This window comes from Pseudomonas sp. GL-RE-29 (genome assembly GCF_019947275.1).
Lineage (GTDB): Bacteria > Pseudomonadota > Gammaproteobacteria > Pseudomonadales > Pseudomonadaceae > Aquipseudomonas > Aquipseudomonas fluorescens_A.
The window spans coordinates 230,687-288,357 of sequence record NZ_JAGYGD010000001.1; the positions used below are offsets into that span (position 1 = coordinate 230,687).

At 59.3% G+C, this 57,671-nt stretch carries 48 protein-coding genes (2 of these 48 running past the window's edge); 17 read left to right on the forward strand and 31 right to left on the reverse strand.

The window, feature by feature from the left end; all coding sequences use genetic code 11:
- The 3 genes from KGB21_RS01135 to KGB21_RS01145 form a co-directional block, all read right to left on the reverse strand.
- Positions 1–330 carry the 5' portion of a lipoprotein-releasing ABC transporter permease subunit gene (locus KGB21_RS01135; protein ID WP_223503169.1) on the reverse strand. The gene continues 915 nt to the left of window position 1, outside the view, so the window shows 330 of its 1,245 coding nt (coding positions 1–330); it begins with the start codon at positions 328–330; its stop codon lies off the left edge, out of view.
- 65 nt (positions 331–395) lie between these two features.
- Positions 396–1,079 carry a lipoprotein-releasing ABC transporter ATP-binding protein LolD gene (gene lolD / locus KGB21_RS01140; RefSeq protein WP_172435325.1) on the reverse strand — a complete coding sequence of 228 codons (684 nt, stop codon included), beginning with the start codon at positions 1,077–1,079 and terminating at the stop codon, positions 396–398.
- 7 nt (positions 1,080–1,086) lie between these two features.
- Positions 1,087–2,337 (reverse strand): lipoprotein-releasing ABC transporter permease subunit, encoded by a 1,251-nt coding sequence (locus tag KGB21_RS01145; RefSeq protein WP_223503171.1) that lies wholly within the window; start codon positions 2,335–2,337, stop codon positions 1,087–1,089.
- A 94-nt stretch (positions 2,338–2,431) separates the two neighbouring features.
- Here KGB21_RS01145 and KGB21_RS01150 point away from each other — a divergent pair, with 94 nt between their 5' ends.
- A complete protein-coding gene (locus tag KGB21_RS01150) occupies positions 2,432–3,013 on the forward strand; it encodes a PilZ domain-containing protein (protein WP_223503173.1) in 582 nt (193 codons plus the stop codon).
- A 14-nt stretch (positions 3,014–3,027) separates the two neighbouring features.
- On the forward strand, positions 3,028–3,750 hold the full coding sequence (locus KGB21_RS01155; RefSeq protein WP_034147883.1) for a glycerophosphodiester phosphodiesterase: 723 nt from the start codon (positions 3,028–3,030) through the stop codon (positions 3,748–3,750).
- 42 nt (positions 3,751–3,792) lie between these two features.
- Here KGB21_RS01155 and sthA read toward each other — a convergent pair whose 3' ends face one another.
- From sthA to KGB21_RS01210, 11 genes are all read right to left on the reverse strand, one after another.
- Positions 3,793–5,187: a Si-specific NAD(P)(+) transhydrogenase gene (gene sthA, locus KGB21_RS01160; RefSeq protein WP_034147884.1), complete on the reverse strand. Its 1,395-nt coding sequence runs from the start codon at positions 5,185–5,187 to the stop codon at positions 3,793–3,795.
- 207 nt (positions 5,188–5,394) lie between these two features.
- On the reverse strand, positions 5,395–6,420 hold the full coding sequence (locus tag KGB21_RS01165) for an FAD:protein FMN transferase (RefSeq protein WP_223503175.1): 1,026 nt from the start codon (positions 6,418–6,420) through the stop codon (positions 5,395–5,397).
- 231 nt (positions 6,421–6,651) lie between these two features.
- The gene (locus KGB21_RS01170; protein ID WP_223503177.1) at positions 6,652–8,091 is read right to left on the reverse strand and encodes an efflux transporter outer membrane subunit; all 1,440 of its coding nucleotides are present in this window, start codon (positions 8,089–8,091) and stop codon (positions 6,652–6,654) included.
- Between the two features lie 9 nt (positions 8,092–8,100).
- Positions 8,101–10,251, reverse strand: coding sequence for a glycosyltransferase family 2 protein (locus tag KGB21_RS01175; RefSeq protein ID WP_223503179.1), 2,151 nt, complete (start codon positions 10,249–10,251; stop codon positions 8,101–8,103).
- 1 nt (position 10,252) lies between these two features.
- The gene (locus KGB21_RS01180) at positions 10,253–11,497 is read right to left on the reverse strand and encodes a hypothetical protein (protein WP_223503180.1); all 1,245 of its coding nucleotides are present in this window, start codon (positions 11,495–11,497) and stop codon (positions 10,253–10,255) included.
- Positions 11,494–12,699 carry an HlyD family efflux transporter periplasmic adaptor subunit gene (locus KGB21_RS01185; RefSeq protein WP_223503181.1) on the reverse strand — a complete coding sequence of 402 codons (1,206 nt, stop codon included), beginning with the start codon at positions 12,697–12,699 and terminating at the stop codon, positions 11,494–11,496. The genes KGB21_RS01180 and KGB21_RS01185 overlap by 4 nt, the downstream gene beginning before the upstream one ends.
- Before the next feature lie 513 nt (positions 12,700–13,212).
- Entirely contained in the window at positions 13,213–13,656 is a 444-nt protein-coding gene (locus tag KGB21_RS01190) for a hypothetical protein (RefSeq protein WP_223503183.1), read from the reverse strand.
- Between the two features lie 88 nt (positions 13,657–13,744).
- Complete coding sequence (locus tag KGB21_RS01195; RefSeq protein WP_223503185.1) at positions 13,745–14,101, reverse strand: hypothetical protein; 357 nt, start codon at positions 14,099–14,101, stop codon at positions 13,745–13,747.
- Between the two features lie 40 nt (positions 14,102–14,141).
- On the reverse strand, positions 14,142–15,236 hold the full coding sequence (locus tag KGB21_RS01200) for a polymorphic toxin type 44 domain-containing protein (RefSeq protein ID WP_223503187.1): 1,095 nt from the start codon (positions 15,234–15,236) through the stop codon (positions 14,142–14,144).
- 100 nt (positions 15,237–15,336) lie between these two features.
- Entirely contained in the window at positions 15,337–15,822 is a 486-nt protein-coding gene (locus KGB21_RS01205) for a hypothetical protein (RefSeq protein ID WP_223503189.1), read from the reverse strand.
- A gap of 230 nt (positions 15,823–16,052) precedes the next feature.
- Entirely contained in the window at positions 16,053–17,516 is a 1,464-nt protein-coding gene (locus tag KGB21_RS01210; RefSeq protein WP_034147890.1) for a glyceraldehyde-3-phosphate dehydrogenase, read from the reverse strand.
- Between the two features lie 362 nt (positions 17,517–17,878).
- Between KGB21_RS01210 and mfd the strand changes: the two genes are divergently transcribed.
- From mfd to KGB21_RS01225, 3 genes are read left to right on the forward strand one after another with little or no spacing between them, the layout of a single operon-like run.
- The gene (gene mfd / locus KGB21_RS01215; RefSeq protein WP_034147891.1) at positions 17,879–21,328 is read left to right on the forward strand and encodes a transcription-repair coupling factor; all 3,450 of its coding nucleotides are present in this window, start codon (positions 17,879–17,881) and stop codon (positions 21,326–21,328) included.
- 10 nt (positions 21,329–21,338) lie between these two features.
- Positions 21,339–21,905 (forward strand): CsiV family protein, encoded by a 567-nt coding sequence (locus KGB21_RS01220; protein ID WP_034147892.1) that lies wholly within the window; start codon positions 21,339–21,341, stop codon positions 21,903–21,905.
- A 9-nt stretch (positions 21,906–21,914) separates the two neighbouring features.
- Positions 21,915–24,608, forward strand: coding sequence for a DEAD/DEAH box helicase (locus tag KGB21_RS01225; RefSeq protein WP_223503191.1), 2,694 nt, complete (start codon positions 21,915–21,917; stop codon positions 24,606–24,608).
- 139 nt (positions 24,609–24,747) lie between these two features.
- On the opposite strand, the gene KGB21_RS01230 is transcribed toward KGB21_RS01225, so the two are convergent.
- The 3 genes from KGB21_RS01230 to KGB21_RS01240 form a co-directional block, all read right to left on the reverse strand.
- Positions 24,748–25,485 (reverse strand): S-methyl-5'-thioinosine phosphorylase, encoded by a 738-nt coding sequence (locus KGB21_RS01230; RefSeq protein ID WP_034147894.1) that lies wholly within the window; start codon positions 25,483–25,485, stop codon positions 24,748–24,750.
- Between the two features lie 12 nt (positions 25,486–25,497).
- Positions 25,498–26,508: a beta-N-acetylhexosaminidase gene (gene nagZ, locus KGB21_RS01235; RefSeq protein WP_034147895.1), complete on the reverse strand. Its 1,011-nt coding sequence runs from the start codon at positions 26,506–26,508 to the stop codon at positions 25,498–25,500.
- Between the two features lie 158 nt (positions 26,509–26,666).
- Entirely contained in the window at positions 26,667–27,374 is a 708-nt protein-coding gene (locus KGB21_RS01240) for a TetR/AcrR family transcriptional regulator (protein WP_034147896.1), read from the reverse strand.
- Between the two features lie 229 nt (positions 27,375–27,603).
- Here KGB21_RS01240 and lexA point away from each other — a divergent pair, with 229 nt between their 5' ends.
- Together lexA and sulA are read left to right on the forward strand one after the other, a co-directional pair.
- On the forward strand, positions 27,604–28,212 hold the full coding sequence (gene lexA / locus KGB21_RS01245) for a transcriptional repressor LexA (RefSeq protein ID WP_034147897.1): 609 nt from the start codon (positions 27,604–27,606) through the stop codon (positions 28,210–28,212).
- Between the two features lie 10 nt (positions 28,213–28,222).
- On the forward strand, positions 28,223–28,696 hold the full coding sequence (gene sulA / locus KGB21_RS01250; protein ID WP_034147898.1) for an SOS-induced cell division inhibitor SulA: 474 nt from the start codon (positions 28,223–28,225) through the stop codon (positions 28,694–28,696).
- Positions 28,697–28,789: 93 nt separating this feature from the next.
- On the opposite strand, the gene KGB21_RS01255 is transcribed toward sulA, so the two are convergent.
- From KGB21_RS01255 to KGB21_RS01285, 7 genes are all read right to left on the reverse strand, one after another.
- Positions 28,790–29,023: a hypothetical protein gene (locus tag KGB21_RS01255; protein ID WP_034148009.1), complete on the reverse strand. Its 234-nt coding sequence runs from the start codon at positions 29,021–29,023 to the stop codon at positions 28,790–28,792.
- A 151-nt stretch (positions 29,024–29,174) separates the two neighbouring features.
- A complete protein-coding gene (locus tag KGB21_RS01260; protein WP_034147899.1) occupies positions 29,175–29,699 on the reverse strand; it encodes a DUF6586 family protein in 525 nt (174 codons plus the stop codon).
- Positions 29,700–29,889: 190 nt separating this feature from the next.
- On the reverse strand, positions 29,890–32,517 hold the full coding sequence (gene topA, locus KGB21_RS01265) for a type I DNA topoisomerase (protein ID WP_223503193.1): 2,628 nt from the start codon (positions 32,515–32,517) through the stop codon (positions 29,890–29,892).
- A gap of 114 nt (positions 32,518–32,631) precedes the next feature.
- On the reverse strand, positions 32,632–32,868 hold the full coding sequence (locus KGB21_RS01270) for a DUF1653 domain-containing protein (RefSeq protein ID WP_034147901.1): 237 nt from the start codon (positions 32,866–32,868) through the stop codon (positions 32,632–32,634).
- Positions 32,869–32,967: 99 nt separating this feature from the next.
- Positions 32,968–34,143, reverse strand: a complete 1,176-nt coding sequence (gene fadA / locus KGB21_RS01275) for an acetyl-CoA C-acyltransferase FadA (protein ID WP_007933190.1) — start codon at positions 34,141–34,143, stop codon at positions 32,968–32,970.
- Between the two features lie 29 nt (positions 34,144–34,172).
- Positions 34,173–36,320: a fatty acid oxidation complex subunit alpha FadB gene (fadB, locus tag KGB21_RS01280; RefSeq protein WP_223503195.1), complete on the reverse strand. Its 2,148-nt coding sequence runs from the start codon at positions 36,318–36,320 to the stop codon at positions 34,173–34,175.
- A gap of 633 nt (positions 36,321–36,953) precedes the next feature.
- Positions 36,954–37,391 carry a hypothetical protein gene (locus KGB21_RS01285; RefSeq protein ID WP_034147903.1) on the reverse strand — a complete coding sequence of 146 codons (438 nt, stop codon included), beginning with the start codon at positions 37,389–37,391 and terminating at the stop codon, positions 36,954–36,956.
- Positions 37,392–37,495: 104 nt separating this feature from the next.
- Here KGB21_RS01285 and KGB21_RS01290 point away from each other — a divergent pair, with 104 nt between their 5' ends.
- The gene (locus tag KGB21_RS01290; RefSeq protein ID WP_034147904.1) at positions 37,496–37,936 is read left to right on the forward strand and encodes a universal stress protein; all 441 of its coding nucleotides are present in this window, start codon (positions 37,496–37,498) and stop codon (positions 37,934–37,936) included.
- A 171-nt stretch (positions 37,937–38,107) separates the two neighbouring features.
- Here KGB21_RS01290 and KGB21_RS01295 read toward each other — a convergent pair whose 3' ends face one another.
- Positions 38,108–40,024: an ATP-binding cassette domain-containing protein gene (locus KGB21_RS01295; RefSeq protein ID WP_034148010.1), complete on the reverse strand. Its 1,917-nt coding sequence runs from the start codon at positions 40,022–40,024 to the stop codon at positions 38,108–38,110.
- A 213-nt stretch (positions 40,025–40,237) separates the two neighbouring features.
- On the opposite strand from KGB21_RS01295, the gene KGB21_RS01300 reads away from it, so the two are divergent.
- Positions 40,238–42,166 (forward strand): transglycosylase SLT domain-containing protein, encoded by a 1,929-nt coding sequence (locus tag KGB21_RS01300; protein ID WP_034147905.1) that lies wholly within the window; start codon positions 40,238–40,240, stop codon positions 42,164–42,166.
- Between the two features lie 141 nt (positions 42,167–42,307).
- Here the strand turns inward: KGB21_RS01300 and KGB21_RS01305 are convergent, their stop codons facing one another.
- On the reverse strand, positions 42,308–44,086 hold the full coding sequence (locus KGB21_RS01305; protein ID WP_411741285.1) for an ABC transporter transmembrane domain-containing protein: 1,779 nt from the start codon (positions 44,084–44,086) through the stop codon (positions 42,308–42,310).
- Positions 44,087–44,347: 261 nt separating this feature from the next.
- Between KGB21_RS01305 and KGB21_RS01310 the strand changes: the two genes are divergently transcribed.
- A complete protein-coding gene (locus KGB21_RS01310) occupies positions 44,348–44,527 on the forward strand; it encodes a PA1571 family protein (protein WP_034147907.1) in 180 nt (59 codons plus the stop codon).
- 169 nt (positions 44,528–44,696) lie between these two features.
- Here the strand turns inward: KGB21_RS01310 and pdxB are convergent, their stop codons facing one another.
- On the reverse strand, positions 44,697–45,839 hold the full coding sequence (pdxB, locus tag KGB21_RS01315; RefSeq protein ID WP_223503199.1) for a 4-phosphoerythronate dehydrogenase PdxB: 1,143 nt from the start codon (positions 45,837–45,839) through the stop codon (positions 44,697–44,699).
- Between the two features lie 249 nt (positions 45,840–46,088).
- Here pdxB and KGB21_RS01320 point away from each other — a divergent pair, with 249 nt between their 5' ends.
- Positions 46,089–47,498, forward strand: coding sequence for an MATE family efflux transporter (locus KGB21_RS01320; RefSeq protein WP_223503201.1), 1,410 nt, complete (start codon positions 46,089–46,091; stop codon positions 47,496–47,498).
- Between the two features lie 108 nt (positions 47,499–47,606).
- On the opposite strand, the gene KGB21_RS01325 is transcribed toward KGB21_RS01320, so the two are convergent.
- The 3 genes from KGB21_RS01325 to rlmM form a co-directional block, all read right to left on the reverse strand.
- Positions 47,607–47,828 carry a hypothetical protein gene (locus tag KGB21_RS01325; protein WP_155292742.1) on the reverse strand — a complete coding sequence of 74 codons (222 nt, stop codon included), beginning with the start codon at positions 47,826–47,828 and terminating at the stop codon, positions 47,607–47,609.
- A 202-nt stretch (positions 47,829–48,030) separates the two neighbouring features.
- Positions 48,031–48,282, reverse strand: a complete 252-nt coding sequence (gene tusA / locus KGB21_RS01330; protein ID WP_034148011.1) for a sulfurtransferase TusA — start codon at positions 48,280–48,282, stop codon at positions 48,031–48,033.
- 174 nt (positions 48,283–48,456) lie between these two features.
- Positions 48,457–49,530, reverse strand: a complete 1,074-nt coding sequence (rlmM, locus tag KGB21_RS01335; RefSeq protein WP_223503203.1) for a 23S rRNA (cytidine(2498)-2'-O)-methyltransferase RlmM — start codon at positions 49,528–49,530, stop codon at positions 48,457–48,459.
- A 210-nt stretch (positions 49,531–49,740) separates the two neighbouring features.
- On the opposite strand from rlmM, the gene acnA reads away from it, so the two are divergent.
- Both acnA and KGB21_RS01345 read left to right on the forward strand, forming a co-directional pair.
- On the forward strand, positions 49,741–52,482 hold the full coding sequence (gene acnA, locus KGB21_RS01340; RefSeq protein WP_223503205.1) for an aconitate hydratase AcnA: 2,742 nt from the start codon (positions 49,741–49,743) through the stop codon (positions 52,480–52,482).
- Between the two features lie 345 nt (positions 52,483–52,827).
- Complete coding sequence (locus KGB21_RS01345; protein WP_223503207.1) at positions 52,828–54,393, forward strand: methyl-accepting chemotaxis protein; 1,566 nt, start codon at positions 52,828–52,830, stop codon at positions 54,391–54,393.
- 85 nt (positions 54,394–54,478) lie between these two features.
- Here KGB21_RS01345 and KGB21_RS01350 read toward each other — a convergent pair whose 3' ends face one another.
- Positions 54,479–55,153 (reverse strand): alpha/beta family hydrolase, encoded by a 675-nt coding sequence (locus tag KGB21_RS01350; RefSeq protein ID WP_223503209.1) that lies wholly within the window; start codon positions 55,151–55,153, stop codon positions 54,479–54,481.
- A gap of 86 nt (positions 55,154–55,239) precedes the next feature.
- On the opposite strand from KGB21_RS01350, the gene ccoN reads away from it, so the two are divergent.
- The 4 genes in view from ccoN to ccoP are tightly spaced (at most 10 nt apart) and all read left to right on the forward strand, a layout consistent with a single transcriptional unit that may run on beyond the window.
- A complete protein-coding gene (gene ccoN, locus KGB21_RS01355; RefSeq protein WP_034147914.1) occupies positions 55,240–56,664 on the forward strand; it encodes a cytochrome-c oxidase, cbb3-type subunit I in 1,425 nt (474 codons plus the stop codon).
- Between the two features lie 10 nt (positions 56,665–56,674).
- Positions 56,675–57,283 (forward strand): cytochrome-c oxidase, cbb3-type subunit II, encoded by a 609-nt coding sequence (ccoO, locus tag KGB21_RS01360; protein WP_034147915.1) that lies wholly within the window; start codon positions 56,675–56,677, stop codon positions 57,281–57,283.
- Between the two features lie 3 nt (positions 57,284–57,286).
- Positions 57,287–57,484 (forward strand): cbb3-type cytochrome oxidase subunit 3, encoded by a 198-nt coding sequence (locus KGB21_RS01365; RefSeq protein WP_034147916.1) that lies wholly within the window; start codon positions 57,287–57,289, stop codon positions 57,482–57,484.
- Positions 57,481–57,671, forward strand: the 5' end (the start) of a protein-coding gene (ccoP, locus tag KGB21_RS01370; protein ID WP_034147917.1) for a cytochrome-c oxidase, cbb3-type subunit III. It continues 763 nt past the right edge of the window; only the first 191 of its 954 coding nucleotides appear in the window; its start codon is at positions 57,481–57,483; its stop codon lies off the right edge, out of view. Before KGB21_RS01365 ends, ccoP begins: the two co-directional genes overlap by 4 nt.

Here is a 57,671-nt window from a genome sequence, read left to right on the forward strand (position 1 = left end):
CTGCATCGTGCCTTTGTAGGAGAGCATGCCTTCCATCTCGGTGAACGGCACGGCCGCCGTCACTTGCGGATTTTTCATCGCGGCCGCCGCAACGGGCTGCCAGTCACTGATCGGGTTAACGCCGACGATGGTCGCGTGCGGCACCATGCCGAGAATTCGCGAGCTCATTTCCCGTTGGAAGCCGTTCATCACCGACAACACCACGATCATTGCCAACACGCCGAGGGCGAGGCCGATCATCGAGGTCATCGAGATGAAGGAAACAAAGCGATTGCGACGCTTGGCGCGGGTATAGCGCGTGCCGATAAAGATCGATAACGGTCTGAACATTCGCTGGGGCACCGTATAAAAATAAAAGACCCGACGTACCTTTCAGTACGCCGGGTTTCGGCCAATCAAATGGGTGTCAGGCAACCTTCCTGCAAATGCAGGACGCGGTCCATCTGGCGGGCCAGGTTCATGTCGTGGGTCACCACCAGGAACGCCGTGCGCATCGAAGTGCTGAGTTCCAGCATCAAATCCTGAATGCCCTGGGCGGTGTGGGAGTCGAGGTTGCCGGTCGGCTCGTCGAGCATCACCAGGCCTGGATTGTTCACCAGAGCACGGGCAATGGCCACGCGCTGACGCTCGCCACCGGACAGTTCCGCCGGTTTGTGCTCCAGCCGATGGCCCAGGCCTACCCGCTCCAGCAGCGCCGTTGCACGCTTGCGCGCTTCCGGGATGGCAGTCTTGCCGATCAACAGCGGCATGCAGACGTTTTCCAGCGCGGTGAATTCCGGCAGCAAGTGGTGGAACTGGTACACGAAGCCGAGGGCGCGGTTACGCAGCAGGCCGCGTTTCTTCTCGCTCAGCGCCGAGAGTTCTTCACCGTCGAGCCAGACGCTGCCCTGGGTCGGCGTATCAAGGCCGCCGAGCAAGTTGAGCAAAGTGCTTTTGCCCGAGCCCGACTTGCCGACAATCGCCACACGCTCACCCGGGTGCAACTCCAGTTGCAGACCGGCCAACACTTCCACCGACTCCGGGCCTTCCTCGTAGGACTTGCCCAGGCTGCGGCAGCTCAAGATTGCTTTATCACTCATGCCCGACTCACTCATAACGTAGCGCCTCCGCAGGCTGGGTGCGCGCGGCACGCCAGGCTGGATACAGGGTGGCGAGGAAACTCAGGACCAACGCCGCAGAGCAGACCATCACAACGTCCTGGCTCTGCACTTGCGACGGCAGGTAATCGATGAAGTACACGTCGGCGTTGAGGAATTTGTGCCCGATCAGACCTTCGAGGGCCGAGATCGCGGCACTGACATTCAACGCGGCGAAGATCCCGACCACGGCACCGATGGCCGTACCGACCACACCAATCACCGTGCCCTGGACCATGAACGTGCGCATGATCGTGCCGGGCGTGGCGCCGAGGGTGCGCAGGATCGCGATGTCGCCCTTCTTGTCGTTCACCACCATCACCAGCGTGGAAATGATGTTGAACGCAGCGACGGCAACGATCAGCAGCAACAGCAGGCCGATCATGGCTTTTTCCATGCGGATCGCCTGGTACAGGTTACCGTGGGTGCGGGTCCAGTCGCGGGCGTAGTAACGATCTTCGCCGAGTTCGCGAGCGATGTTCCACGCGGTGCGTGGCGCCTGGAACAGGTCGTCGAACTTCAGGCGAATCCCCTGGACCTGATCGGGTTTCCAGCGGTGCAAGCGCGCCAGATCTTGAAGATTGGTGATGCCGAGGTAACCGTCGAGCTCGCCGGCGCCGACATGGAAGATGCCGACCACAGTAAAGCGCTTCATGCGCGGGAACATCCCGGCCGGGGTCACGGTGACTTCCGGCGCGACGAAGGTCAGCTTGTCGCCGATGGCCGCGCCGAGTTTGGCAGCCGCCTTGTCGCCGATGACGATGCCGAACTCGCCCGGCACCAGGTCGTCGAGTTTGCCCTGCTGCATGAAGTTATCAATGATCGACACCTGGCGTTCTTGCGCCGGGTCGATGGCATTGAGCAGGACTTTCGAGACTTTGCCGTTGTTGGTCAGCAAACCCTGCATTTGCGTGAACGGCGCCACGGCCGTCACCTGCGGGTTCTGCTTGACCTTGGTGGCGAGGCTTTGCCAATCGTTGATCGGCTCGCCGGATTCGATGGTCGCGTGGGGCACCATGCCCAGCACGCGGGTGCGCATCTCATGATCGAAGCCGTTCATCACCGACAGCACCACGATCATCACGACCACGCCAAGGGCGAGCCCGATCATAGAAGTCAGGGAAATGAATGACACAAAATGATTGCGACGCTTTGCACGGGTATAACGCGTGCCGATAAATACGAAGAGAGGTCTGAACATGTCGGGGCTTGTTCGGAGGGAAAAGGAACGTCCTTGTGGCGGGGGTCGATAACCAGCTTTACACTCAGACCACCGCCGCTACCATGGGTTCGCCATGTCGACATTAGATGAAGAAGATCGCCGCGAATACTACCGTATCGAGGACACGATCGCACTGGAAATTCGGCCCCTGTCCGCTCCCGAAGCCGCAGGCCAGGAAGTGTTGCAGGATGCTTCCCCACTCTTCAACGTGCTCAGCGAATTGCACCTGAGCGAATTCGAGTCGCAACACCTGCTGCGCCAGATCAGCGAGCGCGACCGGAACCTCGCGGCGTTCCTGAAATCCCAGAATAAACGTATCGATCTGCTGAGCCAGGTGATCGCCATCACCGTGCTCGGGCAGATCGGCGAGCCGCAGCCGGTGATCATCTCCGAGGGCGGTATCGAGTTTCAGCATCCAACACCTTTTGCCGCCGGGGCTCACCTGTCGGTCAAACTGGTGTTGATGCCGCAAGCCCTGGGCCTGTTGCTGCGGGCTCGGGTGACTCATTGCGACCGCAAGGGCGATGGTTACGACGTCGGTACCGAGTTCGAACACCCGACCGACGCACAGCGGCAACTGCTGGCCCGCTACATCTTGCAGAAGCAGGCCCAGGAGCGACGCCTGGCCCGCGACCAACTCGAATCAGGCATTTAAATTAAGGAAGAACCGTGACCCTCATCTACGGCCATCGCGGCGCCAAGGGCGAAGCACCGGAAAACACCCTGACCAGTTTTCAGGAATGTCTCAAACACGGCGTGCGCCGTTGCGAACTGGACTTGCACCTGTCCATGGACGGCGAGCTGATGGTCATCCACGACCCGACCCTCAAGCGCACCACCGACCGTCGCGGCAAGGTCGCCGAACACACCGCAGCAGAATTGGTGACCTACGACGCACGCAAGGGTGGCCCGGGCTGGATCAAGCCGTGCCCGATCCCGACGCTGGAACAATTGTTCGAGCAATGCGACTTCGATCACTGGCAACTGGAAGTCAAAAGCGCCTCACGCACCCGCGCCGCGACAACCGTGTTGGGGATTCGCGAAATGGCGCAACGCCATGGCTTGCTGGACAAGGTGACGATCACGTCGAGTTCCCGTGAAGTGCTGAAAGCCGCGCTGGACCTGGTGCCGGACGTGTCCCGCGGATTGGTGGCCGAATACGCCTGGCTCGACCCATTGAAGGTCGCGGCAAGCTATGGCTGTGAGATTCTGGCGCTGAACTGGACCCTGTGCACGCCGGAACGCCTGGAGAAGGCGCAGCGTCAGGGATTGCATGTGTCGGTTTGGACAGTCAACGAGCCCGCGCTGATGCGCAGACTCGCCGACTTCGGCGTTGACAGCCTGATTACAGACTTTCCCGGTTTGGCCACTGCCACGCTCGAGAATTGCTGAAATCGGTCTCCCCGGCCGGCTCAGGCCACCGGCCGGAGCCGCTCAAAAAAGCCGGTTGAGGCCGTCGTACGCCGCTACCCGATAGGCTTCGGCCATGGTCGGGTAGTTGAACGTGGTGTTGACGAAGTACTTCAGGGTGTTCAGCTCGCCCGGCTGGTTCATGATCGCCTGACCGATGTGCACGATCTCCGACGCCTGATAACCGAAGCAGTGAACGCCCAGCACTTCCAGGGTTTCACGGTGGAACAGGATCTTCAGCATGCCTTGCGGCTCGCCGGCGATCTGCGCACGCGCCATGCTCTTGAAGAACGCCTTGCCCACTTCGTACGGCACTTTGGCCTGGGTCAGCTCCTGTTCGTTCTTGCCGATCGAGCTGATCTCCGGAATGGTGTAGATGCCGGTCGGCACGTCATTCACAAAGCGCCAGCTACCGTTGTCGACGATGCTGCCAGCAGCCGAACGGCCCTGGTCGTGGGCGGCACTGGCAAGGCTTGGCCAGCCAATCACGTCACCGGCGCCATAGATGTTCTGGATGCCGGTGCGGTAGTTTTCGTCGACTTCGATCTGGCCACGGCTGTTGACCTTGACGCCGATGTTTTCCAGACCCAGTTGATCGGTGTTGCCGGTCCGGCCGTTGCACCAGAGCAAAGCGTCGGCCTTGATCTTCTTGCCGGATTTCAGATGCAGGATCACGCCGTTGTCCACGCCTTCGACGCGGTCGTAGTCTTCGTTGTGGCGAACCGTGATGTTGTTGTTGCTGAAGTGGTAGCTCAACGCCTGGGAAATTTCCGAGTCGAGGAAGCTCAGCAACTGACCGCGGTTGTCTACCAGTTCAACCAATACACCCAGGCCACTGAAGATCGACGCGTATTCGCAACCGATCACGCCGGCGCCGTAAACGATGAGTTTGCGCGGGGTGTGGCCGAGGCTGAGGATGGTGTCGCTATCGTAGATACGCGGGTGATGGAAATCGATGTCGGCCGGGCGATACGGGCGCGAGCCGGTGGCGATGATGATGTGCTTGGCCACCAGTTTTTCGACCACGCCGTTGGCGCAGACCACTTCGATGGTTTGCTCGTCGGCGAAGCTGCCGGTGCCGAAGAACACGTCGACGCGGTTACGGGCGTAGTAGCCAGTGCGCGAAGCGACTTGTTTGGAGATGACTTTCTCGGCGCTTTTCAGCACGTCCGGGAACGAAAACCAGCGCGGCTCACCAATCGCCCGGAACATCGGGTTGGTGTTGAACTGCATGATCTGCCGGACCGAGTGACGCAGTGCCTTGGACGGGATGGTGCCCAAGTGAGTGCAGTTGCCGCCGACCTGGCGACGGCTGTCGACCATCGCCACCTTGCGTCCTGCCTTGGCGGCGTTCATTGCCGCGCCTTCCCCCGCCGGGCCGGAACCCAACACCACCACGTCGTAGTTGTAGACAGCCATGCGTACTCCTCAGAACAGGCCGTGGCGCCATCGGCGCCTGCGGCTAAATCACGCCAATCTGTGGCATGAAGGAACAATTTGGGGCCAGTGCAGAACCCGGACACAGTCTATAGAAGCGTCAACGCCGGGCACATTAACCCTTGGTCGCGTCGTAGGCTAGTTTTGCCTGCACTACAACGCCACTTTTCAGCGCTTGAATCGCCGCAATCATTCGCTTTTCCCAGCGCTGAGGCGTTCAAAAGCGTGACTGCTGCGTGTGACGAAACCTGTATCGGCACGAATCACAAAAAATGCGCCGATATCATGTTTTTCCGCGTAGTCCCAACCGCGCTCCGGGCCGAGAATCAGCAACAGCGTCGATAGGCCATCGGCCATCAACGCGGAAGGATGAATCACCGTGACGGACGCCAGCGTGTGTGCGACTGGCGCACCGGTGCGGGCATCGAAGGTGTGGGAAAAACGCTGGCCGCCCTGTACGAAGTAATTCCGGTAGTCGCCGGACGTGGACAAACCATAACCGTCGACGGCGATGATGCGCTCAGCCACTTGTTGATCGTCGCGGGGTTCTTCCAGCGCGATGCGCCATGGTGAACCGTCGAGTTTGCGGCCCGCCGCTTTGAGTTCGCCGGTGGCTTCGGCAAGGTAATTGTAGATGCCCAAGGCTTCGAGTCGTGCGGCGACCCTGTCGACAGCGTAACCGGCAGCGATGCTGTTGAAGTCGACCTCGACGGCGGCGTCCTTGCACAGTTGATCACCGTCAATGCGCAAATGTCCGTGACCGACGCGTTGCCGCACCTCGGCCAGCGCTTGGGCCGTCGGGACTTTTTCTTCACGGGCCTGCGGGCCGAAACCCCAGAGATTGAGCAACGGCTCCACCGTCAAATCGAAGGAACCTTCGCTTTGCACTGACAGCTGCTCGCCGACACTGACCAATTCGAGGATCGGCGCGGGCATTTTCTGACAACGGTTGGCGGGCAAGGCGTTGAAGCGCTCGATGTCGGAGTCACTGCGGTAGGTCGACATTTGCTGGTCGACTTCTGCCAGGATTTTTTCGACCTCGACTTGAACATCCGCCGGGGCGGGAAGATCGGCGTGACGCACGTATTTGATCGAGTACGTGCTGCCCATGGTCGGGCCATCGATGCTTTCCAGGGAATCGCCATTGCCGCAGGCGGACATCATGCCCATCAGCACCACAAGAGCAAACCGCTGCCACGTCAACAATTCCCGCATCCCCTGATTACCCCTGACACAACGCCAGGGCCAATCATTATGCGATAGAACTGTGGAAGCGAGCCTGCTCGCGATAGCGGTGTGTCAGGCATATCCGTTTCGACTGGCACTCCGCTATCGCGGGCAAGCCCGCTCCCACAGTGATTTGTGTGATGCCAAAGATTACAGACAAACCACAAATCTTGTGGGAGCGGGCTTGCCCGCGATGAGGCCCGACCAGGCGCTAGAGACTCAACGCTCCGCCATCTTCAACGACTGGCTCCACCCTCCCCCCAGTGCCTTGTACAACGTCACCTGATTAATCTCCCGTGCCAACTCCAGTTGCGCCCATTTCTGCTGCGCATCAAACAACGATCGCTGCGCATCCATGGTGGAGAAATAGCTGTCCAGCCCCGACTCGAAACGCAGGCGAGACTGTCGGTACGCTTCCTGATAATCCCCTACCAGCTTTTTCTGGAATTCGACTTGCGTGAGCATTTCCTGCCGGGCATTCAGGGCATCAGCCGCTTCGCGAAAAGCATTCTGCACCGTGGCTTCATAGGCCGCTGCCTGCCCATTGAAGCGGGCATGGCTGGCATCCACCTGCGCCCGTCGCCTGCCGCCGTCGATCAACGGTAACGAGCCCGCCAGCGCCAGCGACCAGAACTCCGCCGGACCCGTGAGCAACTCGGAGAATTCCCCGGTCAGGCTGCCCAGCGCCGACGTCAGGGAAATCGTCGGGAAGTACGCCGTGCGAGCGGCGCCGATATCCGCATTGGCGGCTCGCAACTGCGCCTCGGCGGACATGATGTCGGGCCGCCGCTCAACCAGTGCCGAGGGCAAACCCGCCGGCACATCGAGCGTCGCCAACTGCTCACCCAGCGCGCCAGTCGGCAGCAAACCCACCGGCACCGGCTGCCCCACCAGTACCCGCAACGCGTTCATGTTCTGCGCTACTTGCATGCGGTAGGTGTTGACCTGCACCGCCGCCGTGTTGGTTTGCGCATCCGCCTGGTGCACGTCGATTCGCGCACTGGAGCCGAGGTTATAACTCTTGCGCAACAACTGGCCGTAGCGATCCTGGGATTGGTAGGTGTTCTGTGCGAGGTCGAGCAAATGCTGGTTGGCCTTGAGGCTCAACCAAGTGCTGGCGACTTCGCCGATCAGCGCCAGCCGCGCCGTTTGATAGTCCGCCTCGGACGCTTCGAACCGCGCCCCGGCGGCATTGCGCTGGCTGCGAATCCGACCAAACAGATCCAGTTCGTAGGACGTGAAGCCGGCCGTTGCCTGATAGGTGTTGGCGATGCTGCCAGCCGTATCGCCGCCGCCGGGTGTGCGCACCAACGGCGGCAACTTGCTGCGACCGGCGTAAGTGTCGATGCCGATCGTAGGAAAAAGCCCCGACCGCGCACTGTCATACCCGGCCCGCGCCTCTTCGACACTCGCCGCGAACTGACGCAGGCTACGGTTGTTGGCCAGGGCCATGTCGATCAATTGGCGCAGTCGCTCATCGACCACAAAACCGCGCCAATCCTTATCGAATGCCTGCTTGCCGCTGCAACATTCACCGGCGGTATTGGCCGGCCATTGCTGATCAATCGGTGCGTCGGGTTTCTCGTAAGTCGGCTCCAGCGAACAACCGCCGAGCAAAAACAATGTCATGAAACATGAAGTGGGCAAGCAGCTGTTCATGGCGCGCACCTAAAAACGTTGGCCGAGCAAAGCTCGCAAGGGAGAAAGAAGCACAGACCACAGACCCGACCGGCCGACACTCATGTGCGGCAGCGCCTGTTTACGCGAACGAGCGCTGACCGGCCGCCACCGGGTTGGCGAGACGTAGGTCGGCGTCTTGACCGGTTTGGCGGAACGCGGCGCCAGACGTTTCTCGCCGATTAACGAGCGCTGCAGCAAGGTGCCGAACGCCTGACCCGGTTCCGCCTTGCTGACGACGTTGATCGTGGCGTCGCTGAACAGCCGCGCAATCAACTGCCGCCGCAGCCCTTCATCGAGGTCGGCAAACCTCAAGCCCAACTGGTCCTCGCCGTGATTGCGCATGACTTCAACGTCGAGCCAACCCAGTTTGTCGATCCACATCTGCCCGCACAGCCCCGGCTTGATCGAGGAGGCGAAGGCGCAGTTCAGCGACGCGCCGCTGAGGGAAATATCCACCAGACGCCCCGGCAGGACTTTGCCGCCGAAACGGAATCCAGTGGGTTTGTCGAACGGGAAACGCTCTTCACCGTGCAACCGTGGGCGATCGACGCAGGCCACCAGGGTTGCCAGGTTGTACACCAGCGCAACCACCGTCCAGCACAGGTTGAACAGCATGTTGCCGTCGAACGAAGCCGCCGTGCTGATCGCGATGTAAGCGCCAAACTGCGACAGCAGCGTCAAGGCCAGGAAAAACCCGAACAGCTTCCAGTGGACCATCGTTTTCGTTCGGTCGAGGCCCTTGGCGGTGACTTTGAACGGTCGCCCGAACGGGCGGATCATGGCGCTGGCGATGGTCGCCGTAACCGCCAACGAGGCAACAATCTGCGTGACCTCGGTAAAAATCGGCAAGGTTCGCCGGTCCGTCACCCACGTCCCGTAGCCCCAAAAGGCAATCAACGCCGGCATGCCGAACGCCAGGAAATCCACCGGGTTGGCGTAGAACCCGGCGATGCCGAAGTACCAGTACAGCACCGGCGACACCAGCATCATCAAAATGAACGGTTTGGAAAACCAATGCATCAGGCCGTGGACATAGTGCAGCCGGTCATTGAGCGTGTAGCCGCTGCCGCGCAACGGCCCATCCTTGAGCAACGCCACCTGGATCGTGCCCAGGCACCAGCGCCCGCGCTGATTGATGTATTCGGTCAAACCTTCGGCGGACAAACCGATGGACAGACGCTCGTTCAACCAGCGCGTGACGTAGCCTTTTTGCAGCAAACGGTAGGTCGTGTAGATGTCTTCGCAGACCGAGCCTGTAGGAAAACCGCCGACTTCGGTAATCAAATCGCGCCGCACCACGAAGGAAGTGCCGACACAAAACGCCGCGTCCCAACCGTCCTTGGCCGGTTGAAACACGTCGAAGAACACCCGCTGCTCATCCACCCAACAAGCCGACGTCCCGAGGTTGTGCTGAATCGGATCGGGGTTGTAGTAGAACTGCGGCGTTTGCACCAGGCCAACCCTGGGGTCGTCAAACAGTCCCAAGGTGCGCAAGAGGATCGGCTGCTGCGGCGCAAAGTCGGCGTCGAGCACCAGGATGTACGGCGCATTGCTCAGGGCTGCCGACTGCTGCAAACCGTTGTTGAGGTTGCCGGCCTTGGCGTGGGAATTGTCCGGACGTCGCGCGTACTGCACGCCGACCTCGGCACAGTAGTCACGCAACCAGTCGCGCCGGGTATCGTCGAGCACCCAAATAGTGAAGTTCGGGTAGTCGATGGCCTGCGCGGCGATTATGGTTTTTTCGAGGATTTCGAGGCCTTCGTTGTAGGTGGCGATGAAAATATCCACCGCCGGCACCGCATTGCCTTGCGCTCGCAGACGTCGCTCGCCGGCATCGGCCTCTTTGCGGTGATCCGTGCGACAGAGCATCACCACGATGGAAAAGAGTGTGTAACCAATCGCTAACATCTCGAAGAACAAGAAGGCATAGGCCCAAACCGTGGCAAATCCGGAATGCCCGTCGGGCAAGGTGTCGCGAATCCGCCAGGCCGCATAGTTGACCAGCAACAACGCAGTGACGGCACCGAACCCGGCCCGCGCGGCCCATTGATCACGGTGGGTCAGGCAGGTGAACAGAATCACCGCCGCCAGCGTCCAGAAATTGATTTGCAGCAGTTGCAGCGAGTCCAGTGCCAGCATGTCAGTCAGCCTCTTGCGAACCGGTAAAGGGATTGACGCCGGTGGCTGCAATCGCTGCCCACGCTGTGGCGCCCAAGTGAGGCAAGTGGTAATAGAAAAAATCGTTGGTGACCGAGTCCGGGCCTATGGCCAGCCCGGTACTAATGCGCGGGGCCGGCGTTGCGAATAGCCAGCCGTTACCGGCCTGCTGGGCCAGCAGCACGCTCCACAACGGCTGGGCTTTGTCACTCAGGCCACTCAAGCGCGCCACCGCAGCGGCTTGTGCAGTGCCCTCGGTCCACAAGCCATCGGGGTCGCGGTTGAAACCGTAACCTTCGCCGGCGCGGTGAGCGTGATCGATGAAGGCGAAGACCCGCCGCCAATCCTTGGGTGGATCATGCAAGGCGATCAGGGGCCAGATCTGCGCGTCGAGCCCCGAGCGCACGCGATCCGAAGTCTGGCCATCCTCGCCAGTGCCGATCAGGAAGCGCCCTTCCCCTTCGTCCCATTGGCTCGAAACAAACTGCCGGGCAATCCGGGCCTGTTTTGCCGAATCCTGATTCGGCGCCACTGCATCGAGGGCCGACCAGGCAGCGGCGAGGTCAACATTGTGCTCGGTGGATTTCCAGTTCTGCTGGATCTGCTTGGAAAAGTACCCGTAGTAGCCACCGCTGAAACCGGCGGGCGATTGGCCGTCGTAGGTTTTTTGCTGCGACCAGTGCAGGACTTTTCGCGCGGCCTCCAGGTAAGACGCCTCACCGCTCTGGCGATACGCCTCCAGCAACGCCAACGCCGCCCACGCCTGATTGCCGGTGGCGCTGCTGACTTGATAAGCGTCCTGATTCCAGGCGTTGCGCTCGGTACTCCAGTAACCCGGCAACTTCATCGACGGCGCGCCCACGGCGCCGGCGGCGTAGGCATTGCGCAAGCGTCCGTCCTGATACTCAGGATCGTGCAGCGTGGCGAACGCCAATGCATCGGCAATCCGCCGCGCCGACTCAGGCTTGCCGCAGGCAAACAAGGCAATGCTCGCCAGTGCGTTGTCGTAGGTGAACGCCACGCCGCGCAAGGCCAGGATCGGCGCCGGGTGACCATCCTGCGGCGGGTAACTGGCCACCAGCACCGGCCCCGCCGGCAAAGAGGTCACGGCCTGATCCAGCGCGGCACAGGTCACCGCCGCCAGTTGCGGCCGTGCTTGCGCCGCCATGGCGGGCGCTCCATTGGTGATCAGCATCACGCCCAATACTCCGCGCAAAAACATGTTCATGGGCGCGATACCTCGGCGCTGGCCCACAACCCGGGATTGCAGGTCATGGCTCGCTGGCTATCTGTCAGGTCCGCAGCAAACGTACCGACCACGTACACCGAGTTCTGCTCGGCATAGGGGAACGGTACGCTGTAGGTATTGGCGCGAATGTCCGAACTGCTGGACAGCAACTGCACCACACTGGCCTTGAGCGGCTGATCCAGGCCTCGAATCTTCACCGTGAGCACGCTGTCGCGATCGATCTTGCTGGCCATGCGTTCAGGGAACACCGCAATGACGTAGCTCTGCCCGCAATCGGTGGCGCGCAGCAACGTCGAGCCGGCTTGCACCAGCGTGCCCTGAGGCGCCAGCAACTCCTGGACGGTGCCGGGGGAATAAGCCACGACGTCGTAGCCGGCCATCAACTTGACCCGATTTTGTTCGGTTTCGATCAGTTGATTGAGGTTGTCGAGTTCCTGTTGATAGGTCGCCCGGTTGCGCGCCTGATTCTCAAGGCTGAGTTTGAGCGTGGTCATTTGCGCACTGAGATCGAACATGCGCAGTTGATCAGGATCGAGGTAGACCTGTTTGTTCGCCGCACTGACGTCACCATCAGTGATCCGCAACTGCGAACGCACCGATTCGGCGGCACCTTGCAACGAAGCCAACTGAGCTTTCGACGAAGCGACCACCGCGCCACTCACCGCCCCCTGGACGAACAACTCAAGATTGCGCTCGACAGTTTCCTGAGCATCGATCAATCGCGCACTGGCAGCACTGTTCTCGGCTTTGAGGGCTTTTTGGGTGAAGAGCTGGCGGGTGTGAAATGCGGCCTGGTATTGCTGACTGGTTTTCTCCAGCTCCTGGTAATAACGCTGATCGTGCTCGGCCTGACTGGCTGAAGACGACAGCTGCTGCTCCAGAGTCAGGCGCCGGGTTTGCAGGGTGAGTAACGTTTCCTGGTTCGCCCGGGGGTTTTCCACCACGGCGATTTTCTGGCCCTGACTGAACGTCACACCCGGCTTGACCGCCAGGGAACTCACCACGCCATCGATCGGAGTGGTCAACAGAATCACCGGCGCATTCAGAATCGCCCGGGTAGCAGAAGCCGACACCAGTGGCATGAGCAAGGTCGACAATAACAGCCAGATGATGAAACCAAGGACACCCAAACCCACCAGGCGGGGCAACAGCGACAATAACTTCGAGCGTTCTTCTGCCATGTTTGACTCTCCCTAAAGACCAACCGCATATCAGCCAGGCAATAAGGAGCCGTGACTGCGAAAACACTTTTGGCAGGGTGAGCAAAACGCAATTGATCTTTGCACGGCAATTAAGCCGACGCTGATTATGTGATTTTTATTGTGATGTGAGCGGGAATGGGATTCCCGTCTTTTTGGAGAGTTGCTGTGTAGCACTACTTTTGTGTTGCCCGAGGCAGAGCGGGCGGTGTCATGGGCGACACTAGATTCAGTGCTTTGGGGTGTCAAGCATTCGAATGAAACAATTAAATGGCGTCAAATATGTAGCGGCTTGATGATTGGATCCACGTCATGTGTTCAAGCCGAATGGCTCTGCAACCTGTTATTTTTTCTGGAGGTTTATATTTTTAATTGAGAATTGAACTTTGTATCGAATTTTAGATAATTCTTAAACTACGACTAGAAAGATTAAATTGATATAAGTCACCCACAGTCGGGCTGGGGGGACGGGCTTCACTCATGCTTTGGCATCTTTCAAGGGCTCGCGCTATCCGTGCTGCATTGTTTCAAGCGATCCGAATCAGTAACGATGCCTTCGCTGAGATCAATATCGCCATTTGAATCAAGATAGATGTGCGTAGTGGACCATTTCGGGGATATATTGACGCAGTGCCGGAGATCCTTATCATTCCACCAAGAGATCTCCATGAAAAACTTCTCATCTGGAAACAAGAACCCATAATCCCGTGTACTGCTGCCTGGGGGAAGGCGCCCTTTGTAAATCCGGTGCTGTACATTCAAGATGAACCGCAGTTCATCCACGCCGTTCTTGGAGTAATGGACCGTTGCAGCAGGCAGCACAATAATTCGCCAGAGGACAATCATCAAAAACAGCAGCAGGGGAATTAATAGCGGTAGCAGCAGAATCCATAGCCACCGAATGTAACGTAAACTGGATTTACTTGCTGAGGTGCACACGGACTCCACCCCCCAATTTTATCGAGCAATTCCCAACACTTCATTCATGATGATCAACGCTATTGTCAGAAGCCAATTTTGGCGCCTATCAGGGGCGCGCGGTATCCGTGATACATTGTTTCAAGCGATCCAAATCAGTGCCGCTGGTTTCGCTGAGATCAATATCGCCATTGGCATCAAGATAGATATCCGTATTAGGCCACTTCGGAGTTATGTTTACGCAATGGGCGCGAACATTTTTACTCCACCAGGAGATTTCCATAAAAAATTTATCATCCGGAAATAGATGGCCGTTATCGACTGTGCCTCCGCCGGGCTGCATTCCTCCTTTGTATACCCGATCCTGGACATTCCAAATATATCTGAGCTCCTCCTTTCCACTCTCAGGATAGTGGATAGTTACCGTAGGTAATGCAATATCCCAATGACTGATGGCCAGATACACAACTGGAATCCACAACCACTTTTTGAGAGATCTACCTCTTTTACGTACAGGAGTGAACACGTACTCCATCCCCCCAGTTTTCAGGTGCAACTGCCAGCACTTCGCTCATAATGATCTGAGCTGTTACCCCGCCGCTAGCGTATAGACTGGCGAGTTTCACACCGATACTTATTGCCACCCTATCAGCTATATCGTCAAATGCCCGCAGCCCATCAAATAGATTCGCAGTTAAATGCGGACCTGGGTACTTCTTACTGTCTTCAATCCACCGTTTTGTGTCCGAGCCAATTTGTTCAACTCCAGCACCATCCAACAATACGCTTTCTGAAAGCCCACCTGCTATACCGACGTATCCATAATGGATGTTCGACCAAATATCGTAGTAATACTCGTATAGGCCCTGCTTGTGCCGGACGTCATCGTCGTACATCGCCCTCAGCTTCGGCTTGTGATCCCACTCCATATTTTGACCCACTTGCTTAGTCCAGATCGCCATCGCCTGAAGCTTTTGTGTCCATTCTATGCCATTGAAATTCGGTGGTCCGGCCAGCCTGGCGTGCCAGAGTAACGACCGAAACTTCCTGGCTTCTGCGCTGCTGACGTAGCTCAACAGCTCTTTCATTTTCAACACGGCCGGATGCTTGATGTTCCGATTCATCTCACCAGCGATGTAGCTGGCCAGCGCTTCCATTTGGTCTGGATGGTTACAGGCTTCGCTGCCACCAAGGTCGCCGAGTAGGGTAGGTACTTTATCTGCCAGCTTCAGATCAACCACTTCGGGCTTGGCTGTAAAGCTGTTAGCAACCGGGGTCGCGGGTGAGCTTGCGACCCTGGTGGCCGGCTGCGCAGCGCCTTCATTGCTTTGATAGGTGGCCGTGAGCACCGTGGGGATCAGTCGGGCTCTACAGGGGCAAGTGCTGTAACTGTCCAGCGTACCAGCCATGGCCTTTCCATGACTGATCATATGCGAAACGCCACCGACAATCCGATAGGTCTTCCCGTCTTTTCCACAGGTGACGCGATCACCATCGCGGGCGTGGGGAATGCCATACATCATGATCCGGGTGTCACCATCGAGAACCTTGCCACCACAGGTAGTTCGGTCATTCAAACCGATGAAATGCCCTTCTCTCATTGAATTTCTTCTCCATGAATTCCGGCCGAAGGTTTACGACCTTGGGTTGTGACCGTCAGCTGGCTGATCATTCAAGTAGGCAACTGCCTGGCTTCATCGCTCAGTCCGCGATAGAGGGCAGAAAATCTTCGGCGGTCGACACACCTTCACGCGCGATAAACAAGAAGCCGTCTTGCAGCGTATTGATGATCTCGTCGCCATTGCTGAGTACGCTGCCGACCAGCGCCCCATCATTGTTGCCTTGCCCAGCGCCCGTGATGATCTGCGCCGTACTGCCATCGGCATACAGGACGTAGTCGCCTTTGCGCGCTGCGCGCACCGCCCGCCCATCTTCCAGTTTGAATTCCAGCGGCCCCGTCCCTTGCTGGATCACACCGCCGTTACGAGTGTGACTACCCTCTGTGGCGCACCGGAAAATGGCGATAGCAGGATGGGTGTCGATGTAAGCCTGCTGCTCACAAACAACCGCCCGGGCTTGTTCACTGAATTGCGCAATTCGCTGTTCAGTGAAATGAGGTTTGTCTAGACTGCGCAGATACTCTGGAGAAATATCGTTGGTATACGAGGGCTGCAAGAGTGCATTCATTTCAAACTCCTTATTCCTGGAAGGTGTTCAGAAATGATGCAGCGAACGCTAACAGCGTCGCGATACCCACGGCAGGGTCAAAAAGACGATTAAGAAGTTTCGTCAAAAGAAACAATCCTTTTCCTACAAGAGTGTTTCCAAGGTGGAGTTATTCGGGAAGAAACGTCTGAAGGACCCACAAACAAAAACGCCCCGACCAAAGTCGGGGCGTTTTCATGTGCAGCTAAGACTTAGCGAGGGAATGCTGGCGGGTTTACACCGGCCATGTCTTCCATCACGCGAACCACCTGGCAGCTGTAACCGAATTCGTTGTCGTACCAGACGTACAGAACAACGCGGTTATCCTGGGTGATGGTCGCCTCTGCGTCCACAACACCAGCATGGCGCGAGCCAACGAAGTCAGTGGAAACCACTTCCTGCGAATTGACGTAGTCGATTTGCTTATGCAGATCGGAGTGCATGGCCATCTGGCGCAGGTACTCGTTGATCTCTTCGCGGGTGGTGGCCTTTTCCAGGTTCAGGTTCAGGATGGCCATCGACACGTTCGGCGTAGGAACGCGAATCGCGTTGCCGGTCAGCTTGCCCTTCAACACTGGCAGTGCCTTGGCGGCTGCGGTGGCGGCACCGGTTTCGGTGATGACCATGTTCAGCGGCGCGGCGCGGCCACGACGGCTGCCCTTGTGGAAGTTGTCGATCAGGTTCTGGTCGTTGGTGAACGAGTGAACGGTTTCAACGTGGCCGTTGACGATGCCGTACTTGTCATTCACCGCTTTCAGCACCGGCACGATGGCGTTGGTGGTGCAGGAAGCGGCCGAGATGATCTTGTCTTCCGGGGTGATGTCGCCATGGTTGATGCCGTGAACGATGTTCTTCAGCGCGCCTTTACCAGGTGCGGTGAGGATCACGCGGGCAGCGCCCGGGCAGGCCAGGTGCTGACCCAGACCGTCGGCGTCGCGCCATACACCGGTGTTGTCGACGATCAGAGCGTTTTCGATGCCGTACTGGGTGTAGTCGACTTCAGCCGGGCTCTTGGCGTAGATAACCTGGATCAGGTTGCCGTTGGCGGTGATGGTGTTGTTGGCTTCATCGATGGTGATGGTGCCGTCGAACGGACCATGCACCGAGTCACGACGCAGCAGGCTGGCACGTTTGACCAGATCGTTCTCGGCGCCCTTGCGGACAACGATGGCGCGCAGACGCAGGCCGTCGCCACCACCGGTTTTCTCGATCAGGATGCGCGCCAGCAGACGGCCGATACGACCGAAGCCGTACAGGACAACGTCGGTGCCTTTGCGGGCGGAAGCGTTCTGCTGGCCAACCACGTCGGCCATTTCATCACGGACGAACTGCTCGGCAGTACGGCCATTGGCTTCAGCCTTGAATTTGGAGGCCAGCTTGCCCAGGTCTACCGAAGCGGCGCCGAGCTTGAGCTCGCTCATCGCTTTGAGCAGCGGGAATGTTTCGTGGACGGACAGCTCGCTGTCGTCGGACTGACGGTGACGAGCAAAGCGGTGAGCTTTGAGAATCGCAATGACTGAACGATTGATCAGGCTGCGGCCATAGATCGAGCTCACCACGTTGTTATTGCGGTAGAGCTGACCGATAAGCGGAATCATCGCTTCTGCGAGTGCTTCACGGTCGATCCATTCACCAAGACACTGGTCGGGCTTCTGAGTCACGGGAACCTTCCACATGTAGGGGCAGAAAAAAGGGGCTACATTATGCCGCCGAGTGACTCGTGTAGCAATGCGCGCTTGTCGCTCTTCCCGTAACAAAATCCCGATCAAAAAAATTACGCCTCGCTGAAGCCCAATAAAACCGGGGCCTCCAGCATCGTCAATTTTTTGGGGACAGCGCAACCTTGTCCGTAACCATCCGTAACACTGGTTGTTTTTGCCACTACATATTCGCCAGATTTCACTAAAAAACGCCGCGATTTTGTCTTTACCACTACATTTCGCCTTACCCGCGTAATAGACACATCTGCAACTGACAGCCGGCACCCGAGGCCGCTACAATTACCGACTTTGTCGCAACGCTTGGAGCTCAACCTTCCGTGCCCGTTCTGCGTCTACCGCTTCTCCCTGCCGCGGCAGGTAAACAGCACTGGGGCAACCTGCCCGGTGCCGCCCTGAGCCTGGCCATTGCCGAGGCCGCCAGCGCTGCCAAGCGCTTTACCCTGCTGCTGACCGCCGACAGCCAAAGCGCCGAACGGCTGGAACAGGAGCTGAGTTTCTTCGCCCCGGATTTGCCCGTGCTGCATTTCCCCGACTGGGAAACCCTGCCCTACGACCTGTTCTCGCCGCACCAGGACATCATTTCCCAGCGTATCTCGGCACTTTATAGATTGCCGGAGCTGAGTCATGGCGTGCTGGTGGTGCCGATCACCACCGCCCTGCACCGCCTGGCGCCGACCAAGTTTTTGCTCGGCAGCAGCCTGGTGCTGGATGTCGGCCAGAAGCTCGACGTCGAGCAAATGCGCACCCGCCTCGAAGCCACCGGTTATCGCTACGTCGATACCGTATATGAACATGGCGAATTCACCGTGCGCGGCTCGCTGATCGATCTGTTTCCGATGGGCAGCAAACTGCCATACCGGATCGACCTGTTCGACGACGAAATCGAAACCCTGCGCACCTTTGACCCGGAAAACCAGCGCTCCATCGACAAGGTCGACTCGGTCAAGCTGCTGCCGGCCAAGGAATTCCCGCTGCAGAAAGAAGCGGTCACCCGTTTCAAGGCGCGGTTCCGCGAGCGGTTCGATGTCGACTTCCGTCGCTGCCCGATCTTTCAGGACTTGAGCAGCGGGATTACCCCGGCCGGTATCGAGTACTACTTGCCGCTGTTCTTCGAAGAAACCTCGACCCTGTTCGATTACCTGCCCCAGGACACGCAAGTGTTCTCGTTGCCAGGCATCGAACAGGCCGCGGAAAACTTCTGGAACGACGTGCGTAACCGCTATGAAGAGCGCCGTGTTGATCCGGCCCGTCCTTTATTGCCGCCCGCCGAACTGTTCCTGCCGGTAGAAGACTGCTTCGCGCGCCTGAAAAACTGGCCGCGGGTGGTGGCGAGCCAGCAGGACTTGGAAAGCGGCGCCGGCCGCGAACGCTTCCCCGCGCGCGAACTGCCGAACCTGGCCATCGAAGCCAAGGCCACCCAGCCATTGGCGGCACTGGCCGGTTTCCTCGACGAGTTCCCCGGTCGCGTGCTGTTCACCGCCGAGTCCGCGGGCCGACGCGAAGTGCTGCTGGAACTGCTGGAACGCTTGAAACTGCGACCGAAAACCGTAGACAGCTGGCCTGACTTTGTTGCCGGCAAAGAGCGCCTGGCGATCACCATCGCGCCACTGGATGAAGGTCTGGTGCTGGACGATCCGGCCCTGGCGCTGGTTGCCGAAAGTCCATTGTTCGGGCAGCGCGTGATGCAGCGCCGGCGCCGTGAAAAACGCGCTGACGCCAATAACGACGCGGTCATCAAGAACCTCACCGAGCTGCGTGAAGGGGCGCCGGTGGTGCACATCGATCACGGCGTCGGTCGCTACCTCGGTCTCGCGACTTTGGAGATCGACAGCCAGACCGCCGAATTCCTCGCCCTGGAATACGCCGAGGGCGCCAAGCTCTACGTGCCGGTGGCCAACCTGCATTTGATCGCCCGCTACACCGGCAGCGACGATGCACTCGCCCCGCTGCACCGTCTCGGTTCCGAGACCTGGCAGAAAGCCAAGCGCAAAGCCGCCGAACAGGTGCGCGACGTCGCGGCCGAGTTGCTCGACATCTATGCCCGCCGCGCCGCCCGTGAAGGCTATGCCTTCGCCGACCCGAAAGCCGATTACGCCACGTTCAGCGCCGGTTTTCCGTTCGAAGAAACCCCGGACCAGCAAACCACCATCGAAGCCGTGCGCGAAGACATGCTCGCGCCGAAGCCGATGGATCGCCTGGTGTGCGGCGACGTCGGCTTCGGCAAGACCGAAGTGGCCATGCGCGCTGCATTCATTGCCGTGCACGGCGGCCGCCAGGTAGCGATTCTGGTGCCGACCACCCTGCTCGCCCAACAACACTACAACAGCTTCCGCGACCGCTTCGCCGACTGGCCGGTGACCGTGGAAGTGATGAGTCGCTTCAAGTCGACCAAGGAAGTGAACGCTGCCGTCGCCGATCTCGCCGAAGGCAAGATCGACATCGTCATCGGTACGCACAAGCTGCTGCAGGACGACGTGAAGATCAAAAACCTCGGCCTGGTGATCATCGACGAGGAACACCGTTTCGGTGTGCGCCAGAAAGAACAGCTCAAGGCCCTGCGCAGTGAAGTCGACATCCTGACCCTGACCGCCACGCCGATTCCGCGCACGCTGAACATGGCCGTGTCGGGCATGCGCGACCTGTCGATCATCGCCACGCCACCGGCCCGACGCCTGTCGGTGCGGACCTTCGTCATGGAGCAGAACAAGAGCACGGTCAAAGAAGCCTTGCTCCGTGAGCTGCTGCGTGGCGGCCAGGTTTATTACCTGCACAACGACGTGAAGACCATCGAGAAATGCGCCGCCGACCTCGCCGAACTGGTGCCGGAAGCACGGATCGGCATCGGCCACGGGCAGATGCGCGAACGCGAACTCGAACAGGTGATGAGCGACTTCTACCACAAGCGCTTCAACGTGTTGATCGCCTCGACCATCATCGAGACCGGCATCGACGTGCCGAGCGCTAACACCATCATCATCGAGCGTGCCGACAAATTCGGCCTGGCACAGCTGCACCAGTTGCGCGGCCGCGTTGGACGCAGCCACCACCAGGCGTACGCCTACCTGCTGACGCCACCGCGCCAGCAAATCACTGCGGACGCGGAAAAACGCCTGGAAGCGATTGCCAACACCCAGGACCTAGGCGCGGGCTTCGTGCTTGCCACCAACGACTTGGAAATCCGAGGTGCCGGCGAACTGCTCGGTGACGGTCAGAGCGGGCAGATCCAGGCAGTCGGCTTCACGCTGTACATGGAAATGCTTGAGCGCGCGGTGAAGTCTATCCGCAAGGGCGAGCAACCGAACCTCGATCAACCGCTGGGCGGGGGTCCGGAAGTCAACTTGCGCGTACCGGCGTTGATTCCCGAAGACTATCTGCCGGACGTTCACGCACGGCTGATTCTCTACAAGCGCATCGCCTCGGCCAGCGATGAGGAAGGCCTCAAGGATCTGCAAGTGGAGATGATCGACCGTTTCGGCCTGTTGCCGGAGCCGACCAAGAATTTGATGCGCATCACTGCGCTGAAATTGCAGGCGGAGTTGCTGGGCATCAAGAAAGTCGATGGTGGCCCGCAGGGTGGTCGAATCGAGTTTGCGACGCAGACGCCGGTCGACCCGCTGACGCTGATCAAGCTGATCCAGAGCCAGCCAAAACGCTACAAATTCGAAGGGGCCACGATGTTTAAGTTCCAGGTTCCGATGGAGCGCCCGGAAGAGCGCTTTAATACTGTAGAGGCGCTGTTCGAGCGCCTCATTCCGAAAACTGCTTGAAGGACGCCGCATGCGCCTGTTTCGCTCACTGACCTTATTGATGACGTTGGTCGCACCCTCGGTATTTGCCGATGATCTGTATCAGATTGAAATGATTCTGGTGCGGCAGAATGCCGTGCCGGCGATTGTCAGCCGTGCCGCGCCGGAAGACTGGGCCGCTGGCGCGCAAGCCGTCAGCCCCGACAGCCTGCGAACGCCGAGCCTCAATGGCGAAGTGGAAAAGCTGACCGCCAGCAATGAATACACCGTGCTACTGCACAAAGCCTGGCAACAAAACCTCGGCGAGGAAGCCACCAAAGTCGCGATCAGCGACGGCAAGGAACAATATGGTCAGTTCCCGATCGAGGGTACGCTGAGCATGAAACTGGGGCGCTTCACCGACGTCGATGCGGATTTCTGGGTCAACCAAATCGACGTCAACGGCATGGTCACCGCTAGCGAACGCCTGAAGCAGGAAAGCCACACCAAGAACGGCCAGTTGAACTTCCTCGACAACGGCCACCTCGGCCTGCTGATCAAGATCACCTCGCTGACCGCCCCTGCACCCCGAGCAGCTCCCGAAGAAATTCCGGACTGATTGACTCTTATGTCAGCGACCCTGAGCAAACCCCTGGCACCATCCTGGGTCAGCCGATTCAAAGAACAGAGCCTGGAGCGTGGCCGCCGCTACGCTCTGGAGAACCGCGTCAGGATCGTCGAGGCCGGCGACGCCACCATCATCGCGGCTTGCGAAGGCTCTGGCGGTAACGTTTACCGTCAGACCATTCGCCTGCGCGAGTCGGCTAAAGGCACTTTGCTGATGGTCGACGCCACCTGCTCTTGCCCGGTCCACAGCAACTGCAAACACTGTGCGGCGGTATTGCTCCAGGTGCAGGAAACCCTCGATTACCCCGCCGCCGCCAAAGACGCCGAGCTTCTGGAAAAACTCCAGGCCGTATTGGAAAACCGAAATCCGAAAGCGCCGCCGCAAGTGCTGGTGGATAACGTGCAACCGGTACCGCGCCTGTGGCTGGCGAGTATCGAGTTCAGCGCTTTCGAACCGCGCAATGGCAGGATGCAACGCTACATCCAGCACCGTGCGGCGCTGTCCTTCAGCTATCTGGATGAATACGTTTCCGGGCAGAAAAACACTGACATCCTGATTCGTCAGGAGACACAGACACTGCGGATAAAACGTCACCCGGAAGTGGAACAGTCCTACAGGGAACAGCTGCGAATCCTCGGCTTCAAAATCGCCACCCGCCAAAGCAAAGCCTTGCCGGAAAGTGCTGGCGAACTGTTTGAGATGGTCAACGACAGCGCCTGGCTGACCTTTACCCTCAACGAGCTGCCGAAGCTGCGCACCCAGGGCTGGGAGCTGCAAATCAACGAAGACTTCGGTTTCGACCTGACCGCCGTCGACGACTGGTACGCCACCGTCGAACAGGCGCCGGAACGCGACTGGTTTGATCTGGAGCTTGGCATCATCGTCAACGGCGAACGGCTGAGTCTGCTGCCGATCCTGCTGAATTTGATGCGCTCTCACACCGAAATCCTCAACCCGGAACGCCTCGCCCGGCGGCGCGACGACGAGCTGATTCTGGTGAACATTCCCAACCGACCGAACTCCGAGTACGGACCTCTGCAAGTCGCCCTGCCCTTCGGCCGTTTGAAACCGGTGCTGGCGACACTCGGCGAGTTCTATCTGCAAGAGCCCGGCGAAACCACCTTACGCTTGAGCAAGGCTGATGCCACGCGTCTGAATCCGTTGGAAGACCTGCCGCTGCTGTGGGAAGGCGGCGAACAGATTCGCAGCTTTGCCCAGCGCCTGCGGGACATCAAGGACTACACCGCCACAGTGCCGGAAGGCTTGAACGCGACGCTGCGCCCGTATCAGCTGGAAGGCCTGAGCTGGATGCAGTCGCTGCGGCAGCTGGAAGTCGGCGGGATCCTTGCGGATGACATGGGCCTGGGTAAAACCCTACAAACCCTGGCGCACGTTCTTACCGAAAAAAACGCCGGACGCCTCGACCGGCCGTGCATGGTGGTGATGCCTACCAGTTTGATCCCCAACTGGCTCGACGAAGCAGCGCATTTCACACCGCAACTCAAAGTGCTGGCGCTCTACGGCGCCAGTCGCAAAAAACATTTCGAGCATCTGGCCGATTACGACCTGATCCTGACCACCTACGCATTGCTGCCCAAAGACGTCGAACGCCTAGCGGCGCAGCCGTTGCACATATTGGTGCTGGATGAAGCGCAGTACATCAAGAACCCGAACAGTAAGGCCGCCCAGGCTGCGCGCGAGCTGAATGCCCGTCAGCGACTGTGCCTGAGTGGCACACCTCTGGAAAACCACCTGGGCGAACTGTGGTCGCTGTTTCACTTCTTGCTGCCCGGTTGGCTTGGCGATGTAAAAAGCTTCAACCGCGACTACCGCGTGCCGATTGAAAAGCGCACCAGCGAAGTCAGACTTCAGCACCTCAATGGTCGGATCAAACCCTTCCTGCTGCGTCGCACCAAGGAACAGGTCGCCACCGAGTTGCCGCCAAAAACCGAGATCATCCATTGGGTCGAACTCAATGAAGCGCAACGCGACGTGTACGAAACCATGCGCCTGGCCATGGACAAGAAAGTCCGCGACGAGATCACCCGCAAAGGCGTGGCACGCAGTCAGATCATCATTCTTGAAGCGCTGCTGAAATTGCGCCAGGTGTGCTGCGACTTACGCCTGGTCAACGACGCCACCCCGCCGGCTCGCGGCAGTACGTCGGGCAAGCTCGATAGCTTGATGGAAATGCTCGAAGAGCTGTTCGAGGAAGGCCGGCGGATTCTGCTGTTCTCGCAGTTCACGTCGATGCTGGCGCTGATCGAGGTCGAACTGAAGAAGCGCGGTGTTGAATACGCCTTGCTGACTGGGCAGACCCGGGACCGACGTTCGCCGGTGAAAGACTTCCAGAGCGGCAAGCGTCAGATTTTTCTGATCAGCTTGAAGGCTGGTGGCGTAGGTTTGAATCTGACGGAAGCAGACACGGTGATTCATTACGATCCGTGGTGGAATCCGGCGACGGAAAATCAGGCGACCGACCGGGCCTACCGCATCGGGCAAGAGAAACCGGTGTTTGTTTACAAATTGATTGCGCGCGGCACGGTTGAAGAAAAAATTCAGCACCTGCAAAAGGAAAAATCCGACCTTGCGGCGGGCGTGCTGGATGGGCGTCAGGCGGGGGACTGGAAAATGCAGAATGATGACATTGACGCGTTGTTTGCTCCGTTGCCGGATAAGCTGGAGAAGCGCTGAGTTCAGCGCCTGACAAATCGCTATCGAGGGCGAGCCACGCTCCTACAGGGTCGGTGCTGGTCACAAATTCTGTGATCGACTCGATACCTGTGGGAGCTGGCTTGCCAGCGCTAGGTTCAACTCGGTGCTGTAGCCTGACTCAGCCCTTGAGCACCCGCGCCAACGTCGACTTCACCTTGCCCATCCCGTCATGCAAGGCCTGCTCGATCTCGGCCATGGTAATCACCGCCGTCGACTTGCCCGCTGCCGGGTTCACCACCAGCGCCAGACACGCGTAATCCAGTTCCAGCTCACGAGCGAGGGCCGCTTCCGGCATGCCGGTCATGCCGACGATGTCACAACCGTCACGCTCCAGCCTGGCGATTTCAGCGACGGTTTCCAGCCGTGGGCCCTGGGTGCAGGCATACACACCATGACTGCTGTAGCCCACGCCTTCAGCCGCCAGCGCTGCGATCAATTGCTGACGCAACGGCTCGCTGTACGGGTAGCTGAAGTCGATGTGGGTGACCTGCTCCAGGTCATCGGCAAAATAGGTGTGCTCGCGACCGCTGGTGTAGTCGATCAACTGATGCGGCACGCAGAAATGCCCGGTCCCCATCGCAGAATGAATTCCACCCACCGCGTTGACCGCGAGAATTGCCTCGGCCCCGGCTTGCTTCAGCGCCCAAAGATTGGCGCGGTAATTCACCTGATGGGGCGGAAAACGGTGCGGGTGACCGTGACGGGCGAGGAACAGCACTTCCTTGCCAGCGTACTCGCCGATCTGCACTTCGGCGGAAGGCGCGCCGTAAGGGGTGTCCACCGCCAATGACTGACGAATGCTCAGGCCTTCGAGTTGAGTCAGGCCGGTGCCACCGATAATCGCGTAAACCGTCATAACGAACAGTCCTTAATCAATCAATTGAGCTTCTTTGAGCGCGCCGACGGCTGCCAGCCAACGCGGGTCTTGACGGTATTCAGTGCTCGCAAACGACTGACCACGCATGCGCGCAATGCGCTCGGAAGGCTTGACCTTCAGGCGCTGGGCCGCGCTCAGCGCCAGTTCGGCGGCAGCGCGATCGTTGCACACCAGGCCCATGTCGCATCCGGCGGTTAACGCTGCTTCAATGCGGCTGGCAGCATCGCCTACTACGTGGGCGCCGGCCATGGACAAGTCGTCACTGAAAATCACACCGTCGAATTGCAACTCACCGCGCAGGATATCCTGCAACCAACGACGGGAAAAACCGGCTGGCTGGGAATCGACTTGCGGGTAAATAACGTGCGCCGGCATGACCGCAGCCAGCTGCTTGCTCAATTTGGCGAAAGGCACCAGGTCATTGGCGCGAATCTGGTCGAGGCTGCGCTCATCGTTGGGGATTGCGACGTGGGAATCCGCTTCAGCCCAACCGTGACCGGGGAAATGCTTGCCGGTCGCGGCCATGCCGGCGCTGTTCATACCGCGGATAAATGCGCCTGCCAGCAGGGCTGCGCGCTCCGGGTCACCTTCGAACGAGCGGGTACCAACTACGGCGCTGCGCTGGTAATCGAGATCCAGCACCGGGGCAAAACTCAGATCCAGGCCTACGGCCAACACTTCGGTCGCCATGATCCAGCCACACTGCTCAGCCAGATACTCGGCATTGTGGTTATCGGCAATGGCACGCATGGCGGGCAATCGCACGAAGCCCTGACGCAGACGCTGCACCCGCCCGCCCTCCTGATCCACCGCCAGCAGCAGATCAGGACGAATGGCGCGAATCGAAGCGCTCAATTCGCGGACCTGACGCGGGTTTTCAATGTTGCGGGCGAAAATGATCAGACCGCCTACTTCGGGTTGACGCAGCAATTGGCGATCTTCAGCCGTCAGCCAGGTACCGGCGACGTCCACCATCAACGAGCCTTGCAGGCCAGCAGTCATAGAGATTCCTTGATAACGAAGAACCCGGCTCGCACGAATTCGCCGCCATGGGCGATGCCCGGCAGGTCGGCGATAAAAATTGGGAGCGGATTCAGAACGAGAGTCGACATGGGCGGCTAGCTTAGCGGATGTCAGCTGCCGCGCCCACCTGTGTGCGGTTAAACCTTGGCGGCAACCGGTGTCGACTTGCTGCGCGGACGCAACTGCGCGGCGGCCATGACCGTGTCGGTGACACCGGATTCGGCACGCATGCCAGCTGCCAGGAACGGCACCATCAGACGCATGACTTGCTCGATCGAGGTATTCACTCCGAAGTCGGTTTCGGCGATGGCGCGCAAGGCCTTGATACCGGACATGCTGAACGCCGCTGCACCTAGCATGAAGTGCACGCGCCAGAACAGTTCGATCGGCGGGATACGCGGCGCGGCTTCGTTGACCAGCATCATGTAACGGCGGAACACTTTCCCGTACATGTCTTCCAGATAACGACGCAAATGTCCTTGGCTCTGACTGAAGGCCAGCCCCAGCAAGCGCATGAAGATAGACAGATCGTTACCACTACGCGGTTGAACCACAAGGGCTTGCTCGACGAGGATCTCCAGCAGCTCCTCGAGCGTGGCCTTGTTCTCTGGCTTGGACTGTCGACGCTCCAGCTCTTTATCGAGGCTGATGCAGAATGGCCCGAGAAAACGCGAGAAGACCGCCTGAATCAGCGCCTTTTTCGAGCCGAAGTGATAATTCACCGCTGCCAGATTGACACCGGCCTTGCTGGTGATCAGACGCAACGAGGTTTCAGCGAAACCTTTTTCCGCGAACAACTGCTCGGCAGCATCGAGAATGCGTTCAACGGTTTCCGACTGGGCCATGGCTACTCCGCCTGACAAACACTTGTTTGAAACATACGTTTCAGCTTGTGTATTGTCAAGTCTGGCAGTTCTTTTTGGGAATGGTCGGTCAGCCATTTAACCACACAACCGCAAAGCTTCAATCAGCAGGCCGAACGACCGTCTAGCGGCGTGCAAAAAAAGGGGCATTGCCAAGACCGATTCACTGTATATAATCCCAGTCACTGTATAAAAAGACAGAGCGATCAATATGCTAAAGCTGACGCCACGCCAAGCAGAGATTCTGGCCTTCATCAAACGCTGCCTGGAAGACAATGGGTACCCGCCGACCCGCGCGGAAATCGCTCAGGAACTGGGGTTCAAATCGCCCAACGCTGCAGAAGAGCATCTCAAGGCACTTGCCCGCAAAGGCGCGATCGAGATGACTCCCGGGGCTTCGCGCGGCATTCGCATTCCCGGCTTCGAAGCCAAGGCCGATGACTCCAGCCTGCCGATCATTGGCCGTGTTGCCGCTGGCGCACCGATCCTTGCGCAACAGCATGTCGAAGAGTCCTGCAACATCAACCCTGCTTTCTTCCATCCGCGCGCCGACTACCTGCTGCGCGTCCATGGCATGAGCATGAAGGACGTTGGCATTTTCGACGGCGACCTGTTGGCCGTCCACACCACCCGTGAAGCCCGCAATGGCCAGATCGTGGTAGCACGAATCGGCGACGAAGTGACCGTCAAGCGCTTCAAGCGTGATGGCAGCAAGGTCTGGTTGATTGCCGAAAACCCTGAATTCGCTCCAATTGAAGTGAACCTTAAAGATCAGGAACTGGTGATCGAAGGCTTGAGTGTCGGCGTCATTCGCCGCTAAAGGAGGCTTTATGCAGTTCCCACATACATCACAGCAAGCTCAACTGCCGCTGTTCGAGGCATTCATGGCCCCGCCATTGGCGCCGATCCTGAAGGAAGTGGTCGAGTCGCCGTGGAGCGCCGAGCCAGAGGTCTTCAGTGAATTGTCTCTGCGTGGTGCAGCCGGGAACTGCCTGAACCTTCTGGCACCGATCCTCAGGGAATTAAGTCAGGATCAGGATGCGCGCTGGCTGACACTCATCGCCCCACCCGCCAGCCTGACTCAGGCCTGGTTGCGGGACGCCGGCCTCAACCGCGAACGCATTCTGCTGCTGCAACCGCGCGGCACCCAGAGCGCCCAGCAGTTGACATGCGAAGCCCTTCGTCTTGGTCGCAGCCACACGGTCGTCAGCTGGCTCAACCCACTGAGCACAAACGCTCGCCAACAGTTAATCAGCGCCGCCCGAACCGGGGACGCACAAAGCCTGAACATTAAATTGGGTTAACTGACAAACACTGCGCACATTGATCTGTGCAAGGCTTCTCTAAGGAGAGAGAAGCCGATACAAAGCTGTACCCGAAAAAACCGACGGGCGGGATCAATGAAGGACCCGCGACCCCTCGTCCTTCTCGAATTCGCCTTCAACCATGCGCCCCGCCATCTGAACGCCGACGCTCAACATCGCCTTGGCGACTTCAACGTGCTGGCCTTGCAGGAACGCTTTGGCGTCCTCGGAGAAATCCAAAGTAACCAGAGAACCCTCGTCCTCAGCTCTGCGCAGCTCGATACGGCCGTCTGGTAACTCGACAATTTCTAGAAAGGACGTTGGCATAAAGGTGTGTTCTCCACGAAAGGCAGGGATTATATAGGCATCAGCCAGGCTTCGCTCGGGATCTTGACCAGATGCCATCGCAAAGAAACATCTATTAGCAATCATCCCTGAACGGAAAGCTCTTGAAGCTATCCGTCATCCGCTCAATCCTTCAGCACTCGTTCAAGCCTTCGCGAAAACGGAGCGCCAGGCTTTTAAGGTTTTGACGCCAGCTCTCCAGCTCCTCACGACTCAGTTCTTGAGGCGCCTCTTCTTCATCCAGGTTTACCGCCAGGATCAGCGGCTGGGTCACATCGCCTTTTGGCTTGTGCGGCGCCCGAGGCGGCTGGAACAAGGTTGCATGGGCCGACAGAAGCTTGGCCAGCCAGGTTTCCGGATTGTTGGCCAGTTCGACCATCTCGGCCATTTCAGGAATGGCGATGGACTCCAGCACCTCGCGGGTCAGCAGCAGCTCCGCCCGAGGTGCATTGGCCTGAGGCAAGCGATAGAAACCGGCGATTTCGTGGCACAGCCCCAGCAGCGCTCCGTACAGATGAAACAACGCCGATTCGCGCCCAGCCTGAATCAGCGCCAGGGAGTTCATCGCCCGCCCCTCTTCTGCCTTGGCGAGTGCTTCCAGCGAAAGACCGGCGAAATAAATCTTCTGGTTAGTACGGGTATAGAGTTCGTGGGCCATGACGGCAGTCTCCACAACGAAATAATTGCTTCACGCAGGTCGCACAGTGTCGTGGATCAGCCAAGCTGACCGCAAGCCCAAAACAAAAAGGCCGCATGAAAACCCAAGGGTTGTCATGCGGCCTTTTGTTTGTGGCGAGAGAGCTTGCTCCCATTGGCCGACGAAGTCGGCCCATTATCAGCCTGCGCGCTTAAGCCTTCGCTGCTGGACGCTTGTCTTCAACCTTCCACTTACCGCCGTCGTAGAACGCCTTCCAGCCAGTCGGCTTACCGTCGACTTCTGTCTGGACGTACTGTTCCTTGGTCTTGCGGCTGTAGCGAATCACGGCTGGCAGACCATCCGGATCTTTCTTCGGCGCTTCACAAAGGTAGTGGTACTTCGGATCGATCTCATCCTTGTGCGGCACGATTTCCACAACCAGCGGAGCGCGGGTCTCGCGGTTTTTCGGGAACTGGCTGGCCGCCAGGAACAGGCCGGACGCACCGTCGCGCAGGATGTAGGTGTCGTTGACCTTTTCGCATTTCAGCTCAGGCATCTTCACCGGATCCATCTTCGGCGGCGCCGCATCACCACTTTTCAGCAGCTTGCGAGTGTTCTTGCACGTCGGGTTGGTGCATCCGAAGAACTTGCCGAAGCGGCCAGTCTTGAGCTGCATCTCGCTGCCGCACTTGTCGCACTCCAGGCTCGGACCTTCGTAGCCCTTGATTCGATAGGTGCCCTCTTCGATTTCGTAGCCGTTGCAATCCGGATTGTTACCGCAGATGTGCAGCTTGCGCTTTTCGTCGAGCAGGTAAGCATCCATCGCTGTGCTGCAGATCGGGCAGCGATGCTTGCCACGCAGTACCAGCGATTCCGATTCACCCTCGTCGTCCGCAGCGATTTCATCGCCCGGTACAAGGTTGACGGTGGCCTTGCAGCGTTCTTTCGGCGGCAGGCTGTAACCCGAACAACCGAGGAACACACCGGTCGACGCGGTACGAATCTGCATCGGACGACCGCAGGTGGTGCACGGAATATCGGTCATCACCGGCTGGTTGGCGCGCATGCCGTTTTCCGGGCTTTCGGCTACTTCGAGTTTTTTCTTGAAGTCGCCGTAGAACTCGTCGAGCACGTTTTTCCAGTCGCGTTCGCCCTGGGCCACGTCATCGAGGTGCTCTTCCATGCCGGCAGTGAAGCCGTAGTCCATCAAGTTGGAGAAGCTTTCGGCCAGACGTTCGGTAACGATGTCACCCATCTTTTCCGAATAGAAACGACGGTTGTGCAGCGCGACGTAGCCACGATCCTGGATAGTCGAGATGATTGCGGCGTAGGTCGAAGGACGGCCGATTCCGCGTTTTTCCATTTCTTTTACCAGGCTGGCTTCCGAGTAACGCGCCGGCGGCTTGGTGAAGTGCTGGGTCGGATCAAGCTTGATCAGCTTCATCGCGTCACCCTGGGCCATGTCCGGCAGTACGTCGTCATCGCCCGGCTTGGCGATTTGCGGCATGACGCGGGTGTAACCGTCGAACTTCAGGATGCGGCCCTTGGCGCGCAGCTCGAAGTCGCCGGCACCGACGGTGACCGTGGTCGACAGGTATTGCGCCGGCAGCATCTGGCAGGCGAGGAACTGGCGCCAGATCAACTCGTAGAGGCGCTCAGCGTCCCGCTCCATGCCCGACAGCTTGCTAGGCTCGGTGTTGGCGTCGGATGGACGAATCGCTTCGTGAGCTTCCTGTGCGCCTTCCTTGCTGCTGTAGACGTTCGGGGTTTCCGGCAGGTATTTCTTGCCGAACTCACCTTCAATATAAGTACGCGCCATTGCCACGGCATCAACCGAGAGATTGGTCGAGTCGGTACGCATGTAAGTGATGTAGCCGGCTTCATACAGACGCTGAGCCATCATCATGGTTTTCTTCACACCGAAGCCCAGGCGGTTGCTCGCGGCCTGCTGCAGGGTGGAAGTGATGAACGGTGCCGACGGCTTGCTGCTGGTCGGCTTGTCTTCACGCTTGACGATGCTGTAGCTGGAAGCCTTGAGCTTCTCCAGCGCGGCCATGGCCTGGGCTTCGTTGAGCGGTTTGAAGGCTTCGCCTTTCTCGCGAGCAACGTCGAAACGTACGGTAGCGCCTTTGGCTGTGCCGAGGTCGGCGTGAACTTCCCAGTACTCTTCCGGGATGAACGCACGTATCTCGCGCTCACGTTCAACGACCAGCTTCACCGCAACCGATTGCACACGACCGGCGGACAGGCCACGAGCGATCTTGGCCCACAGCAGCGGCGAAACCATGTAACCCACGACGCGGTCGAGGAAACGACGCGCCTGCTGGGCATTTACACGGTCGATGTCCAGCTCGCCCGGCTTGGAGAAGGCTTCCTGAATCGCCTTCTTGGTGATTTCGTTGAACACCACGCGCTTGTAGCGGGTGTCGTCACCACCGATGGCTTCGCGCAGGTGCCAGGCAATGGCTTCCCCCTCGCGGTCCAAGTCGGTTGCGAGATAGATGGTGTCAGCATCTTTGGCGAGCCGGCGCAGCTCTTCGATGACCTTTTCCTTGCCTGGAAGGATCTCGTACTTGGCTTTCCAGCCATGATCGGGATCGACCCCCATGCGAGCGACCAGCTGCTTGCGCGCCTTTTCTTTCGGCGACAAGGCCGGCGCTTCACCCGCAGCGGCCTTGCCGCGCTTGGCGGCTGGCTCTTTGCTGGCGCTAGCCGAACCGCTGGTGGGCAGGTCTCGGATATGGCCGATACTCGACTTCACCACGTATTCGTTGCCCAAATACTTGTTGATGGTCTTGGCCTTAGCCGGGGATTCCACAATGACCAGCGATTTGCCCATGGATCAGAAAATTCCTGAATTCTAGAAGTGAAAGGCGGTTGGCGCCTGACGCGGCACCGCTATATATAGTGGCTACAAGGTGAGGTCAAGCGCAGGGTATTGCGCGCACTCAGCTTATGGCTTGGAAAAAACACTCGGTTCAGCTTGCACCAAAGCAAAGCGTGGCACCTGCTCCCCGTCAACTTCGACCGACTCCAGGAACATGCTCAAGGGACGTACCCAAAAGCCGTAATCGCCATACAGGGCTTGGTAGAAGACCACTTCTTCTTCGGTTTCCGAATGCCGCGCAACGCTGAATACACGGTACTGCGGACCCTTGTAATGTTGATAGAGCCCAGGTTGTATCGGCATGCTTCGGCCCTCACTCAAATTTTTTCAAAATAAAAATAAAAATAAATCCGGAAAAACAAAAACCGGGGCACTTGGCCCCGGCTTCCGTCAGCGAAACGCTTAAACGCGTTCGAAGACGGTGGAGATGCCTTGGCCGAGACCAATGCACATGGTGGCTACCCCGAAGGTGCCGCCATTTTGCTTCATCACATTAAGCAAAGTGCCGGAGATACGCGCACCGGAGCAACCGAACGGGTGACCCAGGGCGATCGCGCCGCCGTGCAGGTTAACCTTCTCGTTCATCTTGTCGAGCACTTTCAGATCTTTCAGCACTGGCAGTGCCTGTGCGGCGAAAGCTTCGTTGAGCTCGAAGAAGTCGATATCGTTGATGCCAAGGCCCGCGCGCTTCAGTGCTTTTTGTGTGGCCGGTACTGGACCATAGCCCATGATTGCCGGATCCACACCTGCCACTGCCATCGAGCGAATCACCGCCAGAGGCTGGATGCCCAGGTCCTGTGCACGCTGCGCCGACATCACGATCATGCACGAGGCACCATCGGTGATCTGCGACGAAGTACCCGCTGTCACGGTGCCGCCCTTCGGGTTAAACGCTGGCTTCAATGCTGCCAGGCTTTCCAGGGTGGTTTCCGGACGAATGGTTTCGTCGTAGTCGAACAGTTTCAGGAAACCGTTCTCGTCGTAACCTTGCATCGGGATGATTTCGTCTTTGAACTTGCCTTCCACGGTCGCCTTGTGGGCGAGTTGGTGGGAGCGCACGCCGAAAGCGTCCTGTTGTTCGCGAGTGATGCCGTGCATCTTGCCCAGCATTTCAGCGGTCAGGCCCATCATGCCCGAGGCTTTTGCCGCGTACAGGGACATGTGCGGGTTCGGATCGACACCGTGCATCATGCTCACGTGGCCCATGTGCTCGACGCCACCAACCACGAACACGTCACCGTTGCCGGTCATGATCGCTTGTGCAGCGGTGTGCAGCGCGCTCATGGACGAGCCACACAGACGGCTGACGGTCTGGCCGGCCGAAGTGTGCGGGATCTGGGTCATCAGCGACGCCATGCGCGCGATGTTCCAGCCCTGCTCCAGGGTCTGGTTCACACAGCCCCAGATCACGTCTTCGACTTCGCTCGGGTCAACCTTGACGTTGCGTTCCAGCAGTTTGCTGATCAGGTGCGCCGACATGTCTTCGGCGCGGGTGTTGCGGTGCATGCCGCCCTTGGAGCGGCCCATCGGAGTACGACCGAAGTCGACAATCACGACGTCTCTAGGATTCAAGCTCATAAGTTCACTCTCACTCTAGTTGGGGGCGCTTAACCGAAGAAGCTCTGGCCGTTTTTGGCCATTTCGCGCAGCTTCGCGGTCGGGTGGTACAGCGCGCCCAAATCAGCGTACTGGTCAGCCAGGGCAACGAACTCGGCAACACCGATCGAGTCGATGTAGCGCAGCGCACCGCCACGGAATGGAGGGAAACCAATACCGTAGACCAGACCCATGTCGGCTTCGGCAGCGGTTTCGACAATGCCGTCTTCCAGGCAACGCACGGTTTCCAGGCACAGCGGGATCATCATCCAGTTGATGATGTCTTCGTCAGTGACTTCACGCTGCTCGTAGACGATTGGCTTGAGCACTTCCAGTACCGACGGATCGGCCACTTTCTTCTGCTTGCCCTTCTTGTCGGTCTCGTAGGCGTAGAAGCCCTTGCCGTTCTTCTGACCCAGGCGCTTGGCTTCGTAGAGCACGTCAACGGCCGAGCGACGGTCGTCTTTCATGCGGTCCGGGAAGCCTTCAGCCATCACGTCACGACCGTGGTGGCCAGTGTCGATGCCGACCACGTCCATCAGGTAGGCCGGGCCCATTGGCCAGCCGAATTTTTCCATGATCTTGTCGATACGGACGAAGTCCACACCGGCGCTGACCAGCTTGGCGAAACCGCCGAAGTACGGGAACAGCACGCGGTTGACCAGGAAGCCCGGGCAGTCATTGACGACGATCGGGTTCTTGCCCATTTTCTTGGCGTAGGCAACGGTGGTGGCAATGGCCAGCTCGCTGGACTTCTCGCCACGGATCACTTCGACCAGCGGCATCATGTGCACCGGGTTGAAGAAGTGCATGCCGACAAAGTTTTCCGGACGCTTGAGGGCCTTGGCCAGCAAGGTGATGGAAATGGTCGAGGTGTTGGACGCCAGAATGGTGTCCTCTTTAACCTGGCCTTCAACTTCAGCCAGAACAGCTTGCTTGACCTTAGGGTTCTCGACGACGGCTTCAACCACCAGGTCCACGTGACCGAAATCACCGTAGGACAGGGTCGGACGAATGCCGTTGAGCACTTCAGCCATCTTCGCGGCGGTCATGCGACCTTTATCAACGCGGCCAACCAGCAGTTTGGCGGCTTCGGCCAGGCCCTGCTCGATACCGTGCTCGTTGATGTCCTTCATCAGGATCGGCGTGCCTTTGGAAGCCGACTGATAGGCGATACCGCCGCCCATGATGCCGGCGCCCAGTACGGCTGCCTGCTTCACGTCCTTGGCGATTTCGTCGTAGGCCTTGGCCTTTTTCTTCAGTTCCTGATCGTTCAGGAACAGACCGACCAGGCTCTGCGCGGCAGAGGTCTTGGCCAGTTTGACGAAACCGGCTGCTTCGACTTCCAGCGCCTTGTCGCGACCGAAGTTCGCGGCTTTCTGGATGGTCTTGATCGCTTCAACCGGCGCCGGGTAGTTCGGGCCAGCCTGACCGGCCACGAAACCTTTGGCGGTTTCGAACGCCATCATTTGTTCGATCGCGTTCAGCTTGAGTTTTTCAAGCTTCGGCTGGCGCTTGGCCTTGTAATCGAACTCGCCGGAAATGGCGCGCTTGATCAGTTCCAGCGCGGCTTCCTGCAACTTCTCAGGAGCAACCACAGCGTCCACGGCGCCGACTTTCAGCGCGTCTTCAGGACGGTTTTCCTTGCCGGAGGCAATCCACTCAATGGCGTTGTCGGCACCGATCAGGCGCGGCAGACGCACGGTGCCGCCGAAGCCTGGGTAGATGCCCAGCTTGACTTCCGGCAGACCGATCTTGGCCTTGGTCGACATGACGCGGTAGTCCGCTGCCAGGCACATTTCCAGACCGCCACCCAGAGCGATGCCGTTGATCGCGGCGACGGTCGGGACGTTGAGGTCTTCGAAATCGCTGAAAATCTTGTTGGCTTCGAGGTTGCCAGCAACAAGCTCTGCATCCGGCAGCTTGAAGTTGTCGACAAATTCGGTGATGTCGGCGCCGACGATGAATACGTCCTTGCCACTGCTGACGATCACACCCTTGATCGAAGCATCTGCCTTGATAGCGCCCACAGCCTGACGCAGTTCGTTCAGGGTTAGACGGTTGAACTTGTTGACGGACTCACCCTTGAGGTCGAACTTCAGTTCGACGATGCCACTTTCAAGAGCCTTAACCGTGATGGCTTTACCTTCGTAAATCATCAACTGATCTCCACGATATGGAAGCTGAACAGTACACGTCGGACGCAGGTGAATGGTTCGGCAGGGACGTTAAACGTCGATGCTACGCCTCTCAACCCGGCACACCCGCCAACGCGATAGTCGGGATTCTGTAGGAGCAGTTTGTCGGACAAACGCTCATTTCATACGCCCGTTTGATTTGGGTACGTCACCTTCACGGAATTTCCGACAATTGTCAATCGCCTGAAACATTGGGTTGAAACACGACTTTGCGGTCATTTCCGTACTGCGAAGACCTTCAACAAGCAGATGGATGTGGATCCATTCATAGGATTAATCATTAGAAAAGTCGCCCTAATTCCCGGCAGCCTTTGTTTAACAGGCTAAGCTGGCGGAATCTGGGAAAAATGTGAACGCTGGTGCGAATGCACAGCGTAAGATCAGCCCACACCGAATTTACCGGCCTGCCTGGCCAACCCCGCCCGATGATCCTGTCGGGCTTTTTATTGCCCACAAAAATGGCACGCCCCCTGTAGGAGCTGCCGAAGGCTGCGATCTTTTGATCTTGTTTTTAAAGGTAAAATCAAAAGATCGCAGCCTTCGGCAGCTCCTACAGGGGTAAAAAATTCAGGCAAGCGATTTTAGGGACCGAGTTCACGCGAGCGCCTTGAGCGTGGCGTCAATGTGCTGCAAAACCTCGGCCTCGCCCTTCTCGCCCCAGTACAGAGCGATCATTTGCTTGTCGGCCTCGACTTTGTAGACATTGCCCGGCAATTTTTCGAAATGATTGAGCAGCGCAGGATCCTCACAGGTTTCCTGCCACTGGTTGACCCACAAACCCGGAGATTTTTGCCAGTAACTCCAGCACTTCGGTTGATTGCCCCGTCGCGGCCGATGGTACTGCGCGCAAGGGTTTGGCGGCTCCTGGCCGAGCCAGTGCGGCCACTCCTGAGGCGCCAGCTGCATGGCCAACCCGATGCGTCGAGCCTCCATGCGCAAGGCCATGCGGCCGCTCTGATGGCGGGACGGTCGCAGCCAGGCCAGTGGACTAAGTACCACCAGCAGGATTGACACCACTATCCAGACCGTCATATCTGTACTCCCGATTCTTGATGAGCGCATTCAGTCACTTTGAAACCAATGCGCTTGAAACCAGCCATACTTACCAATATTGCAATCCTCAGGAGGAGCACCTCATGCCCTACAACCACATTCTGGTCGCTGTAGATCTAACCGAAGAGTGCGATCCTGTAATCCACCGCGCTCGCGAGCTCTCGGTGAGCAATGGTGCGAAGTTGTCCCTGGTGCATATCGTCGAACCCATGGCCATGGCCTTTGGCGGTGACGTGCCGATGGACCTGTCACAACTGCAACAACAGCAGTTCGATCAGGCCAAGGAACGCCTCGACCGGTTGATCCTGAAATACCCGGAACTGTCCAAGGAATACAGCCACCTGACTTACGGCCAGCCACGCCAGGAGATTCACCACCTGGCCAAGGAGCAAGGGTGCGACATGATCGTGGTGGGCAGTCATGGGCGGCATGGCCTGGCACTGCTGCTGGGCTCCACTGCCAATGACGTCCTGCACGGTGCGCCTTGCGATGTGCTGGCGGTGCGCCTGCAAAACAAAAGCTGACAGCCAATTCCCTATAGGAGCCGGCTTGCTGGCGATGCGGGCCACACGGACTGCCTGATGCACCGTTGTGATGCCATCGCTAACAAGCCAGTTCCTGCAGGGGGATGGCATTCCATACGAAAAGCCCGACAGTCGAGTTACCGAAGTCGGGCTTTTTTATTGCAAGATCAATCAGGCATCAAGCTCAGCCCAGCGCTCGACCATTACGTCGAGCTCAGCCTGCAACTGCGACAACTGAGCGATCACCGCAGCAGTTTCCGCAGCCGGACGCAGATAGAAGCCAGCATCGGCCATCTGAGCCTCAACGGCAGCGATCTGCTGCTCCATGGCCTCGATCTGCCCCGGCAACGCTTCCAGCTCGCGCTGCAATTTGTAGCTGAGTTTTTTCTTCGCTGGCGCTTCGACCGCTGCCGCGACCGGCGCAGGCTCGGCCTTCACTACAGCTGAATTCAGGTCGGCCTTGCCGGATTTGCTTTCAGTCACGCCCAGCAGGCGCGGCGAGCCGCCCTGACGCAGCCAGTCCTGATAACCACCGACATACTCTCGAACCTTGCCTTCACCTTCGAAGACCAGAGTGCTGGTGACCACGTTGTCGAGGAATGCCCGGTCGTGGCTGACCATCAGCACGGTGCCGTTGAAGGTCAGCAAGACCTCTTCAAGCAGTTCGAGGGTTTCGACGTCGAGATCGTTGGTCGGTTCGTCGAGCACCAGCAGGTTAGCCGGCTTGCTGAACAGTTTGGCCAGCAACAGACGGGCACGCTCGCCACCGGACAGCGCCTTGACCGGCGTGCGGGCACGCTGCGGGCTGAACAGGAAGTCGCCGAGGTAGCTCAGCACGTGGCGGCTCTGGCCGTCGATATCGATGAAGTCGCGACCTTCGGCGACGTTATCGATCACGGTTTTTTCCAGATCCAGCTGATGGCGCAGTTGGTCGAAGTAGGCAACATCGATCTTCGTGCCCTCTTCCACCTTGCCGCTGGTGGGCTGCAAACCGCTAAGCATCAGCTTCAGCAACGTGGTCTTGCCGGTACCGTTGGCGCCGAGCAGGCCGATGCGGTCGCCGCGCTGCAACACCATCGAGAAATCCTTGATCAGGAATGGGCCGCCCGGATGAGCGAAGCTCACATTCTCGAGGACCATCACCTGCTTGCCAGACTTGTCGGCGGTTTCCAGCTGAATGTTGGCCTTGCCGGTGCGTTCACGACGCTCGCTGCGCTCGACGCGCAAGGCCTTGAGTGCGCGCACGCGCCCTTCGTTACGGGTACGACGCGCCTTGATGCCTTGACGGATCCAGACTTCTTCCTGGGCCAGACGCTTGTCGAACAGCGCGTTGGCCGTGGCTTCAGCCGCCAGCTCGGCTTCTTTATGCACGAGGAAACTGGCGTAGTCGCCGTTCCAGTCGATCAGGCCGCCGCGATCCAGTTCAAGAATGCGGGTCGCGAGGTTTTGCAGGAAAGAACGGTCGTGCGTGATGAACAGCACGGCGCCCTGGAAATCCTTCAGCGCTTCTTCGAGCCAGGCGATCGCACCGATGTCCAGGTGGTTGGTGGGTTCGTCGAGCAGCAACAGGTCCGGTTCGGAAACCAGCGCCTGGGCCAGCAGGACGCGGCGACGCCAGCCGCCGGACAATTCGGCGAGGGTCTTGTCGGCCGGCAACTGCAAGCGGCTCAGGGTGCTGTCGACCAGGGTCTGCAAGCGCCAGCCGTCGCGGGCTTCGAGGTCATGCTGGACGTGCATCAACTTGTCCAGGTCAGCGTCGGTGACGATGTTCTGGCTCAGGTGGTGATACTCGGCGAGCAATGCGCCCACGCCGTCCAGGCCTTCGGCGACCACGTCGAACACGGTCCGCTCGTCGGCTACCGGCAATTCTTGCGGCAATTCGCCGATCTTGAGCCCGGGCGCACGCCAAACGGAGCCGTCATCGGGCTTCTGGTCGCCCTTGACGAGCTTCATCATGCTGGACTTGCCAGTGCCGTTGCGGCCGATGATGCACACCCGCTCACCACGGGCGATCTGCCAGGACACCTTGTCCAACAACGGCATAGCGCCGAAAGCAAGGGACACATCGCTGAATTTGAGCAGGGTCATGAGCTTCTCCAAAAACCGGGCGCGCATTCTACCTGACTTGAGGCTTCAGAAGGCCGGCAATTTCACTGTCGAAGCACTCTGCACAACAAATGTTGCGAACTGATGCAGACAGGCCCGCAAAGCTTTCGCCCGTTGCTGGCAAAAGGCTAAGCTACAGTCAATTCAGTGTGGTCATCGCCCGCACTTGTCATGATTTCTCTGCCCGGACGTCTCATGCGCAGTCGCCTCTTCAAGCTTTTATCCTGTTTTTTACTGTCTGCCGCTGCTGTTCAATCCGCCCAGGCGGTGGACCTGTCCACCCAACGCCAGTATTACGATGAAGCCAAGCGCGCCTTGGCCAAGGGTGATACCGGGCCGTATTTCCGTTACAGCCAAGCGCTGGCCGACTATCCGCTGGAGCCTTATCTGGCGTATGACGAGCTGACCGCACGCCTGAAAAGCGCTAGCAACGCCGAAATCGAAAAATTCCTCGCCGAACACGGTGACCTGCCCCAGGCCAACTGGATGAAGCTGCGCTGGCTGCGCTGGCTGGCCGATCGCGGCGACTGGGCGACGTTCGTCAAATATTACGACCCCAAACTCAACTTCACAGAACTGGACTGCCTGAACGCGCAGTATCAGATCAGCCACAACCTCAAGACCGAAGGTTACGCCAACGCCAACAAGCTCTGGCTGACCGGTAAATCCCAACCCGAAGCTTGCGACGTGCTGTTCGGCATGTGGGCCGCCGACGGTCAGTTGACCGAACAAAAACGCTGGGAGCGCACCAAACTTGCCGCGCAGGCACGCAATTACGCGCTGGCCAACAGCCTGGTCAACGGCCTGACCACCCTCGCCCCTCGCGGTCGTTTGCTGATTGATGTGGCGCAAAAACCCGAGCTGCTCAACCAGCCATCGCGCTTCACCCCGGCTGACGAACCGATGTCGGACATCGTCAGCCTTGGCCTGCGTCGCCTCGCCCGCCAGGACCCGGACAAGGCCATGGCGCTGCTCGATAGCTATGCCAGCAGCATGCATTTTTCCCGCGATGAAAAAGTGGCGATTGCCCGGGAAATCGGCCTGACCCTCGCACGCCGTTTCGACAGCCGCGCGCTGGACATGATGACCAAATACGACCCGGAGCTGCGCGACAACACCGTGTCCGAATGGCGCATGCGCCTGCTGCTGCGACTGGCTCGCTGGAACGATGCCTATGAGCTGACCCGCCGACTGCCGCAAGACCTCGCCACCACCAGCCGCTGGCGATACTGGCAGGCCCGCAGCCTGGAGCTGGCACAGCCGCAGAGCGCGGAACCGCAAAGCCTTTATAAAAATCTGGCCCGTGAACGTGACTTCTACGGCTTCCTCGCCGCAGACCGTTCGCAATCGTCCTATTCACTGAATAACAAGCCGCTGGTGATCAGCCAGGCACTGATGAACAAGGTTCGCAACACGCCGGGCATACGTCGCGCCCTGGAATTCCATGCTCGCGGGCAGATCGTCGACGGTCGCCGCGAGTGGTATCACGTCAGCCGCCACTTCAGCCGAGACGAAATGGTCGCCCAAGCCAAACTGGCTTACGACCTGAGATGGTATTTCCCGGCGATCCGCACCATCAGCCAGGCACAATATTGGGATGACCTGGACATTCGCTTCCCGATGGCGCATCGCGAAACCCTGGTCCGTGAAGCCAAAAACCGCGGCCTGCATTCGAGCTGGGTGTTTGCCATCACCCGTCAGGAAAGCGCCTTCATGGACGATGCCCGCTCCGGTGTCGGTGCGTCCGGCCTGATGCAACTGATGCCGGCCACCGCCAAGGAAACCGCACGCAAGTTCAGCATTCCCTATTCGTCGCCGCAGCAGTTGTTCGAACCGGACAAGAATATCCAGCTCGGCGCAGCCTATCTGAGCCAGGTCCACAGTCAGTTCAACGGCAACCGCGTTCTCGCCTCCGCCGCCTACAACGCCGGCCCAGGCCGCGTACGGCAGTGGCTGCGCGGCGCTGATCACTTGAGTTTCGACGTGTGGGTGGAAAGCATCCCGTTCGACGAAACCCGTCAGTACGTGCAGAACGTTCTGTCGTATTCGGTGATCTACGGCCAGAAGCTCAACTCACCACAACCGCTGGTGGATTGGCACGAACGCTACTTCGACGATCAATAATGCCCCTGTAGGAGCTGGCGAAGGTTCGGGCCGCGTTCGGACGATCTTTTGATCCTGGTTTCTTCGCAATAGAAAAATGCCCACATCGATGTGGGCATTTTTTTGAAAGCCAGATCAAAAGATCGCAGCCTGCGGCAGCTCCTACAGGTGGAGGTCGAGTTCGGCCTTGCCATCATTGAACTGCAACGCCGCCAACCGCGCGTATAGCGCATTGTTGGCAATCAATTCCTGATGTGTTCCTACGGCGACCAGTTTTCCTTGGTCCATCACCGCGATCCGGTCCGCGTTTTTCACCGTGGCCAGGCGATGGGCGATGACCAGGGTCGTGCGGTTTTTCATCAGGCTTGGCAGGGCTTGCTGGATCAGGTGCTCACTTTGCGCATCAAGGGCGCTGGTAGCTTCGTCGAGTAGCAGGATCGGCGCGTCGACCAACAGCGCGCGGGCGATGGCCAGGCGTTGGCGTTGGCCGCCGGACAGACCGAGTCCGCCATCACCCAGATGCGTCTGGTAGCCGTTGGGCATGGCCTCGATGAAATCGTGGGCGTAGGCGATTTTCGCGGCTTCCTGAACCTCGGCCAGCGTCGCCGTCGGGTTGCCGTAGCGGATGTTCTCTTCGATGCTGCCGAAAAAAAGCGCCGGGGTTTGCGAGACCAGAGCGAAGCAGCGTCGCAGATCCAGTGGATCAAGACTTGTCAGGGGTACACCATCAAGCAGGATGCGTCCTTCTGCGGGGTCGTAGAAACGTAGCAGCAGGTCATACACCGTTGATTTACCGGCCCCGGAGGGCCCGACCAACGCCAGCGTTTCACCGGCCTTGATAGCCAGATTCAAACCATCGACGGCATAGCTTTCGGGGCGCGACGGGTAGGAAAAGCGCACGTCATGCAGCAGCAAATCGCCTCGCACTCGCTCGGGCAAGGACACAAGGCCTGAGGTTGGAGGCTGGATGATGTTCTGCGCACGCAGCAACTCGGCGATCCGCTCCGCTGCGCCCGCCGCGCGCTGCAACTCGCCGATCACTTCACTCAAGGTGCCGAACGCACTGCCGACGATCAGGCTATAGAAGACAAACGCCGCCAGCTCGCCCGCGGAAATTCGCCCGGCAATCACGTCCATGCCGCCAACCCAAAGCATCACGCCAACCGCGCCCAGCACCAGCACAATCACCAGAGTAATCAGCCACGCCCGCTGGAAAATGCGTTTGCGGGCGGTGTTGAAGGCTTCTTCCACGGTCACGGCAAAGCGCTGTTCGTCTTGCGCCTGATGGTTGTAGGCCTGCACGGTTTTGATCTGGCCCAGGGTTTCGGACACATAGCTGCCGATATCGGCGATCCGGTCCTGGCTCAGCCGCGACAGGCTGCGAACCCGGCGGCCGAAGATCAGGATCGGCGCGATCACCAACGGCAAGGCAACCACCACGATACTGGTGAGCTTGGGGTTGGTGATGAACAGCAGGACGATCCCGCCGATCACCATCAGCAGGTTGCGCAAAAACAGCGACAGTGATGAGCCGATCACCGATTGCAGCAGCGTGGTGTCGGCGGTCAGCCGCGACTGGATCTCGGAGCTGCGGTTGTTCTCGTAGAAGCCCGGATGCAGATAGATGAGGTGATTGAATACTCGGCGGCGGATGTCGGCGACACAGCGCTCACCAATCCACGACACCAGGTAAAAACGCGCAAAGGTGCCAACCGCCAGACCGAACACCAGCAACATGAACAAACCGATGGACTGGTTGAGCAAGTGCGGCGATTGGGTCATGAAGCCCTGATCCACCAGCAGGCGGATACCCTGCCCCATGGATAAGGTGATGCCTGCGGTAACGATCAAAGCCAACAGCGCGCCGAGCGCATGCCAGCGATAAGGCGCGATAAAACGGCTGGCCAGGCGAATCGCACGGCGGTGACGAACTGTGAGCATTGGCATCATCCATGGCGGAGCGTTTGATAAGTTCCAGCGTACACCGCGCTACGGAGTGGAACTTGGTAAATCACAATGAGTCAGGTTAATTATGACCGCCAAGCCTAGGCCCTAGACGCTATTGGTCTAAAGTCCGGGTGGCAACGTTGCGGTATTTCTGGTGGACTGTGGTTGCCGCTTTGGAGAGATCGCAGGGAGTTGTCACAGCCTGGTCACCTGGCGGTTTTACACTAGGCATATAACCTGATGAGGAGACAGGCCATGTCCTTGCAAAACAGCAGCGATGACAAGATTCAGGTGATCCGTACGCAGCCAGACCAGTCTCTGGGTTGCTCGATTATCGATGAACAGGGCCACGAAGTACCGATCACTGAAAACATGATCCAGCAAGCGTGCAGCGAGCTGGAGAAGCGATTGGTCAAGCCTGCCGAACAAAAGTGATGTAGCCACCGTCTTCTTGACCCGGCCCCTGTTGGCCGGGTTTTTTATGCCTGCAGAATCATGCTTTTGTAGGAGCTATCGGAGGCTGCGATCTTTTGATTTTTCTTAAAAAAACAAGATCAAAAGATCGCAGCCTTCGGCAGCTCCTACAGGGGCGCGTGGTTGATCTTTAGATTATGGTTGCGCCCAGCGCCGCGACAATCTTCTGCAACTCAGGCGCATCGCCGTCGATCCGCACCTGCAACCCGTCGATTTCACGCCGCGATGGGTAGTTCTTGCGCAACACATCGAACGCCCCACGCTGCTCGCTCACGCTGCCTACAAGGCTGCGGCGGAAATCCGCGTCGTCACGGCGCGGGTCGTATACGCCACGGCACAACATCGCCAGCGCCCAGGCCGGGTCCGTCTGGGCACTCAAGGTCACTTGCGACAGCCACGGGGCCGGCAGCAAATCGCTCAAGCTGACGCGGGCCGGTTGACCGAGGAAATCGCAGAACGCCTGATAGATCTGCGCCGTCCCGCGTTGTTTGCCGTCCAGGCTGTAACCGGCAATGTGCGGGGTTGCCAGCACGCAGAGTTCGGCCAGCGCCACGTCGACTTCCGGCTCGCCTTCCCAGACGTCAAGCACCGCTTGCAGGTCCTCACGCTCCAGCAACACATCGCGCAGTGCGGCGTTGTTCACCACCGGACCGCGACTGGCATTGATCAGCCATGTGCCCGGTTTGAGTTGGTTCAGGTGTTTTTTGTCGAACAGGTGCCAGGTTGACTGAGCGCCCTGCTTAGTCAGCGGCGTGTGCAGGCTGATGACGTCGCACTGCTCGATGATCTGCTCAAGGCTGACGTAGTCGCCACCTTCAGCGGCTTGTCGCGGCGGATCGCAAACCAGTACGTTCCACCCTAACCCTTGCAGGACCTTGACCAGCCGCCCGCCGACTTCACCGGCACCGACCACGCCGTAAGTACGTTGCGTCAGGTCCGCGCCTTCGATTTCAGCGAGGGTCAGCAAGCTGCCGAGCACGTAGTCAACCACGCCCCGGGCATTGCAACCCGGCGCGCTGGACCAGGTGATGCCGGCCTGTTGAAAGTAATCCAGGTCCAGGTGATCGGTGCCGATGGTGCAGGTGCCGACGAAGCGCACCTTGCTGCCCTCAAGTAACGCGCGGTTGACGTTCGTCACCGAACGCACCAGCAACACATCGGCCTGTTCGACGGTGGCGCGGTCGATGGAACGCCCCGGAACCCGGCGGATTTCACCGAAGCCTTCGAAGAAGGCGTCAAGCAGGGGGATATTTTCGTCGGCAACAATCAGCATGGCAGGCTCCTTTGGCGGATCGGCAGTGTAGGCGCAGATGACCTCCACCGCCTATACCCCTGTAGGAGCTGCCGAAGGCTACGATCTTTTGATCTTGTTTTTAAAAAGCAAAGTCAAAAGATCGCAGCCTTCGGCAGCTCCTACAAAAGAACCGGTGATTACAAATCCCCAACACAGGTCTTTTCCTGACCGATGCGTCAACGCGTAGAATGCGCGCCTGCGCATCAAAATCTTTTGGACGTTTTGCCCTTGAATTCCGTGACTGACCGCCCCGCTGCTATCTCCCTCACCCGCCCGGCCCGGGTTCGCCTGGAGCTGAAAAATCTGCTCGCCCTGGCGCTACCGATCATGATCGCGCAACTGGCGACCACCGCGATGGGCTTCGTCGATGCGGTGATGGCCGGCCGGGTCGGCCCGCGCGATCTGGCAGCGGTGGCGCTGGGCAACTCGATCTGGGTCCCGGTGTTTCTGCTGATGACCGGCACCCTGCTGGCCACCACGCCGAAAGTCGCCCAGCGCTTCGGCGCCGGCACCCACAGCGAAATCGGGCCGATCGTGCGTCAGGCGTTGTGGCTGGCACTGGTGGTCGGATTGATCGCGACCGGCATGCTGTTCAGCGCCGAGCCGATCTTGCACCTGATGAAGGTCGACCCCGAACTGATCGGCCCGTGCATGCAGTATCTGCACGGCATCGCCAGCGGATTGCCCGCCGTGGCTTTCTACCATGTGCTGCGTTGCTTCAGTGACGGCATCGGGCGTACCCGTCCGGCGATGGTGCTGGGGCTGTGCGGCCTGGCGCTGAACATCCCGCTGAACTACGTGTTCATTTATGGCCACTTCGGCGTGCCGGCCATGGGCGGTGTTGGCTGCGGCTGGGCCACGGCGATCGTGATGTGGGTGATGGCGCTGGGCATGGCCGGTTGGGAGCGTTGGGCGCCGGCTTATCGGTCGAGCGAGTTGTTCAGCCGTTTCGACTGGCCACAATGGTCAGTGATAAAGCGCTTGCTGGGCATCGGTTTGCCGATCGGGATCGCGGTGTTCGCCGAGTCGAGCATCTTTGCCGTGATCGCCCTGCTGATCGGCAGCCTCGGCGCCACGGTGGTGGCCGGGCATCAGATTGCCCTGAACGTCAGTTCGCTGGTGTTCATGATCCCCTACTCCCTGGGCATGGCCGTCACGGTGCGCGTCGGTCAGGCGCTGGGGCGTGAGGAGCCACGCGAAGCGCGGTTTGCCGCAGGTGTCGGCATGGGCACCGCGCTGGCGTACGCCTGCCTTTCGGCGAGCATGATGTTGCTGCTGCGCGAGCCCATCGCCGCGATCTACACCGCAGACCCGACAGTGATCCATATCGCGGCGATGCTGATTGTGTATTCGGCGCTGTTCCAGTTTTCCGACGCGATCCAGGTCACGGCGGCCGGCGCGTTGCGCGGTTATCAGGACACTCGGGTGACGATGATCCTGACCCTGTTTGCCTACTGGGGCATCGGCTTGCCGGTGGGTTACGCCCTCGGCCTGACAGACTGGCTCGGCGAGCCGCGTGGCCCGAGCGGTCTGTGGCAAGGATTGATCGTCGGCCTGAGTTGCGCGGCACTGATGTTGTCGATCCGCCTTACGCGCAGCGCGCGCAAGCGGATCCGTATCAGCCATTCGGCAGGGTAATTCGAACCTGTAGGAGCCGGCTTGCTGGCGATGGCGGCAAATCGATCAACATCGTTGTCGCCTGCCATATCGCTATCGCTGGCGAGCCAACTCCTACAGGGCTCGGTGTTAATCGCGTTTGAGCCATTCGGCAGGGTAATTCGAACCTGCAGGAGCCGGCTTGCTGGCGATGGCGGCGGATTGATCAACATCGTTGTCGCCTGCCATATCGCCATCGCTGGCAAGCCAGCTCCTACAGGGCTCGGTGTTAATCGCGTTTGAGCCATTCGGCGGGGTAATTCGAACCTGTAGGAGCCGGCTTGCTGGCGATGGCGGCAGATTGATCAACATCGGTCTCGCCTGCCAAATCGCTATCGCTGGCAAGCCAGCTTCTACAGGGCTCGGTGTTAATCGCGTTTGAGCCATTCAGCGAGGTAATTCGAACCTGTAGGAGCCGGCTTGCTGGCGATGGCGACGGATTGATCAACATCGTTGTCGCCTGCCAAATCGCTATCGCTGGCAAGCCAGCTCCTACAGGGATAACCGTTGTTGGTTAATCGAGTTTTTTGCGGATCCAGTACAAATAGGTACCGGCGTCTTCGTGTTGACCGACCAATTCGTGGTCGAGAAACACGCAGAATTTAGGGATGTCGCGACGGGTCGACGGGTCGGTGGCGATCACTTTCAGCAGGCCGCCAGGCACCAGGTCGCGGATGTGCTGGTGCAGCATCATCACCGGTTCCGGGCAGTTGAGGCCGGTGGCGTCGAGGGTGCCGTCTACCGGCGTATCGATCATTTCACTCATGATTGGCTCCTGAAACTTGCCAGCATTGTCGCGCATTGCCGGGTGTTCGGTCATCTGTGGCATTACGCCGCCCCCCTGTAGGAGCTGCCGCAGGCTGCGATCTTTTGATCTTGATCTTGAAAAGCCAAGTCAAAAGATCGCAGCCTTCGGCAGCTCCTACAGGGGCCGTGTAACTTAACGGGATTTTGGTTTTTTCACGTCGAGCCGGCGCAGGTGACAGGTTACTTCTTCACGGTCGTGGTACAGCTGTTTGCAGCCGATCTCGACCTTGATGCCCCGCGCTTTGAAGCCGTCGGCGATGCGTTCCAACAGGCGCTTCACTTCCGCGTAACGCTGTTTCATCGGCAACTTGAGGTTGACCACCGCTTCGCGGCAATGGCCCTCGCCAATCCACTCTTCAAGCATCGCGGCGTTGCGCGCCGGTTTCTCGACGATGTCGCAAACCATCCAGTCCACCGGTTGCTTGGGCTTGAAGGTGAAACCGTCGGCCATCAAGTGCTGCACCAGCCCCGTGTCCATCAAGCTTTCGGCCATCGGGCCGTTGTCGATGGCGGTCACCAGCATGCCGCGATTGACCAGTTGCCAGGTCCAGCCGCCGGGTGCGGCGCCCAGGTCGACGCCGGTCATATCGCCATGCAGGCGCTCGTCCCATTGGTCACGGGGGATGAAGTGGTGCCAGGCTTCTTCGAGCTTCAGGGTCGAACGGCTGGGCGCCTCACGGGGGAACTTCAAACGCGGGATGCCCATCGGCCACATCGCCGAGTTGTTCGACTCCGCCAGGCCCATGAATACTTCACGACCGCTCTTGAAGGTCAGCAGCAAGCGCGGCTTGTGGGCGTCTTCCACCAGCTTGCCGGCGGCCATCAGCGCCTTGCGCAGGTGAACTTCGAATTTCTTGCAGAAGTTCGACAGTTCCTTGCCGTCGTTGGTATCGACCATTTCCAGCCACAGGCTGCCGCACAGCGGAAAGTCCGCCATGTGGGCGAGGATCACGCTGATGCGGTCGGTTTCCGGCAAATCAATGAAAATCCCGCGGGCCCACTGGCGCGGGAAAATCAGTTGATCGAAACGCTGACCGCGCATCAGGCGTTCGGCGCCGTCTTCTTCGGTGCAGACAAATTCGGCGCAGGCGCTGGCGGTCTTGGCCTTGGCGTAACCGGCCACGTTCAGCCGTGCGGCGAGGTCGGAAATCTCGGAACAGACTTCACCTTCGAAGCCCGGCCGGCAATGCATAAAGAGGGTGTTCATTGAATCTCCTGGGCAATCGGCAAGGAATTAATGCGCAAACTTGCCCTGTAGCAAAGCCTGTCACGAAAACCGGCGCATGATAGCCGACTTCGGAACCTCGGACTTGCCCATAGAGTCCAGTTATTAGCCAGCTACTGAAAACAGGGCTAGGTTTAATGCTCTGCCCGTCCCCTCAGTCCGTAGCCGTGCGGACTCAAAGGAGTGATCGTAATGCCGTCCCTTGATAGCTTGAACACCCTCAAAACCCTGCAAGTCGATGACAAGACCTACCACTATTTCAGCCTGCCGGAAGCCGCCAAGAGCCTGGGCGATCTGGATAAGCTGCCGATGTCGCTGAAGGTGCTGCTGGAAAACCTGCTGCGCTGGGAAGACGAAAAAACCGTCACCGGCGCCGACCTCAAGGCGATTGCCGCCTGGCTCAAGGAGCGCCGCTCCGACCGTGAAATCCAGTACCGCCCGGCGCGGGTATTGATGCAAGACTTTACCGGCGTGCCCGCCGTGGTTGACCTTGCTGCCATGCGGGCGGCGATGGCCAAGGCCGGCGGCGATCCGCAGCGAATCAACCCGTTGTCGCCGGTGGATCTGGTGATCGACCACTCGGTGATGGTCGACAAGTTCGCCACCAGTAGCGCCTTCGGGCAGAACGTCGACATCGAAATGCAGCGCAATGGTGAGCGCTACGCGTTCCTGCGCTGGGGCCAGAGCGCCTTCGACAACTTCAGCGTGGTGCCACCGGGCACCGGCATCTGCCACCAGGTGAACCTGGAATACCTCGGCCGCACCGTCTGGACCAAAGACGAGGACGGCCGCACCTACGCCTTCCCCGACACGCTGGTCGGCACCGATTCCCACACCACCATGATCAATGGCCTCGGTGTGCTCGGCTGGGGTGTTGGCGGCATCGAAGCAGAAGCGGCGATGCTCGGGCAACCGGTGTCGATGCTGATCCCGGAAGTCATCGGCTTCAAACTCACCGGCAAACTCCGCGAAGGCATCACCGCCACCGACCTGGTGCTGACCGTCACCCAGATGCTGCGCAAGAAAGGCGTGGTCGGCAAATTCGTCGAGTTCTACGGCGACGGCCTCGCCGATCTGCCGCTGGCGGACCGCGCGACCATCGCCAACATGGCCCCGGAATACGGCGCCACCTGCGGCTTTTTCCCGGTGGACGACGTGACGCTGGATTACCTGCGCCTGTCGGGCCGCCCCGTTGAGACCGTGAAACTGGTCGAGGCCTACAGCAAGGCTCAGGGCTTGTGGCGCCTGCCCGGTCAGGAGCCGGTGTTCACTGACAGCCTGGCGCTGGACATGGCCACCGTCGAAGCCAGCCTCGCCGGACCGAAGCGTCCACAGGATCGGGTCTCGCTGCCCAACGTCGCGCAAGCGTTCAGTGACTTCACCGACCTGCAATTCAAACCCACCAGCAAGGAAGAAGGTCGACTGGAAAGTGAAGGCGGTGGTGGCGTCGCGGTCGGCAATGCCGATCTGGCCGGCGAAGCGGACTACGAGTCCGAAGGTCAGACCTATCGGCTGAAAAACGGCGCCGTGGTGATTGCTGCGATCACCTCGTGCACCAACACTTCCAACCCGAGCGTGATGATGGCCGCCGGGCTGGTGGCGAAAAAGGCTGTGGAAAAAGGCTTGAAGCGCAAGCCGTGGGTGAAAAGCTCGCTGGCGCCCGGCTCGAAAGTCGTCACCGACTATTACGAAGCGGCGGGCCTCACCCAGTACCTCGATGAATTGGGTTTTGCGTTGGTCGGGTATGGCTGCACTACTTGCATCGGCAACTCAGGGCCGTTGCCGGAACCGATCGAAAAAGCCATTCAGAAAGCCGACCTGACCGTGGCTTCGGTGCTGTCGGGCAACCGCAACTTCGAAGGCCGGGTCCATCCGCTGGTGAAAACCAACTGGCTGGCCTCGCCTCCGCTGGTGGTCGCGTTTGCGCTAGCCGGTACGGTGCGCATCGATATCAGCAGCGAGCCTCTGGGCGAAGACCACGATGGCAATCCGGTGTACCTGCGGGATATCTGGCCGAGCAGCAAGGAAATCGCTGACGCAGTGAGTCAGGTCAACACCGCCATGTTCCACAAGGAATACGCCGAGGTTTTTGCCGGCGACGAGCAGTGGCAGGCGATCCAGGTCCCGCAAGCGGCTACCTATGTCTGGCAAGCGGATTCGACCTACATCCAGCATCCACCATTTTTCGATGACATCGGCGGTCCGCCGCCGGTGGTCAAGGACGTGGCGGGGGCCAGAATCCTTGCGCTGCTCGGCGACTCGGTGACCACCGACCACATCTCCCCGGCCGGCAACATCAAGGCTGACAGTCCGGCAGGCCAGTATCTGCGCGACAAAGGCGTGGAACCGCGGGACTTCAACTCCTACGGCTCCCGGCGCGGCAACCATGAAGTGATGATGCGCGGCACCTTTGCCAACATCCGCATCCGTAACGAGATGCTCAGCGGTGAGGAAGGCGGCAACACGTTCTACATTCCGACCATGGAGAAAATGCCGATCTACGACGCGGCGATGCGTTATCAAGCCGCGGGCACACCGCTGGTAGTGATTGCGGGCCAGGAATACGGCACCGGATCGAGCCGTGACTGGGCCGCCAAGGGCACTAATTTGCTCGGAGTGAAAGCAGTCATCGCCGAGAGCTTTGAACGGATTCACCGTTCCAACCTGGTGGGCATGGGTGTGCTGCCGTTGCAGTTCAAGCTCGATCAGAACCGCAAGAGCCTGAATCTGACCGGCAAGGAAACCTTGGATATTCTTGGCCTGACTGGCGTAGAGCTGACCCCGCGAATGAACCTGACCCTGGTCATCACCCGTGAAAACGGCAGCCGCGAGAAAATCGAGGTGTTGTGCCGGATCGATACATTGAATGAGGTGGAGTACTTCAAGTCGGGAGGGATTTTGCATTATGTGTTGCGACAGTTGATTGCGTCGTAAGCGCTTGCTGACACAGACACCGCCTTCGGGCGGTGTTTTTATTTGGGACGCCACCAATACAATCGCCTGCCTCTGGTCAAACTTTTTTCTGTGGGAGCGGGCTTGCCCGCGATAGCGGAGTGTCTAGCAGCACATATGTTGAATGTGCCGGCCCCATCGCGGGCAAGCCCGCTCCCACAAGGACTGAGGCTACCCGCAGATTCGCTTTGAGTTGTTCACGTATCCGATACCTCCCAGCTGACGCAAGAGTCATTTTGCGACGCACCACTGATTATCAAAAAATAACCTCAACAAATCCCCGCCGACGCCGATACAGCACTTGATAGCCTTGCGGATTAATAAGCCATGCGTAACAACCAGCCAATTACACAACGCGAACGGACCTTTCCGGCCCAGCAACGGTTGATTTCCACCACCGATGCCAAGGGCATGATCACCTACTGCAACGACGACTTCGTCGAGATCAGCGGGTTTTCTCGTGAAGAACTGATCCGCGCGCCGCACAACCTGGTGCGTCACCCAGACGTTCCGGCCGCGGTTTTCGCGCACATGTGGGCGACACTGAAACAAGGCTTGCCATGGATGGGCATTGTCAAGAATCGCTGCAAGAGCGGTGATCACTATTGGGTCAACGCCTATGTGACGCCGATCTTCGAAGGCAATCAGGTGATCGGTTACGAGTCGGTGCGGGTCAAGCCCACCGCCGAGCAGATCCGCCGCGCCGAAGCGCTCTACCAACGCATCAATCAGGGCAAGTCGGCCATTCCTTCGACCGATAAATGGCTACCGGTCCTGCAGGACTGGCTGCCGTTCATTCTGGTCAGCCAGCTGAGCTTCATGATCGGCGCCTCGCTCAACTCCCACTGGGGCTTTGCCCTGGCTGCCGGGCTTTCGGTGCCGTTGGGCTTGATGGGCCTGAGCTGGCAACAACGCGGGCTCAAGCGCTTGCTGCGCCTGGCCGAGCAGACCACGTCCGACCCGCTGATCGCGCAGATGTACACCGACAGCCGTGGCGCCCAGGCACGCCTGGAGATGTCGATCCTCAGCCAGGAAGCGCGCCTGAAAACCTGCCTGACCCGTCTGCAGGACACCGCCGAGCACCTGACCGATCAAGCGAAGCAGTCCGACAACCTGGCCCACAGCAGCTCTACCGGCCTGGAACGTCAGCGCGTCGAAACCGAGCAAGTGGCCACCGCCGTCAACCAGATGGCTGCCACCACGCAGGAAGTCGCCAGCCACGTGCAGCGCACTGCCGACGCTACCCAGCAAGCCAATTTGCTGACCGGTCGCGGGCGCGAAATCGCCGGGGAAACCCGCGAAGCCATTCAACGCCTGTCGGTGGTGGTTGGCGAAACCGGCCTGACCGTGACTCAATTGGCCAAGGACAGCGATGAAATTGGCGGTGTGGTCGATGTGATCAAAGGCATCGCCGACCAGACCAACCTGTTGGCACTGAACGCGGCCATCGAAGCGGCCCGTGCCGGCGAGATGGGCCGTGGCTTTGCGGTGGTGGCCGATGAAGTGCGGCAACTGGCGCAACGCACCAGCGAATCCACCGGGCAGATTCACGCCCTGATCGCCAAGCTCCAGCAGACTGCAGGCACGGCGGTGCAAACCATGGAAGCCGGGCATCGCCAGGCAGAAGAAGGCGTGGCGCGGGTGCTGGAAGCGGACCAGGCGCTGGTGGGGATCAGCGAAGCGGTGGCCAACATCACCGACATGACCACCCAGATCGCCGCTGCGACCGAAGAGCAAAGCGCGGTCGCCGAAGAGATCAGCCGCAACATCAGCAACATCTCGCACCTGGCTGACCAGACTTCGGAACAGGCGCAGAACTCGGCGTTGCTGAGTGAAGAGCTGACCAAGACGGCGAATACCCAGTATTCGTTGGTGGAGCGGTTTAACCGCTAAAAAGATCGCAGGCTGCGCCAGCTCCTACAGGGATCACAGTCCCCTGTAGGAGCTGCCGAAGGCTGCGATCTTTTGATCTTGCTCCTCACAAAAACCCCGCTACCTTATCTGCCGCAACCGCCAAATGCTGCTCATGACTAAACCCCGAAGCCTTCAACGGTTTCAAATCATGATCCCCCGCCACCAGCCAGAACACCTCGATATTCGGTGACAAGGCATAGCCCTCGACCGCCTCGCGATTACCCAACGCATCCCGCTCGCCCTGCACGATCAACGTCCGCGTCTTCAACGCCGCCAAATGCTCGACCCGCGGCTTCTCCGGTTTGCCCACGGCATAAAACGGATAGCCCAGGCACACCAACGCATCCGCGCCCAACTCATCCGCCAGCAAACTCGCCATGCGCCCGCCCATGGACTTGCCGCCAATGGCCAACGGCCCAGCGACATGGCGTCGCACTACGGCATACACCTCGCGCCAGCATTCCAGCAGCTTCGGCGCTGGATTGGGCGGCCGCTTGCCGCCGTCGACACGCCGTTGCGCCATGTACGGAAATTCGAAGCGCAACACGTTGACGCCACGTGCGGCAAGGCGCGCAGCCATGTTGTTCATCCAGTCGCTGTCCATCGGCGCGCCGGCGCCGTGGGCCAGGATCAGCGTCGTCGATGCCAGCGCCACGGCGGCGTCCCACAACCATCCATGTTCCCGCACACACTGCGCCCATTGATCCCCGTCAATACCGGCCTTGTGCCCTTTGTCCATGCTTGCCTCGCTTTTAGTCTGCCTATAACTCCGGCCGAAGGGCGCGCCGCTTGCGCTTCCTTCGGCTGAACCGTGGATGGGGAACCATGAACACTTCTATCAGTACCGCCTACAACTACAAGGTGGTCCGCCAATTCGCCATTATGACGGTGGTGTGGGGCATCGTCGGTATGGGGCTCGGGGTTTTTCTCGCCGCCCAGTTGGTCTGGCCCGAACTCAACTTCAATTTGCCGTGGACCAGCTTCGGCCGCTTGCGCCCGCTGCACACCAACGCGGTGATCTTCGCCTTCGGCGGCTGCGCCTTGTTCGCCAGTTCGTTTTACTCGGTGCAACGCACCTGCCAGGCGCAATTGTTCGCACCGAAAATCGCCGCGTTCTGCTTCTGGGGCTGGCAGCTGGTGATCCTGTTGGCGGCCATCAGCCTGCCGCTGGGCTACACCAGCTCCAAGGAATACGCCGAGCTGGAATGGCCGATCGACATCCTGATCACCATTGTCTGGGTCGCCTACGCCGTGGTGTTTTTCGGCACGATCATGCAGCGCAAGACCAAGCACATTTATGTCGGTAACTGGTTCTTCGGTGCGTTCATCATCACTGTGGCGATTCTGCACATCGTCAACAACCTTGAGCTGCCGGTGAGTTTCACCAAGTCCTACTCGCTGTACTCCGGCGCAACAGACGCGATGGTGCAGTGGTGGTACGGGCACAACGCCGTGGGCTTTTTCCTCACCGCCGGTTTTCTCGGGATGATGTATTACTTCGTGCCGAAACAGGCCGAGCGTCCGGTGTATTCCTATCGTCTGTCGATCGTGCACTTCTGGGCGCTGATCACCCTGTACATCTGGGCCGGTCCGCACCACTTGCACTACACCGCATTGCCGGACTGGGCGCAGTCGCTGGGCATGGTGATGTCGCTGATCCTGCTGGCGCCGAGTTGGGGCGGGATGATCAACGGCATGATGACCCTATCGGGCGCCTGGCATAAGTTGCGCAGCGACCCGATCCTGCGTTTCCTGGTGGTGTCGCTGGCGTTCTACGGCATGTCGACCTTCGAAGGGCCGATGATGGCGATCAAGACGGTCAACGCGCTGTCTCACTACACCGACTGGACCATCGGCCACGTCCACGCCGGCGCGCTCGGCTGGGTGGCGATGATTTCCATCGGCGCGCTGTACCACATGATCCCGAAAGTCTTCGGTCGCGAGCAGATGCACAGCATCGGCCTGATCAACGCGCATTTCTGGCTCGCCACCATCGGCACCGTTTTGTACATCGCCTCGATGTGGGTCAACGGCATCGCCCAGGGCCTGATGTGGCGTGCGGTAAACGAGGACGGCACGCTGACCTACTCCTTCGTCGAAACCCTGGTGGCCAGCCACCCAGGCTTCGTCGTGCGGTTGGTGGGTGGTGCGATCTTCCTCAGCGGCATGTTCCTGATGGCTTACAACACCTGGCGCACCGTGCGGGCCTCACAGCCTGCCGAAGCCGCCGCTGCCGCGCAGATGGCCTGAGGAGTCCGCCATGAAACACGAAACAATCGAGAAAAACGTCGGCCTGTTGCTGCTGCTGATGATCCTGGCCGTGAGCATCGGCGGCCTGACCCAAATCGTCCCGCTGTTCTTCCAGGATGTGACCAACAAACCGGTGGAAGGCATGAAGCCCTACACCGCGCTGCAACTCGAAGGCCGTGACATTTATATCCGCGAAGGATGTGTCGGCTGCCACTCGCAGATGATCCGCCCGTTCCGCGCCGAGACCGAGCGCTACGGGCACTACTCGGTGGCCGGTGAAAGCGTCTGGGATCACCCGTTCCTGTGGGGCTCGAAACGCACCGGGCCGGACCTGGCCCGGGTCGGCGCGCGCTATTCGGATGATTGGCATCGCGCGCACTTGTACAACCCGCGCAACGTCGTGCCGGAATCGAAAATGCCGGCGTACCCGTGGCTGGTGGCCAACCAGCTCGACAGCAGTCACACCGAAAGCAAGGTCAAGGCGATGCGCACGCTCGGCGTGCCGTACACCGACGACGACATCGCCAGCAGCGTCGAGTCGCTCAAGGGCAAGACCGAAATGGACGCACTGGTCGCCTACCTGCAAGTGCTCGGCACTGCGATCAAGAGCAAGAGGTGAGCCATGGTCTTTGAAATGAGCAGTGGAATGATCCGCGGCCTGGGCACGGTCGTGGTGTTCGTGGCCTTCGTCGGCCTGACGCTGTGGGTGTTCAACAGCAAGCGCAATCCTGAGTTCGCCGAGGCGCGCCTGCTGCCGTTCGCCGACGAATCACAATCCGACATCACCCAAGAACCCGCAACAAGGAGTACCCGGCCATGACCACCTTCTGGAGTACGTGGATCTGCGTACTGACCATCGGCAGCCTGATCGGCCTGACCTGGCTGCTGATCGGCACCCGCAAGGGTGAAACCAAGGGCAGTGTCGACCAGACCATGGGCCACAGCTTCGACGGCATCGAGGAGTACGACAACCCGTTGCCGCAATGGTGGTTCATGTTGTTCGCCGG

What these genes read in the sequence shown, in the direction of transcription:
- lolD (WP_172435325.1), bottom strand. Translation starts at nt 1,079, where the DNA reads ATGAGTGATAAAGCAATCTTGAGCTGCCGCAGCCTGGGCAAGTCCTAC.
- KGB21_RS01145 (WP_223503171.1), bottom strand. Translation starts at nt 2,337, where the DNA reads ATGTTCAGACCTCTCTTCGTATTTATCGGCACGCGTTATACCCGTGCA.
- KGB21_RS01150 (WP_223503173.1), top strand. Translation starts at nt 2,432, where the DNA reads ATGTCGACATTAGATGAAGAAGATCGCCGCGAATACTACCGTATCGAG.
- sthA (WP_034147884.1), bottom strand. Translation starts at nt 5,187, where the DNA reads ATGGCTGTCTACAACTACGACGTGGTGGTGTTGGGTTCCGGCCCGGCG.
- KGB21_RS01165 (WP_223503175.1), bottom strand. Translation starts at nt 6,420, where the DNA reads ATGCGGGAATTGTTGACGTGGCAGCGGTTTGCTCTTGTGGTGCTGATG.
- KGB21_RS01170 (WP_223503177.1), bottom strand. Translation starts at nt 8,091, where the DNA reads ATGAACAGCTGCTTGCCCACTTCATGTTTCATGACATTGTTTTTGCTC.
- KGB21_RS01175 (WP_223503179.1), bottom strand. Translation starts at nt 10,251, where the DNA reads ATGCTGGCACTGGACTCGCTGCAACTGCTGCAAATCAATTTCTGGACG.
- KGB21_RS01180 (WP_223503180.1), bottom strand. Translation starts at nt 11,497, where the DNA reads ATGAACATGTTTTTGCGCGGAGTATTGGGCGTGATGCTGATCACCAAT.
- KGB21_RS01185 (WP_223503181.1), bottom strand. Translation starts at nt 12,699, where the DNA reads ATGGCAGAAGAACGCTCGAAGTTATTGTCGCTGTTGCCCCGCCTGGTG.
- KGB21_RS01200 (WP_223503187.1), bottom strand. Translation starts at nt 15,236, where the DNA reads ATGAGAGAAGGGCATTTCATCGGTTTGAATGACCGAACTACCTGTGGT.
- KGB21_RS01205 (WP_223503189.1), bottom strand. Translation starts at nt 15,822, where the DNA reads ATGAATGCACTCTTGCAGCCCTCGTATACCAACGATATTTCTCCAGAG.
- KGB21_RS01210 (WP_034147890.1), bottom strand. Translation starts at nt 17,516, where the DNA reads ATGTGGAAGGTTCCCGTGACTCAGAAGCCCGACCAGTGTCTTGGTGAA.
- KGB21_RS01220 (WP_034147892.1), top strand. Translation starts at nt 21,339, where the DNA reads ATGCGCCTGTTTCGCTCACTGACCTTATTGATGACGTTGGTCGCACCC.
- KGB21_RS01225 (WP_223503191.1), top strand. Translation starts at nt 21,915, where the DNA reads ATGTCAGCGACCCTGAGCAAACCCCTGGCACCATCCTGGGTCAGCCGA.
- KGB21_RS01230 (WP_034147894.1), bottom strand. Translation starts at nt 25,485, where the DNA reads ATGACGGTTTACGCGATTATCGGTGGCACCGGCCTGACTCAACTCGAA.
- nagZ (WP_034147895.1), bottom strand. Translation starts at nt 26,508, where the DNA reads ATGACTGCTGGCCTGCAAGGCTCGTTGATGGTGGACGTCGCCGGTACC.
- KGB21_RS01240 (WP_034147896.1), bottom strand. Translation starts at nt 27,374, where the DNA reads ATGGCCCAGTCGGAAACCGTTGAACGCATTCTCGATGCTGCCGAGCAG.
- lexA (WP_034147897.1), top strand. Translation starts at nt 27,604, where the DNA reads ATGCTAAAGCTGACGCCACGCCAAGCAGAGATTCTGGCCTTCATCAAA.
- sulA (WP_034147898.1), top strand. Translation starts at nt 28,223, where the DNA reads ATGCAGTTCCCACATACATCACAGCAAGCTCAACTGCCGCTGTTCGAG.
- KGB21_RS01255 (WP_034148009.1), bottom strand. Translation starts at nt 29,023, where the DNA reads ATGCCAACGTCCTTTCTAGAAATTGTCGAGTTACCAGACGGCCGTATC.
- KGB21_RS01260 (WP_034147899.1), bottom strand. Translation starts at nt 29,699, where the DNA reads ATGGCCCACGAACTCTATACCCGTACTAACCAGAAGATTTATTTCGCC.
- topA (WP_223503193.1), bottom strand. Translation starts at nt 32,517, where the DNA reads ATGGGCAAATCGCTGGTCATTGTGGAATCCCCGGCTAAGGCCAAGACC.
- KGB21_RS01270 (WP_034147901.1), bottom strand. Translation starts at nt 32,868, where the DNA reads ATGCCGATACAACCTGGGCTCTATCAACATTACAAGGGTCCGCAGTAC.
- fadA (WP_007933190.1), bottom strand. Translation starts at nt 34,143, where the DNA reads ATGAGCTTGAATCCTAGAGACGTCGTGATTGTCGACTTCGGTCGTACT.
- fadB (WP_223503195.1), bottom strand. Translation starts at nt 36,320, where the DNA reads ATGATTTACGAAGGTAAAGCCATCACGGTTAAGGCTCTTGAAAGTGGC.
- KGB21_RS01285 (WP_034147903.1), bottom strand. Translation starts at nt 37,391, where the DNA reads ATGACGGTCTGGATAGTGGTGTCAATCCTGCTGGTGGTACTTAGTCCA.
- KGB21_RS01290 (WP_034147904.1), top strand. Translation starts at nt 37,496, where the DNA reads ATGCCCTACAACCACATTCTGGTCGCTGTAGATCTAACCGAAGAGTGC.
- KGB21_RS01295 (WP_034148010.1), bottom strand. Translation starts at nt 40,024, where the DNA reads ATGACCCTGCTCAAATTCAGCGATGTGTCCCTTGCTTTCGGCGCTATG.
- KGB21_RS01300 (WP_034147905.1), top strand. Translation starts at nt 40,238, where the DNA reads ATGCGCAGTCGCCTCTTCAAGCTTTTATCCTGTTTTTTACTGTCTGCC.
- KGB21_RS01305 (WP_411741285.1), bottom strand. Translation starts at nt 44,086, where the DNA reads ATGCTCACAGTTCGTCACCGCCGTGCGATTCGCCTGGCCAGCCGTTTT.
- KGB21_RS01310 (WP_034147907.1), top strand. Translation starts at nt 44,348, where the DNA reads ATGTCCTTGCAAAACAGCAGCGATGACAAGATTCAGGTGATCCGTACG.
- pdxB (WP_223503199.1), bottom strand. Translation starts at nt 45,839, where the DNA reads ATGCTGATTGTTGCCGACGAAAATATCCCCCTGCTTGACGCCTTCTTC.
- KGB21_RS01325 (WP_155292742.1), bottom strand. Translation starts at nt 47,828, where the DNA reads ATGTTGATCAATCTGCCGCCATCGCCAGCAAGCCGGCTCCTACAGGTT.
- tusA (WP_034148011.1), bottom strand. Translation starts at nt 48,282, where the DNA reads ATGAGTGAAATGATCGATACGCCGGTAGACGGCACCCTCGACGCCACC.
- rlmM (WP_223503203.1), bottom strand. Translation starts at nt 49,530, where the DNA reads ATGAACACCCTCTTTATGCATTGCCGGCCGGGCTTCGAAGGTGAAGTC.
- acnA (WP_223503205.1), top strand. Translation starts at nt 49,741, where the DNA reads ATGCCGTCCCTTGATAGCTTGAACACCCTCAAAACCCTGCAAGTCGAT.
- KGB21_RS01345 (WP_223503207.1), top strand. Translation starts at nt 52,828, where the DNA reads ATGCGTAACAACCAGCCAATTACACAACGCGAACGGACCTTTCCGGCC.
- KGB21_RS01350 (WP_223503209.1), bottom strand. Translation starts at nt 55,153, where the DNA reads ATGGACAAAGGGCACAAGGCCGGTATTGACGGGGATCAATGGGCGCAG.
- ccoN (WP_034147914.1), top strand. Translation starts at nt 55,240, where the DNA reads ATGAACACTTCTATCAGTACCGCCTACAACTACAAGGTGGTCCGCCAA.
- ccoO (WP_034147915.1), top strand. Translation starts at nt 56,675, where the DNA reads ATGAAACACGAAACAATCGAGAAAAACGTCGGCCTGTTGCTGCTGCTG.
- KGB21_RS01365 (WP_034147916.1), top strand. Translation starts at nt 57,287, where the DNA reads ATGGTCTTTGAAATGAGCAGTGGAATGATCCGCGGCCTGGGCACGGTC.